General features: G+C 63.7%; 51 protein-coding genes, 4 tRNA genes and 1 other RNA gene (1 of these 56 running past the window's edge). 29 read left to right on the plus strand and 27 right to left on the minus strand.

Translation table 11 applies throughout. From position 1 onward, the window contains the following. Positions 1-125: 125 nt before the first annotated feature. The 4 genes from GRI97_RS06505 to GRI97_RS06520 all read right to left on the minus strand — a co-directional run bounded on the left by GRI97_RS06505 (position 126) and on the right by GRI97_RS06520 (position 6018). A complete protein-coding gene (locus GRI97_RS06505; protein WP_161390253.1) occupies positions 126-659 on the minus strand; it encodes a SixA phosphatase family protein in 534 nt (177 codons plus the stop codon). Then, complete coding sequence (locus GRI97_RS06510; RefSeq protein ID WP_161390254.1) at positions 660-3404, minus strand: ATP-dependent DNA helicase; 2745 nt, start codon at positions 3402-3404, stop codon at positions 660-662. 113 nt (positions 3405-3517) lie between these two features. Continuing rightward, on the minus strand, positions 3518-5020 hold the full coding sequence (locus GRI97_RS06515; RefSeq protein WP_161390255.1) for a tannase/feruloyl esterase family alpha/beta hydrolase: 1503 nt from the start codon (positions 5018-5020) through the stop codon (positions 3518-3520). A 113-nt stretch (positions 5021-5133) separates the two neighbouring features. Beyond that, complete coding sequence (locus GRI97_RS06520; RefSeq protein WP_161390256.1) at positions 5134-6018, minus strand: mechanosensitive ion channel family protein; 885 nt, start codon at positions 6016-6018, stop codon at positions 5134-5136. Between the two features lie 223 nt (positions 6019-6241). On the opposite strand from GRI97_RS06520, the gene GRI97_RS06525 reads away from it, so the two are divergent. After that, complete coding sequence (locus tag GRI97_RS06525) at positions 6242-7852, plus strand: lysine--tRNA ligase (RefSeq protein WP_161390257.1); 1611 nt, start codon at positions 6242-6244, stop codon at positions 7850-7852. 57 nt (positions 7853-7909) lie between these two features. Here GRI97_RS06525 and GRI97_RS06530 read toward each other — a convergent pair whose 3' ends face one another. The 5 genes from GRI97_RS06530 to GRI97_RS06550 all read right to left on the minus strand — a co-directional run bounded on the left by GRI97_RS06530 (position 7910) and on the right by GRI97_RS06550 (position 13391). After that, positions 7910-8578, minus strand: coding sequence for a prolyl hydroxylase family protein (locus GRI97_RS06530; protein ID WP_328598508.1), 669 nt, complete (start codon positions 8576-8578; stop codon positions 7910-7912). A 129-nt stretch (positions 8579-8707) separates the two neighbouring features. After that, positions 8708-9763, minus strand: coding sequence for an RcnB family protein (locus GRI97_RS06535; RefSeq protein ID WP_161390258.1), 1056 nt, complete (start codon positions 9761-9763; stop codon positions 8708-8710). A gap of 150 nt (positions 9764-9913) precedes the next feature. Next, positions 9914-10474 (minus strand): DUF2846 domain-containing protein, encoded by a 561-nt coding sequence (locus GRI97_RS06540; RefSeq protein WP_161390259.1) that lies wholly within the window; start codon positions 10472-10474, stop codon positions 9914-9916. A gap of 84 nt (positions 10475-10558) precedes the next feature. Then, positions 10559-12238 carry an energy-dependent translational throttle protein EttA gene (gene ettA, locus GRI97_RS06545; RefSeq protein WP_161390260.1) on the minus strand — a complete coding sequence of 560 codons (1680 nt, stop codon included), beginning with the start codon at positions 12236-12238 and terminating at the stop codon, positions 10559-10561. A gap of 133 nt (positions 12239-12371) precedes the next feature. After that, positions 12372-13391, minus strand: coding sequence for a sensor domain-containing diguanylate cyclase (locus GRI97_RS06550; RefSeq protein ID WP_161390261.1), 1020 nt, complete (start codon positions 13389-13391; stop codon positions 12372-12374). Between the two features lie 167 nt (positions 13392-13558). Here GRI97_RS06550 and GRI97_RS06555 point away from each other — a divergent pair, with 167 nt between their 5' ends. After that, positions 13559-14938: a M28 family peptidase gene (locus tag GRI97_RS06555; protein ID WP_161390262.1), complete on the plus strand. Its 1380-nt coding sequence runs from the start codon at positions 13559-13561 to the stop codon at positions 14936-14938. 21 nt (positions 14939-14959) lie between these two features. On the opposite strand, the gene GRI97_RS06560 is transcribed toward GRI97_RS06555, so the two are convergent. The 5 genes from GRI97_RS06560 to GRI97_RS06580 all read right to left on the minus strand — a co-directional run bounded on the left by GRI97_RS06560 (position 14960) and on the right by GRI97_RS06580 (position 18463). Continuing rightward, positions 14960-15349, minus strand: a complete 390-nt coding sequence (locus GRI97_RS06560) for a hypothetical protein (RefSeq protein ID WP_161390263.1) — start codon at positions 15347-15349, stop codon at positions 14960-14962. A 148-nt stretch (positions 15350-15497) separates the two neighbouring features. Further along, a tRNA-Pro gene (locus tag GRI97_RS06565) sits at positions 15498-15574 on the minus strand. Positions 15575-15593: 19 nt separating this feature from the next. Then, positions 15594-15669: transfer RNA gene (locus GRI97_RS06570), tRNA-Ile, on the minus strand. Positions 15670-15755: 86 nt separating this feature from the next. Next, on the minus strand, positions 15756-16751 hold the full coding sequence (locus tag GRI97_RS06575) for a polysaccharide deacetylase family protein (protein WP_161390264.1): 996 nt from the start codon (positions 16749-16751) through the stop codon (positions 15756-15758). A gap of 17 nt (positions 16752-16768) precedes the next feature. Further along, the gene (locus tag GRI97_RS06580) at positions 16769-18463 is read right to left on the minus strand and encodes a HAMP domain-containing histidine kinase (RefSeq protein WP_161390265.1); all 1695 of its coding nucleotides are present in this window, start codon (positions 18461-18463) and stop codon (positions 16769-16771) included. A gap of 215 nt (positions 18464-18678) precedes the next feature. On the opposite strand from GRI97_RS06580, the gene GRI97_RS06585 reads away from it, so the two are divergent. The 3 genes from GRI97_RS06585 to GRI97_RS06595 all read left to right on the plus strand — a co-directional run bounded on the left by GRI97_RS06585 (position 18679) and on the right by GRI97_RS06595 (position 20377). Next, a complete protein-coding gene (locus GRI97_RS06585; RefSeq protein ID WP_161390266.1) occupies positions 18679-19143 on the plus strand; it encodes an Lrp/AsnC family transcriptional regulator in 465 nt (154 codons plus the stop codon). A 72-nt stretch (positions 19144-19215) separates the two neighbouring features. Next, positions 19216-19626, plus strand: coding sequence for a DUF6152 family protein (locus GRI97_RS06590; RefSeq protein ID WP_161390267.1), 411 nt, complete (start codon positions 19216-19218; stop codon positions 19624-19626). Next, complete coding sequence (locus GRI97_RS06595; RefSeq protein ID WP_161390268.1) at positions 19619-20377, plus strand: hypothetical protein; 759 nt, start codon at positions 19619-19621, stop codon at positions 20375-20377. The genes GRI97_RS06590 and GRI97_RS06595 overlap by 8 nt, the downstream gene beginning before the upstream one ends. Positions 20378-20447: 70 nt before the next feature. Here GRI97_RS06595 and accC read toward each other — a convergent pair whose 3' ends face one another. The 4 genes from accC to GRI97_RS06615 form a co-directional block, all read right to left on the minus strand. Next, on the minus strand, positions 20448-21797 hold the full coding sequence (gene accC / locus GRI97_RS06600; protein ID WP_161390269.1) for an acetyl-CoA carboxylase biotin carboxylase subunit: 1350 nt from the start codon (positions 21795-21797) through the stop codon (positions 20448-20450). 4 nt (positions 21798-21801) lie between these two features. After that, on the minus strand, positions 21802-22287 hold the full coding sequence (accB, locus tag GRI97_RS06605; RefSeq protein ID WP_235917628.1) for an acetyl-CoA carboxylase biotin carboxyl carrier protein: 486 nt from the start codon (positions 22285-22287) through the stop codon (positions 21802-21804). 109 nt (positions 22288-22396) lie between these two features. Next, positions 22397-22831: a type II 3-dehydroquinate dehydratase gene (gene aroQ / locus GRI97_RS06610; RefSeq protein ID WP_161390270.1), complete on the minus strand. Its 435-nt coding sequence runs from the start codon at positions 22829-22831 to the stop codon at positions 22397-22399. Positions 22832-22965: 134 nt separating this feature from the next. Further along, positions 22966-23042, minus strand: a tRNA-Pro gene (locus tag GRI97_RS06615). 206 nt (positions 23043-23248) lie between these two features. Between GRI97_RS06615 and yajC the strand changes: the two genes are divergently transcribed. From yajC to secF, 3 genes are read left to right on the plus strand one after another with little or no spacing between them, the layout of a single operon-like run. Beyond that, complete coding sequence (gene yajC / locus GRI97_RS06620) at positions 23249-23569, plus strand: preprotein translocase subunit YajC (protein ID WP_161390271.1); 321 nt, start codon at positions 23249-23251, stop codon at positions 23567-23569. Positions 23570-23602: 33 nt separating this feature from the next. Beyond that, positions 23603-25177 carry a protein translocase subunit SecD gene (secD, locus tag GRI97_RS06625; protein WP_161390272.1) on the plus strand — a complete coding sequence of 525 codons (1575 nt, stop codon included), beginning with the start codon at positions 23603-23605 and terminating at the stop codon, positions 25175-25177. Between the two features lie 10 nt (positions 25178-25187). After that, positions 25188-26162, plus strand: a complete 975-nt coding sequence (secF, locus tag GRI97_RS06630; RefSeq protein ID WP_161390273.1) for a protein translocase subunit SecF — start codon at positions 25188-25190, stop codon at positions 26160-26162. Between the two features lie 87 nt (positions 26163-26249). Here the strand turns inward: secF and GRI97_RS06635 are convergent, their stop codons facing one another. From GRI97_RS06635 to GRI97_RS06645, 3 genes are all read right to left on the minus strand, one after another. After that, positions 26250-27431: a glycosyltransferase gene (locus GRI97_RS06635; protein WP_161390274.1), complete on the minus strand. Its 1182-nt coding sequence runs from the start codon at positions 27429-27431 to the stop codon at positions 26250-26252. Next, entirely contained in the window at positions 27428-28000 is a 573-nt protein-coding gene (locus GRI97_RS06640) for a helix-turn-helix domain-containing protein (RefSeq protein WP_161390275.1), read from the minus strand. The genes GRI97_RS06635 and GRI97_RS06640 overlap by 4 nt, the downstream gene beginning before the upstream one ends. Positions 28001-28117: 117 nt before the next feature. Then, complete coding sequence (locus tag GRI97_RS06645) at positions 28118-29923, minus strand: ABC-F family ATP-binding cassette domain-containing protein (protein WP_161390276.1); 1806 nt, start codon at positions 29921-29923, stop codon at positions 28118-28120. A 113-nt stretch (positions 29924-30036) separates the two neighbouring features. On the opposite strand from GRI97_RS06645, the gene GRI97_RS06650 reads away from it, so the two are divergent. The 5 genes from GRI97_RS06650 to GRI97_RS06670 all read left to right on the plus strand — a co-directional run bounded on the left by GRI97_RS06650 (position 30037) and on the right by GRI97_RS06670 (position 34314). Then, positions 30037-30747: an SIMPL domain-containing protein gene (locus GRI97_RS06650; protein ID WP_161390277.1), complete on the plus strand. Its 711-nt coding sequence runs from the start codon at positions 30037-30039 to the stop codon at positions 30745-30747. A 182-nt stretch (positions 30748-30929) separates the two neighbouring features. Beyond that, positions 30930-31244, plus strand: a complete 315-nt coding sequence (locus GRI97_RS06655; RefSeq protein WP_161390278.1) for a hypothetical protein — start codon at positions 30930-30932, stop codon at positions 31242-31244. A gap of 152 nt (positions 31245-31396) precedes the next feature. Then, positions 31397-32077, plus strand: a complete 681-nt coding sequence (locus GRI97_RS06660) for a response regulator transcription factor (protein ID WP_161390279.1) — start codon at positions 31397-31399, stop codon at positions 32075-32077. A 106-nt stretch (positions 32078-32183) separates the two neighbouring features. Continuing rightward, positions 32184-33497 carry a sensor histidine kinase gene (locus GRI97_RS06665; protein ID WP_161390280.1) on the plus strand — a complete coding sequence of 438 codons (1314 nt, stop codon included), beginning with the start codon at positions 32184-32186 and terminating at the stop codon, positions 33495-33497. An 88-nt stretch (positions 33498-33585) separates the two neighbouring features. Next, positions 33586-34314, plus strand: a complete 729-nt coding sequence (locus tag GRI97_RS06670) for a hypothetical protein (protein WP_202392597.1) — start codon at positions 33586-33588, stop codon at positions 34312-34314. Between the two features lie 73 nt (positions 34315-34387). On the opposite strand, the gene GRI97_RS06675 is transcribed toward GRI97_RS06670, so the two are convergent. After that, the gene (locus GRI97_RS06675; protein ID WP_161390281.1) at positions 34388-34684 is read right to left on the minus strand and encodes a chorismate mutase; all 297 of its coding nucleotides are present in this window, start codon (positions 34682-34684) and stop codon (positions 34388-34390) included. A gap of 123 nt (positions 34685-34807) precedes the next feature. Here GRI97_RS06675 and GRI97_RS06680 point away from each other — a divergent pair, with 123 nt between their 5' ends. The 6 genes from GRI97_RS06680 to GRI97_RS06705 all read left to right on the plus strand — a co-directional run bounded on the left by GRI97_RS06680 (position 34808) and on the right by GRI97_RS06705 (position 41160). After that, positions 34808-35818, plus strand: coding sequence for a polyprenyl synthetase family protein (locus GRI97_RS06680; protein WP_161390282.1), 1011 nt, complete (start codon positions 34808-34810; stop codon positions 35816-35818). Between the two features lie 55 nt (positions 35819-35873). Next, entirely contained in the window at positions 35874-38309 is a 2436-nt protein-coding gene (hrpB, locus tag GRI97_RS06685; protein WP_235917629.1) for an ATP-dependent helicase HrpB, read from the plus strand. A gap of 32 nt (positions 38310-38341) precedes the next feature. Then, positions 38342-38620, plus strand: a complete 279-nt coding sequence (locus GRI97_RS06690) for an ETC complex I subunit (protein WP_161390857.1) — start codon at positions 38342-38344, stop codon at positions 38618-38620. A gap of 201 nt (positions 38621-38821) precedes the next feature. Next, an RNA gene (gene ffs, locus GRI97_RS06695) (signal recognition particle sRNA small type) lies at positions 38822-38916 on the plus strand. 41 nt (positions 38917-38957) lie between these two features. Further along, entirely contained in the window at positions 38958-40808 is a 1851-nt protein-coding gene (locus tag GRI97_RS06700) for a DNA polymerase III subunit gamma/tau (protein ID WP_161390284.1), read from the plus strand. A 10-nt stretch (positions 40809-40818) separates the two neighbouring features. Next, positions 40819-41160 carry a YbaB/EbfC family nucleoid-associated protein gene (locus tag GRI97_RS06705; RefSeq protein WP_161390285.1) on the plus strand — a complete coding sequence of 114 codons (342 nt, stop codon included), beginning with the start codon at positions 40819-40821 and terminating at the stop codon, positions 41158-41160. Here the strand turns inward: GRI97_RS06705 and GRI97_RS06710 are convergent. Then, complete coding sequence (locus GRI97_RS06710) at positions 41138-41716, minus strand: TetR family transcriptional regulator (RefSeq protein ID WP_161390286.1); 579 nt, start codon at positions 41714-41716, stop codon at positions 41138-41140. The two genes, GRI97_RS06705 and GRI97_RS06710, sit on opposite strands and share 23 nt — an antisense overlap. Before the next feature lie 65 nt (positions 41717-41781). Here GRI97_RS06710 and GRI97_RS06715 point away from each other — a divergent pair, with 65 nt between their 5' ends. Beyond that, positions 41782-42831, plus strand: a complete 1050-nt coding sequence (locus tag GRI97_RS06715; RefSeq protein WP_161390287.1) for an aromatic ring-hydroxylating dioxygenase subunit alpha — start codon at positions 41782-41784, stop codon at positions 42829-42831. Here GRI97_RS06715 and GRI97_RS06720 read toward each other — a convergent pair whose 3' ends face one another. Next, the gene (locus tag GRI97_RS06720) at positions 42832-43749 is read right to left on the minus strand and encodes a LysR substrate-binding domain-containing protein (protein ID WP_161390288.1); all 918 of its coding nucleotides are present in this window, start codon (positions 43747-43749) and stop codon (positions 42832-42834) included. Positions 43750-43864: 115 nt separating this feature from the next. On the opposite strand from GRI97_RS06720, the gene GRI97_RS06725 reads away from it, so the two are divergent. The 4 genes from GRI97_RS06725 (at position 43865) to GRI97_RS06740 (ending at position 50562) form a co-directional block, all read left to right on the plus strand. After that, positions 43865-44734, plus strand: coding sequence for a pirin family protein (locus GRI97_RS06725; RefSeq protein ID WP_161390289.1), 870 nt, complete (start codon positions 43865-43867; stop codon positions 44732-44734). Positions 44735-44982: 248 nt separating this feature from the next. Beyond that, a complete protein-coding gene (locus GRI97_RS06730) occupies positions 44983-47502 on the plus strand; it encodes a zinc-dependent metalloprotease (RefSeq protein WP_161390290.1) in 2520 nt (839 codons plus the stop codon). Positions 47503-47649: 147 nt separating this feature from the next. Continuing rightward, entirely contained in the window at positions 47650-50046 is a 2397-nt protein-coding gene (lon, locus tag GRI97_RS06735) for an endopeptidase La (protein WP_161390291.1), read from the plus strand. Between the two features lie 243 nt (positions 50047-50289). Further along, positions 50290-50562 carry an HU family DNA-binding protein gene (locus tag GRI97_RS06740; RefSeq protein WP_161390292.1) on the plus strand — a complete coding sequence of 91 codons (273 nt, stop codon included), beginning with the start codon at positions 50290-50292 and terminating at the stop codon, positions 50560-50562. 97 nt (positions 50563-50659) lie between these two features. On the opposite strand, the gene rlmB is transcribed toward GRI97_RS06740, so the two are convergent. After that, the gene (rlmB, locus tag GRI97_RS06745) at positions 50660-51406 is read right to left on the minus strand and encodes a 23S rRNA (guanosine(2251)-2'-O)-methyltransferase RlmB (RefSeq protein WP_161390293.1); all 747 of its coding nucleotides are present in this window, start codon (positions 51404-51406) and stop codon (positions 50660-50662) included. A 190-nt stretch (positions 51407-51596) separates the two neighbouring features. Here rlmB and GRI97_RS06750 point away from each other — a divergent pair. From GRI97_RS06750 to GRI97_RS06760, 3 genes are all read left to right on the plus strand, one after another. After that, a tRNA-Tyr gene (locus GRI97_RS06750) sits at positions 51597-51682 on the plus strand. 115 nt (positions 51683-51797) lie between these two features. Then, positions 51798-52547, plus strand: a complete 750-nt coding sequence (locus GRI97_RS06755; RefSeq protein WP_161390294.1) for a phosphatidylserine decarboxylase — start codon at positions 51798-51800, stop codon at positions 52545-52547. A 95-nt stretch (positions 52548-52642) separates the two neighbouring features. Continuing rightward, positions 52643-53407, plus strand: a complete 765-nt coding sequence (locus GRI97_RS06760) for a CDP-alcohol phosphatidyltransferase family protein (protein WP_161390858.1) — start codon at positions 52643-52645, stop codon at positions 53405-53407. On the opposite strand, the gene GRI97_RS06765 is transcribed toward GRI97_RS06760, so the two are convergent. Then, positions 53373-53618 carry a hypothetical protein gene (locus GRI97_RS06765; protein ID WP_161390295.1) on the minus strand — a complete coding sequence of 82 codons (246 nt, stop codon included), beginning with the start codon at positions 53616-53618 and terminating at the stop codon, positions 53373-53375. The genes GRI97_RS06760 and GRI97_RS06765 overlap by 35 nt on opposite strands. A gap of 344 nt (positions 53619-53962) precedes the next feature. On the opposite strand from GRI97_RS06765, the gene rpsB reads away from it, so the two are divergent. Further along, positions 53963-54739, plus strand: a complete 777-nt coding sequence (rpsB, locus tag GRI97_RS06770) for a 30S ribosomal protein S2 (RefSeq protein WP_161390296.1) — start codon at positions 53963-53965, stop codon at positions 54737-54739. 97 nt (positions 54740-54836) lie between these two features. Next, positions 54837-55763 (plus strand): translation elongation factor Ts, encoded by a 927-nt coding sequence (gene tsf, locus GRI97_RS06775; RefSeq protein ID WP_161390297.1) that lies wholly within the window; start codon positions 54837-54839, stop codon positions 55761-55763. A gap of 73 nt (positions 55764-55836) precedes the next feature. On the opposite strand, the gene GRI97_RS06780 is transcribed toward tsf, so the two are convergent. Continuing rightward, positions 55837-56306: the 3' portion of a metallophosphoesterase gene (locus tag GRI97_RS06780; protein WP_235917630.1), read on the minus strand. The gene runs 337 nt beyond the window's last position; the window shows 470 of its 807 coding nt (coding positions 338-807); the start codon falls outside the window, past its right edge — the gene reads right to left on this strand; its stop codon occupies positions 55837-55839.

The following is a 56306-nucleotide window of genomic DNA, read 5'->3' on the forward strand; positions in this document are numbered from 1 at the left end:
CGCGCATGCGGGTCGGTTTCGGGGTAATAATAATGATCGGTTTCCGGAACATCGCGCGGGCCGTTAAACCCATCGTGCGCGGCTGTAAACCGGAAATGAAGTTGCGGGCAGGGATGCCCGACCTGTTATCGAAACTTTTCCGGCCCCAGATCCGGGTCCATATCGCGCGGGCGGGCCAGATGGACGATGCGGCCGCATCCGCGCTGGACGTCGCGCCAGTCGTCGATCGCCAGTTCCAGCACGGCGAAGGTTGCCGTGGGGAATTTCTGCGCCGCGATGGCGAACAGGTCGTTTTCGTTTTCGCGTGCCACCAGGGCGAAGATGGTTTCTTCCAGCCCCGGATTGTGGCCGACCAACAGCACGGAATCGCAGGTCTTGCCGCGTTCGCGCAGCAGTTCTTCCAGTGTCGGATAATCGGCCAGATAGGCGCGCATGTCCCAGTCGATGGGATAATCGAGCCCGCTGGCGTCCAGCGTGCGGCGCACGCGTTCGGCCGGGCTGGCGACGATCTTGTCCCAATCCACGCCATGGCTGCGGATATGGGCCCCCATCAGCGCGGCGCCCGCGCGGCCGCGATTGTTCAGCCCCCGATCGAAATCGCGCAGCGTCCGATCGTCCCAATCGGACTTGGCATGGCGCAGAAGGCCGAGACGCTTCACCTAATCGCGTTCCACTTCAGAAGAATGGACAGGCAAATCCGCCTGTTGATCCAGCCGTGAAACACCGGGCGCGACGCGTTGTAAAGCCTCCTCCAGCGTCAGGCGGATGATCGGCGTGCCTTCCGGGAAGGCGGAAAGCAGGCGCGAGGGGAAGGCCGATGACAGGACGATGAAATGGCCCCGGTCATCCTTGCTCCGGATCAGCCGGCCGAATGCCTGCGCCAGCCGTGCGCGGATAATTCGGTCATCATGCGCGGTGGCGCTGCCCCCGGCGGCTGCGGCAGCGGCCCGGCGCGCGCGGTGCAGGATCGATGGCTTGGGCCAGGGCACCTGTTCCATCACCACGCAGCGCAGCGATTCGCCCGGCACATCCACCCCGTCGCGCAGGGCATCGGTGCCCAGCAGCGAACTGCGCGCATCATCGCGGAAGATATCGACCAGCGTGCCCGTGTCGATCGGGTCGACATGCTGGGCATAGAGCGGCAAGCCGGCGCGGGCGAGCCGGTCGGCAATCCGCCCATGCACGGCGCGCAGCCGGCGCACGGCGGTGAACAGTCCCAGCACGCCGCCGCCGCAGGCTTCGATGATCCGGCCATAGGCGCCCGCCAGCCCGGCCAGATCGCCTTTTTTCACATCGGTCACGATCAGCACTTCGGCATTGCGCGCATAATCGAACGGGCTCTCCGCACTGGCGAGCAGCACCTTGCCATCGATATGGTTGGCGCCGGATCGCGCCAGCGCGCTGTCCCAGTTCTTGCTGTCGCGCAGCGTGGCGCTGGTCAGGGCAACGCCATGGGCAGGTTCCAGCACCACCCGGGCGAAGGGTTTCATCGGATCGAGGAATCGCCGGTGCAGCCCGACGTCATATTCACGCGCTTCGGACCGGTCGACCGCCAGCCAGTCGACGAATTCCGGGTCCGGCGCGCCGCCCAGCCGGTTCAGCATCGCTTCCCAGGCGGCCAGCGTATCCACCCGCCAGCCGATCGATTGGCGCGCGCCTTCGATCCGGGCCCGCCCGGCGCCGTCCAGCCAGTCCGGCCCGTCCTCCACCAGCGTTTCCAGCCTCAGCGACAGGCGGATCAGCGGCTGGCGGATCGCCGCCAGCGTGGCTGCGGCCTGCTGCGCCAGTTCGACGAAATTGCCTTCCAGCCCGGCGGCCTCGGTTTCGATGGCATAGCCGGCTTCCTGTCCGCCGCTTTCATCGCGGGCATAGGTTACCGCGCGCACGGCGGCGAGCAAGGACTCCATCGGACCCCAGGGCTCGCCCTCTGCCAGCCGCTGCAGCCAGCCGTCGGACGGCAGCAGTTCGGCCGCATCGCGCGCGGCGGCAATCGCGCGTCCGCCTTCCTCGTCATAGCTGGCGACATCGGCCAGCCGGGCGGACAGGCCGCGCCGTCGCCCGCGCGATCCGCGCTCCGGCCCGATGATCCAGCGGCGCATCTCGATCGCTTCCTGCCCGGTCAGCGCCGCGGCAAAGGTGCTGTCCGCCGCGTCGAACACATGATGGCCTTCGTCGAAGATGATCCGCGTCGGCCGCTGCGCATGGTCGCGCCCGCGCGCGGCATTCACCATCACAAGCGCGTGGTTGGCGATCACCAGCTGCGCCTGCGCGCTGGCGCGGGCGGCATGTTCGATGAAGCATTTGCGGTAATGCGGGCAGCCGGCGTAGACGCATTCGCCGCGCTGATCGGTCAGCGACTTGATGGCGCGGTTGCGGAACAGCGTGCCCAGCCAGCCGGGCAGATCGCCGCCGATCATGTCGCCATCCTGGCTATAGGCGGCCCAGCGCCCGACCAGCTGCGCCAGGATCGCCGCTCGTCCGCCGAACCCGCCCTGTAGTGCATCTTCCAGATTGAGCAGGCAGAGGTAATTCTCCCGCCCCTTGCGCACCACCACCGGCGCATGGTCGCGCACCTGTTCGGGCGGCCAGGCACGGGCGCTTTCGCGGCGCAGCTGGCGTTGCAGATTCTTGGTATAGGTCGACACCCATACCGTCCCGTCGGATTTTTCCGCCCACAGCGATGCGGGCGCCAGATAACCCAGCGTCTTGCCGATCCCGGTGCCGGCCTGCGCCAGCAATAGATGCGGCGCCGTGCGGGAAGGGCGGGGGGCGAAGATGCGGCCCACTTCGCGCGAAAACATCTTCTGCCCTTCGCGCCGTTCGGCCGTGGCGCCGGTCAGATGTTCGAGCCTGGCATCGATTTCGGGATCGCTCAGATGGGTCGGGGCGGGCGGGTTGCGCTCGGCCGCCTCTTCCCATTCGGGCAGGCGTGCGAACAGCCATTTTTCCGCCCGCTGCGGCTGGCGCACATGCGGGCTCAGCACCTGCGCCCAGGGCCAGCGCTGGCGGATCAGCGATTGCAGCACGCTCCAGGCGCCATCGCGCTCGGCCCAGTCCTCGCTCTCGCAGCGTTCCAGCAGCAGCCCGGCACATTGCTGCAACAGCGCCGGCACGGCGTCATCGCTGGCCGGTTCGGGCAGGCCCAGCACATGGGCGATGCCCTTGGGCGTGGGCACCACGAAGCGCGCGGGATGCACGAAGGCGAAGAGTTCCAGCAGGTCGAGCCCGGACAAATCGGGATAGCCAAGCCGGCTGGCGACCAGCGGGGCGTTGAGCATCAGCAGCGGCGTATCCGCCGTGGCGACGATCGCCTGCCCCTTGCCGACCGCACGGGTGGTGTCACCATCGCGCAGCCAGGTGCCGCTGTGGCTGGCGTGAATGGCAGGGAGGATCAGCGCAGGCATGGCCGCAAACAGATGGGGTAAAGGGAACGAAAAGTAAACAAAGCGCCGGGGATATCGGCATGTTCAGCGGAACCGGCGGCGATGGACGCCGCCGGTCCCACATCATTCCTGCATCAGCTCTTGCGCGGCACGCACTGCCAGCCGGCGGGATCATTGGCATCACCATTGCCGCCGAATTGGGCGACATTGGGCCAGGCGCAATGCGGGCGAGTCAGCGATTTGTCGGCCTTGGTGCCGATCAGGCGGTCGGGTGCCTTGTCGGAACCGACCCAGGCATCCAGCGCATCGAGCAGGCCGACCTGATCCGCGCCCGGTCCGCCACGGCAATGTTCCACGCCCGGCATCAGGAAGTATCGCATGCTGTTGGCGGCGGCTGCATTGCCGTCCATCACCTTGAGCGCATAATCCGTGGTGCCGACCGGGCTGGGGCCGGGATCGTTTTCGCCATGCCACAGGATCAGCTTGCCGCCGCGTTCGAAGAAGGGGCTGAGGTTGGGGTCCTTGGCCTCATACATCGCAGCAAAGGCGCTGGATCGAACTTGCGGTACATCCACATCGGGGCGGAAATTGTCGAAATCGACCGCGCGTGAACCGAACAGCAGCGATTTCAGCCCCAGCAGCCCGCCGCCACGGGTCGGGTCGGTACCCTTGCCCTCGGTGCTCATATAGCGGCTCCAGCCCGCTTCCCCGCCGCGGGTAAGCGGGAACATCGCCCATTGTCCGTCGCTCGACCGCACACCGTCATAGGCGGTTTTCAGCGTGGTCACCTGCGTGGGGGACAGGCAGGTGGCGGTCTTCGCCCCGGTGCACTGGATTTCTGCCGGGTCCCAGCGGCATTGCTGCGGATCATTGATCAGCCCATCTGTGGCGCCATCGGCCGCGTCGCAGGATTTCAGCGCGGCGTCCTGCGCCAGCTTCAGATCGGCCTCCGAAAATCCGGCATTGGCGCGCGCGAATGTGTTGTTGCGCAGCACCGCGCTGGTCTGCACCTGCAGCGTGTAGACCGGGGCACCGGCGATGATCGCATCGTAATCATCGGGGTAACGCTGCGCTTCCATCAGCGCCATGCGCCCGCCGGTGGAACAGCCCTGGAAATAGGCGCGCTCCTGCGGCTTTTCATAGAATGCCTGGACCAGCGTCTTGCCCGCGACGGTCATCTCATGGATCGCGCGATGGCTGAAATCGGTCGCCGCTTCGGGGTTGGCGGTCCAGCTGTTGTCCCACACTTCGGTGCTGGTATGGCCGCCATCGGTCTGCAGCGTGGCATAGCCCTTGCTGATCCCTTCGCTGGCCGCTTCCAGCGTGACATTGCCGGCCCAGCCGCCGCCGCCGATCCCCAGCACCTTGCCGTTCCATTCGGCCGGCAGGCGATAGACCACGCCGATGCGCGATCCTTCGGCGGGGGAAAGCACGGCGGTGACTTCGCAGAAGGCAGGCAGTTCGCCAGCGGCGGCAACCCATTTCCCGCTGGCCTGCGTGGCGCCGAGCGACGCAGCGGTCAAAGCGGTGCAACCGGCTTCGGTCCCCGTCGCGACCGAGGCAATTTTGGTATCATCGGCCGAACTGCATCCGGCAGCCAGCGCCGCCAGGCTGACGGCGGCGAAAATCCGCTTCATGGGTCTCTCCTCCCCTCAAGACATCTGTTCTGGGGCCGCTGCGCAGGATCGCTCTTGCCGGGCCTGTTCCATTATCCTGCCATTGCCGGGGGCAAAGTCCAGTCGCAAGCCGCCTATTGATCCGCGTCAGCCTGCTCGCGGGGGAAGGGGGGCGGCTCGGCCCCTTCCTTGTAGGCATAGGTCACCGAGCCGTCGTTCAGTTCGACCCCGGCTTCTTCCAGCGCATCCTTGATGGCGTAGATGACGTCGGCCTTCACCCGCTGCATGTCATCGTGCGACGTGTCGACCCACCAGCGCAGCACGAAGCGCACCGATCCGGTTTCGAATGCCTGGGCATAGACGTCCTGCGTGCGCCCATCCACCACGACGCCCTTCGCGGATTTCAGCGTCTTGCGCATGGTTTCCTCGGCCAGGCGCAGATCGCAATCGTCATTGATCAACAAGGTCATATCATCTCGGCGCTGCGGCTGGTCGGTCAGGATCTTGGTGTTGCCCTTGAAGATTGTCGCATTGGGCAGAATGGTCAGTTCGCCGGAAAATTGCCGGATGTGCGTCTCGCGCAGCGTCACCCGTTCGACTTTCCCGCTGACGCCATCGGCTTCGACATTGTCGCCGATGCGCATCTTGTCGCGCAGCATGATCAGCACGCCGGCCAGGAAGTTCTGGAAGATATCCTGAAACGCAAAACCGACCGCCAGCGCACCGACGCCCAGCCCGGCAATCAGCCCGGCCGGCGTGAAGCCGGGCACGGCGATGGTGGCGGCAATCAACAGGCCGAAAATCCAGATGAACAGCCGTATCAGCGTGCGGATCAGCTGTTTCAACGCTTCGCGCATATGGGTATGGCCGATGAACCGCTTGGCAATGCGACTGGCCAGCTTCGCCACGCCCCAGGTCAGCACCAGCACGACGGCGGCAATCACCAGATTGGGCAGCGATGCAATCATTGCCTCGGTCATGCCGACCACTTGATTGCGAAGAATGGTCAGATAATCCAAATGCCCGCTCCTGGCCCAAATTATCAACGCTGCGGCATGCACGCCGGATAACCCCGATCCAACCGGGTTTGCCCTTGATGGTTCCGAAATGGAACCGATGCCGTTCGGGCGCCACCGTGCGGTACGGAAAGAGCAGCGCTCTCCGGGTGGCCGAAACGCCACAGCCATGCGGTGGGTTGAGTTGCTTCTTGCGAAAATGCGCCCTGTTGCGCATTAGCCGCGCATGTTTGACGCAGCCCTGATCGCCGCCGCCCGAAATTCCAAAGCCTGGCCGTTCCAGGAGGCGATGAAGATCGTCAAACGCTATCCCAATGGAAAGCCAGGCGGTGCGCCGGTTGTTTTCGAAACAGGCTATGGCCCCTCGGGCCTGCCGCATATCGGCACATTTCAGGAAGTTTTGCGAACCACTCTGGTCCGCAGGGCCTATGAAATCGTCGCCAGTACCGATGGCACGCCGGCGCCCACCCGCCTGATCGCCTTCAGCGATGACATGGACGGGCTGCGCAAGGTGCCGGACAATGTGCCGAATAAGGCGGTGCTGGAACAAAACCTGGGCAAGCCGCTCAGCCGGATTCCCGATCCCTTCGGCAGCGATGACAGCTTTGCCGGGCGCAACAATGCCATGCTGCGCGATTTTCTCGACCGGTTCGGGTTCGATTATGAATTCGTGGCCGCCAGCGATCGCTACAACGCCGGCGAATTCGACGATGCGCTGCGCAATGTGCTGCGCAATTATCAGGCCATTCTCGACATCATGCTGCCGACCCTGCGCGAAGAACGGCGCAAGACCTATTCCCCGATCCTGCCGGTCAGCCCGACCAGCGGCGTGGTGCTGCAGGTGCCGGTCGAAGTGGTCGATGCCGAAGCGGGCATCATCCGTTTTGAAGACAATGGCCAGATCATCGAACAGTCTGCATTGGGCGGCCAGTCCAAGCTGCAGTGGAAGGTCGACTGGGCCATGCGCTGGGTCGCGCTGGACGTCGATTACGAGATGTGCGGCAAGGATCTGACCGACAGCGTCACCCAGTCCGGCAAGATCGCCCGCGTGCTGGGCGGTCGCAAGCCCGAAGGCATGATCTACGAACTGTTCCTGGACGAAAAGGGGGAGAAGATCTCCAAGTCCAAGGGCAATGGCCTGACGATTGAGGAATGGTTGACCTATGGCAGCGAGGAAAGCCTGGGTTTCTATCTGTTCCGCGAACCCAAGAGCGCCAAGAGCCTGCATGTCGATGTCATTCCGCGTGCGGTGGACGAATATTGGCAGTTCCGCACCGCTTTGGCCGGCCAGGAAGTGGACAAGCAATTGGGCAATGCCGTCTGGCATCTGCTGCGCGCGGCCGGTGACGGTAGCGGGGCAGGGGACAGTCTGCCGGTAACCTTCGGCCTGCTGCTTAACCTTGTTGGCGTGCTGGGCGCGGATGCCACCCGCGAACAGGTGTGGTCCTATCTCGGCAATTATATCGCCGATCCCACGCCCGCGGCGCATCCCGCGCTCGATCTGCTGGTCGGCAATGCGCTCGCCTACAACCGCGATTTCGTCGCCCCCTCGCTGGTGAAACGCGCGCCCGCCGCCAATGAAGCAGCTGCGCTCACCGCGCTGGATGCGGCGCTGACGGAACAGGCGGAAGATGCCTCTGCCGAAGATCTGCAGACGCTGGTCTATGAAATCGGCAAGGATGAACGCTTCGGCTTCGAAAGCCTGCGTGACTGGTTCAAGGCCTTGTACGAAACCCTGCTCGGTTCCAGCCAGGGGCCACGCATGGGCAGCTTCATCGCGCTCTATGGCGTGGCCAATTCGCGCCGCCTGATTGCTGAGGCGCTGGCACGCGCCTGATCCTGCGCTGACTTGAACCGGTGGGGGCCGCTCGCCTGCGCGCGGCCCCCCACCAGTTCAGTACCAGGGCTTCACCCGGTACCATTTGGTCACCACATATTTGCGCCCTGCAGTCACCGGGCTGCCGGTGTGGAGGGTCGCCTGATTGGGCACGCCCTGCATATCGGCATTGTTCCATATCAGCAGCACGCCCGGCTTGGGTTCGAAACTCAGCCCCAATTCGGGGAAGTCGGTATGGCCGCCCCCTTCGACTTCGTTCAGATAGATCATGGCAGTGATGCTGCGCTGGCCGCGGGTCTTTTCCTGTTCCCAATAGGGGGTGCCATAGGGGAACCAGTCGGTATGCGGCTTGAATTCCTGCCCCTGCAGATAGCGCTGCCCCTGCATGGTTTCGCCATAGGATGGATCGATGCCAAGCAGATCATCGATCCGGCGCTGCAGCCGGATAATGAAGGGATCGAACGGATCCACATCGCCCGAATAGGAGGTCCGGTAGCCGGAGGAATAGGGGGTGTCGAAGGCCTTGCTCGGCTTGGCGCCGGCATCGATCATCCGCATCATCTTGCGGCATTCCTGCGGGGTGAAGAAATCCCCCAGCGCCCAGAGTTCCGCCTTCAGCGACGGCACGCGATAGATGCCGGGTACGGCATTCAGCCGTTCGCGAACGGCTTTGCCCTGTTTGGCGAGCAGGGACTGGTCGGGGACGAGCGAGGCGGCATTCATCATGGCGCAGCTTTTCCAAAGCTTGACGCGGCTGGCAAGCAGGTTTGACGATCCAATGGCAACAGCCTCCGGTCGCGAGACCGGAGGCTGTCAGTCACGGCTTCCGACGGAGAAGCACGCCGGAATTCACCCTCACCAGAAGAAGTCGTAAATTACATCCACCACCTGGCCCGAATACATGTCGACCATCAGGACATCATTGTAGTACCGCACCCAGCGATAGTTCCCGTACACATTGGGCAGGCGATATTGCCACGGGTCGTTGATCCAGTACCGGTTGCCGAAGAACATCGAATCCAGCGCGAAACCGATGCTCAGCCGGCGATAGCTGTAATTGCGATAGGGCGCGTAATAGGTGCCGATGCGATACACATTGCGATTGGAATTGCGGTAGGAACTCCAATTGTACCGCCGGTCATCGCGCCAGCGCCGATCCCACTGCCGATTGTCGCGCCGATCATATCGGTTGTTGTTGTTCCAGCCGCGATTGTCGTTCCAGCGCCGGTCGTCACCACGGCGGTTGTCGTTCCAGCGCCGGTTGTCGTCGCGACCACGGTTATCGTTCCAGCGCCGGTCGTCATCGCGCCGGTTGTCGTTCCAGCGACGATTGTCGTCGCGACCACGGTTGTCGTTCCAGCGCTGGCCATTGTCGCGGCCATTGTTCCAGCCGCGATTGTCGTCGCGCCGGTCATTATCCCGGCGAGTATCCGGGCGATCGTTGCCGCGCCCGTTTTCGCCGCGCCAGACCGTCACCCCGCGCTGGCCGTCCCGGCGCGGATCAGTGCGCGCGCCGGTGAGTCCGGGATCGCGCCACTGGCCCGGGGATTGTGCGGAGGGCACGCGCGGATTGGGCTGCGCCGCCACCGGGCGGCTTTCACGTTGCTGATTGCCCCAGGCCGGCTGGCGCTGGACCTGACGGTCGGCGCGTGGCATCCGGGCGCTGCGGTCCACGCGCTGCTGCGGTGCCTGGCGGACTTCGCGCTGCGCGCGCTGTGGTGCCTGCTGTCGCTGACCACCGCCCCATGATTGGCCACCTTGGCGGCCTGACTGGCCGCCGCCCTGTGACCATGAACCGCGATCACGTCCGCCACGTTCCTGGGCGCTCGCAGCTGAAGGAATGGCGGCAATGGCCAGGGCTGCGGCGATGGCGGCAAAGCCGGATGACTTCAAAAAGGTTCCAACACGCATTTGCGTGACTCCTGAAACACAGGCCGCGAAAGGTTCGCGACCTATCATGTGTTCCGGTCTAGGCGAGTAGTGCTGTCATCATACTGAACTGCTTGGGGGGCTTTTGTTCATCTTTGCAACCTGCAGGATAAACGAAACGCCGTCTTTTTGTTACAGCACTGCGGGGCTTTTGCGCCAGGCGACCATCTTGCGCCCGCCGATCTGTTCGGCTGCGGTGCGCTTGTCGCGCTGTTCGTCGAAGCGGATTTTGCCCTGCAGCGCCCCCATGTCGAAACTCATTTCGAACAGCACCGATTCCCCGGCTTCAACGGTGACCACATGGTCCACGCGTGATCCTTCGGTTTGGGCATTGAACTTGGCGGACAGATTGTGGGTGCCGGGCGCAACCTCGGCCATCATGAAATAACCCGACCGGATCTGGCCTTCGAAATCGCCGTCGATGGAAATATTCATCCCCTGGGCGCCGCCCATGAAGCCCCGCCGCGCGAAATAGAGCCGGGCGCGCCCTTCTGACGGGATCATGGTCATGGCGCTGGCGCGGGTCGCATCGTCGACCTTGCTGCCCTGATTGTTCCGCAGCACGACAAAGGCGGCAAACCCGAGCCCGCCGACCAGGCAAATCAGCCCCACCAGCGGATAGGCAAAGCCGAGATAGAGGCCGATAATGATCGCAAGGATCAGGATCGCAATATTGCGTGGGGTCATCGACATGTCTGGGCCTCCCGAGTTTCTGTTGGGAACAGAAATCCGGAAAGCGGCAGGAGGTTCCGCAAAACCCCCTGCCCGTCGATCAGATCAGCGGCTCAGCTTCTTGTAGGCGAGACGCGTGGGCCGGTCGGCCGCATCGCCCAGGCGGCGACGCTTGTCTTCTTCATAGGCGGCGAAATTGCCTTCGAACCATTCGACATGGCTGTTGCCTTCGAAGGCCAGGATATGCGTCGCCAGACGATCGAGGAAGAAGCGATCGTGGCTGATGACCACGGCGCAGCCGGCGAAGTTTTCGATGGCTTCTTCCAGCGCGGCCAGGGTTTCGACGTCCAGATCGTTGGTCGGTTCGTCCAGCAGCAGCACATTGCCGCCGGCCTTCAGCATCTTGGCCATGTGCACGCGGTTGCGTTCACCGCCCGACAGCTTACCGACGTTCTTCTGCTGATCCTGACCCTTGAAATTGAAGGCACCGACATAGGCGCGGGTCGATGTGTCGTGACCATTGACCTTCATGTAATCGAGCCCGTCGGAAATTTCTTCCCACACGTTCTTCGACGGATCGAGATGGTCGCGGCTCTGGTCGACGAAGCCCAGACGCACGGTCTGGCCGATATCGAGCTCGCCGCTGTCGGGCTGTTCCTGGCCGGTGATCAGCTTGAACAGCGTGGATTTGCCCGCGCCGTTCGGCCCGATCACACCGACGATGCCGCCCGGGGGCAGCATGAAGGACAGATCTTCGAACAGCAGCTTGTCGCCGAACGACTTCGTCAGGTTCTTGGCTTCGATCACCTTGCCGCCCAGACGTTCGGGCACCTGGATAACGATCTGGGCCTTGCCGGGACTGCGGTTGTCCTGCGCGGCGACGAGTTCCTCGAACTTCTTGATACGCGCCTTGGACTTGGTCTGCCGACCCTTGGTGCCGGCGCGGATCCATTCCAGTTCGTCGTTGATCGCCTTCTGGCGGCCGGTTGCCTCGCGGTCTTCCTGCGACAGACGCTTCGACTTCTTTTCCAGATAGGTCGAATAATTGCCTTCATAGGGGAAGTACTTCCCGCGATCGAGTTCCAGGATCCATTCGACCACATTGTCGAGGAAATAGCGGTCGTGGGTGATCATCAGCACCGCGCCGGCATATTCCTTCAGATGGTTTTCCAGCCATTCGACGCTTTCGGCGTCGAGGTGGTTGGTCGGTTCGTCCAGCAGCAGGATGGAAGGCTTCTGGATCAGCAGGCGGGTCAGGGCCACACGGCGCTTTTCACCGCCGGACAGGCTTTCCACCGACCAGTCGGACGGCGGGCAGCGCAGCGCTTCCATCGCGATTTCGAGCTGATTGTCGAGCGTCCAGCCGTCCACGGCATCGATCTTCGCCTGAAGATCGCCCATTTCCTCCATCAGCGCGTCGAAATCGGTGTCGTCCTGCGGATCGCCCATTTCGGCCGAAATGGCATCGAACCGCGCGACCATGTCGGCCACTTCGCGCGCGCCGTCCTTGACGTTTTCGAGCACGGTCTTGGTCGGGTCGAGTTCCGGCTCCTGCGCCAGATAGCCGACGGTGATGTTCTCGCCCGGCCAGGCTTCACCGGTGAAATCGGTGTCGATCCCGCCCATGATCTTCATCAGCGTGGACTTGCCGACGCCGTTAGGGCCCACGATGCCGATCTTGGCACCCTGATAGAACTGGAGATTGATGTTCGAGAGCACCGGCTTCTGCGCACCGGGGAAGCTCTTGGTCATGTTCTTCATGACATAGGCGTATTGCGCGGCCATTATCGTCCTTCGCGGGGTATCTGGAGGTGTCTGGAATTGGCCTGCAGATAGGGGCTGGCGCGCGGCGGGGCAAGCGGCTTGCGCAGCCGCGCGCAGGCTACGCGTGCCCACGCGCCCTCCATCGGTGGTTTCGTCAGGCGGCCGTATTGCGATCCTGCCGTTGCGGCGTGCCGAGTTCTCGCATCACGAAGCGATCCCGCCCGGCATGCTTGGCGCTGTACAGGGCCTCGTCACACCGCCGCAGCAGCTTGCTGCGACCTGATTCGACCGGCGCGTGAACGGTCACCCCGCCGATGCTGACGGTCAGGACCGGTGCAACGGGGGAATGCTCGTGGCGGATATCCAGCGCCTTGATGCTCTGGCTGATGGCCGCGAACACTGCCGCCGGACAATCGCATCCCGGCAACAGCAGCGCGAACTCCTCCCCGCCATAGCGCGCAGCCAGGTCGTGCTTGCGCCGTGCAGCAGTCTTGAGCGCACCGGCCACTGCCTTGAGGGCTATGTCCCCGGCGACATGGCCATAGCCATCGTTGAAGCGCTTGAAGTGATCGATATCGATCAGCGCCACCGTGAAGATGGCCCCGGTCGCGCGCATGCGCGCTATCGCCCGTCCCAGTTCCATGTCGAAACAGCGGCGATTGGCTATGCCCGTCAGCCCATCGGTCAGCGAAAGCCGTTCCAGTCTGGATTTCTGCATGGCCAGCCGGGCATTGGCCGTTACCAACGCGCGGCAGGTCTGCTGCAGGTCTTCGCGCAGTCGGACGGTCTCGGTGATGTCCATGATGAAACCGGTGGCATGCCGGGGCATACCGTCACCTTCCTGGCTCAGCGATGCCAGCGAACGCACCCAGCGGGTTTCGCCATCCGGGCGCAGGATACGGAACTCGACCCCGTAATCCTGATTGTGCGCATCCAGCCTGGTGATCGTTTCGGTGACTTCGGTAACACGCGCCACATCATCGGGATGGATGAAAGGCCGAAACTGTTCGATGGTGGTGATCGGGCTGTCGGGATTGCGGCCCATGATGGCGTACCATCGGCTGTCGCAGGAAAGCTGTCCGCTGCCGATGTCCAGTTCCCAGCGTCCCAGCCGGCCGACCTGCATTGCCAGTTCCAGCCCGGCATCGCCATTGCCGGAAACGGGTTCAATCATCCTTTGATGCATCATCCCTCCGCCCGTTTTCAGGACTGGGTCGCGCCTGAAAATGCCGTCATAATATCAACAACCGGTTATGTGTTTCGATCCCGCTACCCCATTGACCTGATGCGCCTCGAGTGGCCTTTTGCGTTGCAATATCCGTCGCGACGAAGGACCCTGCCATGAAACGATCCACCACCGTCCTGCCGCTGCTTGCCCTTGCTCTCGGCATGCCGGCGATCGCGCAGGCCGAAACCATGTTCCCGCTGGGACAGGAAGCCGATGCGGCCCTGCAAAAGGACGAATTGGCGTGGGATTTCGTCGAAGGGATCACCACCGAAGTTGGTCCGCGTCAGGCGGGCACGCCCGATGAAGCCCGTGCCCGCGTCTGGGCGGTGGAATGGCTGCGGCGGAATGGCTTTGCCGATGTTCGCGAAGAGCCCTTCACCATGCCCACCTGGGTGCGGGGGGAGGAGAAGGCAGAGGTGATCGGTGCCTTTGCCCAGCCGATGCATATCGCCGCCCTTGGCAACAGCGCCGCCACCCCGGTCGCCGGGCTGACGGCTGAGGTGGTGCCATTCCTCAGCTATGCCGATCTGGAAGCTGCCCCGGCCGGTAGCCTGACGGGCAAGATCGCCTATATCGGGCATCAGATGCGCGTGACGCAGGATGGCTCAGGCTATTCCTTCGCTGGCCCCGCACGCTGGACCGGCCCCGGGTTGGCGGCCAGCAAAGGCGCCGTTGCCACCGTGATCCGTTCGATCGGCACGGAAAACCATCGTACGCCGCACACCGGCACCACCAGCTTCCCCGATGGCGTGCAGGCGACCCCGGCGGGCGCCCTGTCCAATCCCGATGCGGACAATCTGGAGCGCATGCTCGCCCGCTCGGACGGGCCGCTGTCGATGCGCCTGCTGCTCACGCCCCGGTGGATTGGCGACACGCAGAGCGGCAATGTGACGGCGGAAATCACCGGCACCAATCCTTCCCTGCCGGCGGTGCTGCTGGCCTGCCATCTCGACAGCTGGGATCTGGGGACGGGCGCGGTGGATGATGCATCGGGTTGCGGCATCATCGCGGCGGCCGCGCTGCATATCGCCAGGACGCAGCAGCCGCTGCGGACCATCCGCATCCTCTTCGCCGGGGCAGAGGAAGTGGGCGTGCACGGCGGTCGCGCCTATGCCTCCGCCCATGCCGATCGCCCGGTCTTCGTGGCGCTGGAAAGCGATTTCGGCGCCGATCGCATCTGGCGGCTGGACAGCAATTTTGCCGACAGCAACCCGGATCTGCACGCCCGGCTGACCCGCGCCGTCGCGCGCTTCGGTGTGGCCGGATCGCGCGAAGTGGCCACAGGCGGCGCCGATATCGGCATCGCCCGCGACCAGAAGGCCGGCATCATCGATCTGCAGCAGGATGGCACCCGCTATTTCGATCTGCACCACACGCCCGATGATACGCTGGACAAGGTCGATCCCGTCCAGCTGCGTCAGAATGTGGCGGTGTGGACCCAGGTCGTGGCCGTCCTGGCCAATGAGCCGCCGCAGATAACACGGCAACCGTGATCTGCGGCGCGCGAATGCAGATCAGTCTGCGCACACCTGATGCGGGATCATGGTCATGCTGCCATCCATGCTTGTGACGGCACGCATTTCGGCACGGGTCCTGGTACAGGGCTGGCCATTCCGATCCACTGGGCCGCGCGCCTTGGCCGCATCGCGTCGGGCCTGGACTTCGGGAGGAGGGCAAAACCGGTCCCGTACCCAGGCTTCGGCGAATTCCCGTCCTTCGGTTCTGACACGTCGTTCATAACGTGATTTGTACCGCCGCTGATCCTCCGGCGACAGGGTGGCATAGGAACAGGCCGGGGCGTTTCCAGAGTTTGTGACGGTGTCCCGGCCGCCAGTGTTTTGGGCAGAGGCGGCATCGGTGTCGCACCCCGCCGTCAAGGCGCCCGCCAGCAACAGCGCGGCCATTCGCATTGTCATCGTCTCGCCTCCGTGCTGGATGCAGCGTCAACGATTGGACATGAACCACGACACCAGTCGCGCCCGTTTTCAGGACTTGCAGTGGCTACAGCGCGGTGAATGGATCGCCTGACCGGCGGGATGCAAAAAAGAAGAATGGTCGGGGAGACAAGATTCGAACTTGCGACCCTCTGGTCCCAAACCAGATGCGCTACCAGGCTGCGCTACTCCCCGACTCTATTCTTTGCCCGCATGGTGGGCCCGGCAGGATTCGAACCCGCGACCTAGCCGTTATGAGCGGCCAGCTCTAACCGCTGAGCTACAGGCCCGATGTCATGCTCCGCTGGGTCGCGTTAGCGGTCTGTCCGGGTTGTGGCAAGCACCAGAAAACGGATAGTTGCACTGCTCGGCAACTTCAGCGCTGCACCGCTTCCAGAATTCCGGCGACACTGGTGGGCGCCACGCCGCGCTGGCGTAGATAGGCGAACACCTGCTGCCACCAGCCATAAAGCGTATCCAGACCGGCCTGATCGCGGACATAGGGGGTATGCCCGATATCCAGCGAAGGGCTGTGGAAAGAAAACACCAGCAGGGGCAGCCCGTCATCCAGCGCGATGTCGACCCCGCGCAATGCCTCTTCCACCCGCGTCCCCTCTGGCGTCAGCGGAATGCGTTCAAGCAGCCCCAGTCGCGACATCAATCCGCGCAGGCGTGGCACCCGCCACAATGCGGGATAGATGGCATCCCCCTGTTGTCGCAATGGACCCCAGAACACCGTCGTCAGCGGACATTCCAGCAGGCTGCGGGCAGCATCGACCCAATAGGGTTGCAGCGGGAAGGGGCGGTAATCGCGGCCACCGCCAGCGGCATAATCGAATTTCGACCGTACGGAGCTGTCGATGGCGATGCCGGCATCATGCAGGATCTGGGCGGTATTGGGCCCCAGCCCATAACGGCCCGCCCGATAGATCAGCGGCTGGCACCCGAAATTCGCCTCTATGGCATCACGCAGAGCCATGAACTTCGCCCGCTCCAGTTCGGGCGGCAAATTGCCGGCGAAGGAGTTGTGCGCTGTCACCTCTTCATCGAAGGGAGGGTTGACCCAAGGGTGCAATTGCACGCCCACCTCCGCCCGGCCTGCCGCAATCGCAGGCCCCAGCACCGCGATTGCTTCCTCGCAGGTGACGATCGGCCAATCGACCAGGTAGATCGGGATGACGCCCTCACTTTCGCAGAACGTCTGGAATCGGCCCATGGCGGCAACATGCCGCAATCCGTGGCCTTCGCGTTGCAGAGGCTTGTTCCAGTCGAACTCTTCCTCGGTATCGACCGTGACAATGAACCGCTGACCGAATTCCCCGTCAAATCGCGCGATCGCACCCATCTGGGGCGGATCGATGAGCGATGGCATCCCGGTTGCCCCCTGCTTCAGGTCCGGGCACTTTGGTGTGCGCCGAATGTATCATCGCTATTATCGGGCATGGCCTCGGTCAAGACGGGCAGGGTCAGAACCAGGCGATCCTGTTCCCGGCGCAATCCGCCGCCAACCGCCAGCGCCTCTGCACGGGCAAGGCGGAGCGTGAAGCCGGTGCCGAACGCACCGGTGGAGATCGATCCGGCCCGATGCTGCCCGCTGGTATCGAACAGATCGGCGGTTTCGCGCATGGCCAGGGGGATTTCGGCCGAGATATCCAGCGATGTGCCATCGCCATGGATCGTCAGCTTTGCCTCTTCACCCGGGGCCATCGATCCGGCCAGCGTTGCCAGCACGCGCCACACCAGTTGCTGGGCATCGGTCTGTTCGATGCCGATGACGAAGGGCCCGCCCGATACATCAAAACTGATTCGCGCATTGCGTGGGCGCAGCACATTTTCCAGTCGCTGCAGAATGATGTGAACTGCCGCGCGCATGTCGCTGCTGCCGGCGGGCAGGGTCATCGCCCGGCTTTCCAGCTTGGCCAGCCGCTCGATCTCGTCAAATCCGGCCAGCAGCCGCGCCGCGTCGACGGCGACGGATGCCGCCAGGGCGCGGTATTCATTGGGGGCGGGGCCGAACAATTGCTGCTGGATGATTTCGGCAAAACCCTGAATGGCGTTCACCGGCGTGCGCAATTCATGCAGCACCTGGCGCATCCGGTCGGACCCTTCGTCCACCGGCTCGGTACCCGCTTCGGCTTCGGGCTTGTCCGCCTGGCGCCGGATGCGGCCCGCATATCCTTCGAACGCCCGGTTGAGCGGGGCGAAGCGCGGGGAGGCATCGATCAGCCACAGGCCGGTGATCGCGGGGGTGGCGGAAAAACTGATCCGACCGCCGCGCACGGGCAGGCGCAGTTCCATGTTGCGGGCGCTCACCGGATCGACGCTGGCGATGGCATCGGGTTCCGGATCGCCCAGGGTGATCCCCACCACCATCGGGGCGATTCCGGGGGAAGCCCAGCTGATCATGCCGCTGGCATCGGCTTCGAATTCGAAGCTGGTGATCGCCCGACCGGCGGCGACCGCCTGGCTATCGGTCGAAAAACGCGCGGGCGGGGGCGGCGCATTGTCGCTGCGGGCACGGCGGAAAGCCTCGATCCGCCGGACCAGCGCACCGATTTCAGCCGGGCCACCACCCGGGGCAGGCGTGGTCGGTTCCAGCGGCTCCTGGGCTGGCGAAACCTCGGGCGCGGCCTGGCGCGGGGCCGCGTCGGTCAGCACCAGATCGCCCACACCCAGCCGTTCCAGCATCTGCCGTGCACTGGCGGGCAGGTCCGCCCGATGGCGCAGGAATCCGCGCGCCGAAACCGGCAGATGCGGAATGATCTCCAGCCAGTCGTCGCCGGCCAGGCTGGCCGCAGACATCGCTGCCGCCGCCACCTGCGGTTCCCGATCGGCCAGCCAGTTCACCAGCGCCGGATTGCGCAAGCGCACGCCCGGCTGGCGCAGGATTGCCGCCTGCCACAGGAATGGCAGGGCGTCGGACAGTTCGCCCAGCCGGTTGAGCCCTTCCTGGCCCAGATCGACATCTGCATCCACGGGCAGGGTGCCCAGCAGATCGATCAATTGCCGATACTGCGTTCGCGCAGCCGTGTCGCTGCCTGCGCGGGAACGCAAGACGGTAGCGAGACGGTCGTCAAACAGCATCGATTCTCCGGACTTTGTCATGGATGCGTGCACATCTGTGCAGTGCGGTCATAGCCCGGTTTGTACAAGGGGCGACAGCTTCGATTTGATGCGTTGCAAAGCGGGACAATTGCGGGCATATATAACATTGTTGCGGTCAATGATCGTTTGGGGGTTGTAAATTTCATTTTGACCCCGAAATCTTCGCTGATCGACGTTTTGGGTTTAGAGGTACGATGGCCACACTGGATATGATCGACCGCCACCTGCTTGCTGAATTGCAGGAAGAAGGTCGCGTAACGAATGTTGACCTTGCCAAACGTGTCGGACTGACTGCCCCACCATGTTTGCGGCGGGTGCGCGCTCTGGAAGAAGCCGGGGTAATCCGCGGTTATCACGCCGATCTTGACCCGTCCAAGCTGGGCTTTGCCATCACAGTCTTCGCCATGGTCAGCCTGAAGAGCCAGGCCGAGGAAGATCTCCGCGCCTTCGAGGATCATATCAAGGCGCTGCCCGAAGTGCGCGAATGTCACATGCTCAACGGCGAAATCGACTTCATTCTCAAGATTGTGAGTCAGGATTTGCAGAGCTTCCAGGAATTCCTGACCAGTCGCCTGACCCCGGCGCCCAATGTGGCAAGCGTCAAAACCTCGTTGACGATCCGCACGGCCAAGAGCCTGCCGGGCGTGCCGCTGGACTGACCCTTGCCAGCGGTATAGCTTCCCTCCTGATGGCAGTTCGATAACGGGCGCCATGATCAGGGCTGGGGATGGATGATGCACAGGAAAGGACCCGCCCTCGCGGCGGTATTGGCAGGCGCGTTGATCGCGTTGGGTTCGACAAGCGCTCTGGCGCATCACAGTTTTGCGGTTTTCTTCGATTCTGATCGGACGATTGCGATCACCGGCACTGTAACCGCATTTCGGTTTACAAATCCTCACGGTACCATCGCTCTCGATGCGCGCGACAGCGCTGGCAAGCTTACCCAATGGCGGGTGGAAACCAATGCCCCGGTGGTCCTTACCCGGCGTGGATGGCAGCGGGACAGCATCAAGCCAGGGGACGTGATTACTGTTGATGGCTGGACGGCGCGCGACGGCAAACCTTATTTGCGGCTGCGCAGTGCGCGCAACGCGCAGGGGCAACTCATCGGGCAGGCCGCATTCGGGCAGTCCGATGATTGATCGATCCATTGGCCGCATCAGCGCCGGCCTGCTGATCGCTCTTGCTGCGCCCACATCGGCGCAGGTGCCGGATATGTCGGGCTTCTGGTCGCCATCCTTGGAGCCCGGGCCGCGCGATCAGGTGCTGCTGGATCAGTTGCCGCCCGATACAGTGCTGGTCGAAGATACCGGGGTTGAAGAATTCCCGCGTGGCGAATTCGGCGGATTGAAACTCACGCCGCCGGCGCTTCGCCATGCCGAACAATGGCAGCCGGAAAATGACATGACCGTGCAAAGGGTCTGCCTCGTGCCTTCAATCGTCTATTCGATCCAGGGGCCGTTCCCGTTCGAGATTGTCCAGACGGCGGATGTGACGATCTTCAAATATGAATATTTCGATCAGATCCGCCTTGTTTATACCGATGGGCGTGCGCATCCCCCTGCCAATGCGCCACATACCAAGATGGGGTTTTCCACCGGTCGCTGGGAGGGGGACGAACTGGTAGTTGAAACCAGCCATATCGCTGCATCGACCATCACGAACAACGGGCTCGACCATAGTGAGGATGTACGAATGGTCGAACGCTATCGTCTGCAGGACGATGGCCGCACGCTTGCAGCAACCCAATGGTTCAGCGATCCTGCCGTGCTGGAAAACAACGGTGCTCGCTATATCGAATGGGGCAAGCGGCCGGGGGAGTTCATCAACCCCTATGAATGCGATCCCAGCTTTGCCCTGGAATATGCCCAGATCGGTCGGAACGACGAATGATAAGGGGGCCAAGAAAAAAGGGCTGCCGCTTCGCTGAAGCGGCAGCCCTTTTTGTCAGGCCGTCAACGGCTCAGGCGTTGCGTTCCGCCAGCCATTCTTCCAGCCATTTGATCGAATAATCGCCGTCCAGAATATCCGGCTCCTGCAGCAGCGCCTTGTGCAGCGGGATGGAGGTTCTCACGCCGTCGATCACCATTTCTTCCAGGGCGCGGCGCAGGCGCATGATGCAGCCTTCGCGGGTGCGACCATAGACGATCAGCTTGGCGATCATGGAATCATAATAGGGCGGGATCTGATAACCGGCATAAAGGCCGCTATCCACGCGCACATGCATGCCGCCGGCCGCATGATAGGCGGTCACCTTGCCCGGGCTGGGGGCGAAGTTGAACGGATCTTCGGCATTGATGCGGCATTCGATGGCGTGGCCATGGAATTCGATCTCGTCCTGCTGCACCGACAGCGGCTTGCCATCGGCAATGCGGATCTGTTCGCGCACCAGATCGAGCCCGGTGATCATTTCTGTTACCGGATGTTCCACCTGCAGGCGGGTGTTCATTTCGATGAAGTAGAACTGCCCGTCTTCCCACAGGAATTCGATCGTGCCGGCGCCGCGATAGCCCATGTCGGCCATCGCCTTGCGCACCACCTCGCCCATGCGCGCCCGCTCCTCGGCAGACAGCACGGGTGATGGGGCTTCTTCCAGCACCTTCTGGTGGCGGCGCTGCAGCGAACAGTCGCGCTCACCCAGATGGATCGCACTGCCATTGCCGTCGCCGAACACCTGGAACTCGATGTGGCGCGGATTGCCGAGGTATTTTTCGAGATAGACGGTGTCGTCGCCAAAGGCGGACTTTGCTTCGCTCTTGGCCTGGCCGATCAGGCTTTCTAATTGATCGGGCGACGCAATTACCTTCATCCCGCGCCCGCCGCCGCCACTGGCAGCCTTCACCAGCACGGGATAGCCAATCTGTTCGGCTACGCGCGCGGCTTCTTCGGTCGAATGGATGGCGCCGTCCGATCCGGGGACCAGCGGCAGGCCCAGGGCACCGGCGGTGCGCTTGGCTTCCACCTTGTCGCCCATGGTACGGATATGTTCGGGCTTGGGGCCGACCCATACGATGCCATGCGCTTCGACGATTTCTGCAAATTGCGCGTTTTCGGACAGGAAGCCATAGCCCGGGTGGATCGCATCCGCGCCGGAAATTTCCGCCGCCGCGATGATCGCTGCCTGGTTCAGATAGCTCTGCGCCGCATTCGGCGGGCCGATGCACACCGCGTGGTTCGCCAGGCGGACATGCATGGCATCCGCGTCGGCGGTGGAATGGACAGCCACCGTCTCAATGCCCATTTCATGGGCCGCGCGGTGAATTCGCAGCGCGATTTCGCCGCGATTGGCAATCAGCAGGCGCGTAATCGGCATAGGCTCAGCCGATCACCACCAGCGGCTGGTCGTATTCGACCGGCTGCGCGTTTTCGACCAGGATCTGCTTCACGGTCCCGGCAGCGGTGGCGGTGATCGGGTTCATCACCTTCATCGCCTCGACGATCAGCAGGGTTTGGCCCGCCGACACGGTGTCCCCGACCTTGATGAAGTTCGCGGCACCCGGTTCGGATGCCAGGAAGGCTGTGCCGACCATCGGCGAACGCACCGCGCCAGCCAGATCGGCGCCAGCTGCCGGGGCCGCATCGGCCGCTGCAACCGCAGCGGGTGCCGCCAGTGCCGGGGCAACCGCATAGGATACCGGAGCGGCAGAAACGCCACCCCCGCGGGAGACGCGGATCTTGCGATCGCCTTCTTCCACTTCGATCTCGGTCAGGCCGGTTTCGGCCAGCAGTTCTGCCAGTTCGCGAACCAGCTGCGTATCAATTTTCATACCGGAAACTCCGGTGTTGCCCTTGGCCTCGGCCATTTATTCCTCACGGGATAGGTCAAACAAGCGGTGGCCTATGCGTTCTGCGGCTCCGCATGGCAAGGGGCAGGGGGTGTCTTCTGCCCGTCACAATCGGGGAAAACCGCGATTACAGCCGCGCTGCGGCCTCCAGCGCCAATTCATAGCCCTGCGCGCCGAAGCCTGCAATCGTCCCCTTGGCGGCCATCGCGACATAGCTCTTGTGGCGGAAGCTTTCGCGCGCATGCGGGTTGGACAGATGCACCTCGATCACCGGCGTGCGGATCGATCGGATCGCATCATAGATCGCGATGGACGTATGCGTCAGCGCCCCGGCATTCAGCAGCACGGCCTTTGCGCCTTCCGCCTGGGCTTCGTGCAGCCAGTCGCAAATATGCCCTTCGTGGTTGGATTGGCGCAGATCGACTTCCAGCCCCAGCTTCTGGCCCAGATCTTCCAGTCGCCCGGCAATGTCGTCCAGCGTGTCGGAACCGTAGATTTCCGGCTCCCGCATCCCCAGCAGGTTCAGATTCGGTCCGTTGAGGACATAGATAAGATCGGCCATGCGGGTTCCTTCCTGACGTGTGGCATGCGCCATAACGCGTCATTTACGCCGGATCAAAGTCGGGAGCCGCCAGGATGGCGTTCATTCGCAGATGTCAGGGGGGAAGGGCGACGATCGCCGGGAAAGTCTTCCACTGGTCGGGACGACAGGATTCGAACCTGCGACCCCCACACCCCCAGTGTGGTGCGCTACCAGGCTGCGCTACGTCCCGTTCCAGTGGAGGCGGGCCTATAGGCAAGCTGATCGGGCATGGCAAGCGCCTCGCTGCAACTCTTGCACATTGCGTGCTTTACCGGCGGCAGATTGCCACAAACGCGCATAGCTGCTAGGCGCCCCGGCCAAATATGAAGCCGGGTTTTCAACCGGGCTTTGCCGCCCCACATGTGATTTTTCGATCCGACAACAGGCCCTGCCATTATGCTCGATATTCTCGCCGCCGGTTCCGCTGCAGCCGGTCCCCCCGCCTGGACCTCGCTTCTGCCGGTGGTCGGCATGGTCGCCATCTTCTGGTTCCTGATCATCCGCCCGCAGATGCGCCAGCAGAAGGCGCACCGGGAAAAGATCGCCGGCGTCAGCAAGGGCGATCAGGTGGTCACTTCGGGCGGCATCGTGGGCAAGGTTCTGCGCGTCGATGACAATTATGCCGATGTCGAAATCGCCCCGGGTGTGAAGGTGAAGGTGGTCAAATCCACCATCGGCGACATCATCCCTGCCGGCGGCATGCCCGCAAACGACTGATCTGCTTCAACTGACGATCGGAAATATCCGGCAATGCTCAATTTTCCACTGTGGAAACGTCTCTGGCTGTGGGGGATTACGCTGGTCTTTGCGATCACGTCGGTCCCCACGCTTGTATCGCTCGCCGGCGGCAGCTGGCCTGAATTCCTGCCCCGTCCCGTGGTCAATCTCGGCCTCGATCTGGCCGGCGGCAGCCACATCATGCTGGAGGCACGGCCCGAACAGGTCGCGCGCCAGCGTCTGGAAACCATGGAAGAATCCGTGCGTACCGCGCTGCGCAGCGCCACGCCGCGCATTCAGCATGGGGAGATTTCCAGCGCCAATGGCGAACTCAGCTTCATGCTGGACGACGCCAGCCAGGTGGATGCGGCGCGTGATCTGATCGAACCGATGACCACCGGCGCGGGCCTGACCGGCCAGCGTGACTGGACGATCAATGTCGTGGACGGCAGCCGCTTCGTCCTCAAGCAGACCCAGGCCGGCATCAATCAGACGCTCGACAGCGCCATGGCCAGCGCCACGGAAGTGGTGCGCAAGCGTATCGATGGCCTGGGCACGCGTGAACCGATCATCATTCGCCAGGGCAGCAATCGCATCGTGGTGCAGGTGCCGGGTCTGCAGGATCCGGAAGAGCTGAAGGAACTGCTCGGCCAGACGGCAGAGCTGGAATTCAAGCTGGTGGTCCCGACCAACGAACCCGGCGGGCAGGTTCTGCCCTATGCTCCGGGAACGATCGGGGAAGGGACGTCGATCACGGTTCGCCGTTTGGGCGGGATTCGCGGTGATTCGCTGACCAATGCCCAGGCTACCCGCAATTCGCAGAACAACGAACCGGTCGTGTCGATTCAGTTCGACGCGCAGGGTGCGCAGCGTTTTGCGAAGCTGACGACGGAAAACGTCAGGAAACAGTTCGCCATCATCCTCGATGGCGAAGTGATTTCGGCGCCGTCGATCAATGAACCGATCCTGGGCGGTCAGGCGCAGATTTCCGGCAGCTTCACCCCTGAAACCGCTGGTCAGTTGGCCATCGCGCTCAATTCGGGCGCCCTGCCGGTCGATCTGACCGTGATCGAGGAAAGCACCATCAGCGCAGAGCTGGGGGCGGATTCGATCGACAAGGGCATTCTCGCCATGGGCGTGGGCTCCCTGCTGCTGGTGATCTTCATCATCGTCACCTACGGTCGGTTCGGGGTTTATGCCTGCCTCGCCCTGGTGCTCAACTTCCTGATGATCTTGGGCGTAATGGCCATCATGGGCAGCACGCTGACCCTGCCGGGCATCGCCGGTTTCGTGCTGACGATCGGTGCGGCGGTCGACGCAAACGTGCTGATCAACGAACGCATCCGGGAAGAACGGGCGCGCGGGCGGCGTGTCGTGCAGGCGGTGGAACTGGGTTACAAGGAAGCCAGCCGTGCGATCTTCGACGCCAATATCACCAACATCATCGCCGCCGTGCTGATGGCCATGATCGGCAGTGGCCCGGTCAAGGGCTTTGCCATCGTGCTGCTGATCGGCATCATCACGTCGGTGTTCACCGCCGTCACCATGACCCGCATGTGGGTCGCCGGTTGGTTGCGCAAGGCGCGGCCGGCGGATCTGGCGCTGTAGGAACAGGTCGATGAAACTTCTCAAACTCGTTCCCGACAACACCAACATCCACTTCCTGCGCTGGCGGATGCCATTCTACATCGTCAGCGTGCTGCTGATGCTGGCATCCTACGGCCTGCTCGCAGTGAACGGCCTGAACCTGGGTGTGGATTTCGTCGGCGGTCAGGCCATCCGCGTGACCTTCACCCAGGATGCGGAGGCGCCGATCCCGGCACTGCGCGACGAGGTCGATGCGTTGGGCTATGGTGAACCGACCATCCAGCAGATGGGCAATCCCAATCAGGTGTCGCTGCGGATGCGACTGCCGGAAGATGATGCCGACGGCGGCCTCGCTGCCAAGATGACCCGCGAAATCGTCAGCACCATTGAACAGGCGCACCCCGGTGCCCGCATCGATGGCGTCGAATCTGTTTCGGGTCAGGTGTCGAGCGAACTCTTCACCAGCGGCATGCTCGCCCTCGGTCTCGCGATGGTTGGCATTTCCATCTACATTTGGCTGCGCTTCGAATGGCAGTTCGGCGTGGGCGCGCTGTTCGCGCTGCTGCACGACGTGACGCTAACGCTGGGGCTGTTTTCGCTGACCCAGATGGAATTCGATCTCAACATCGTTGCCGCCCTGCTGACCCTGATCGGCTATTCGCTGAACGACAATATCGTGGTGTATGACCGGGTTCGCGAAAACCTGAAAAAATACCGCCGCATGCCGTTGCCCGAATTGCTCGATCTGTCGGTCAACGAAACGCTGTCGCGCACCGTGGTGACATCGCTGTCGCTGCTGATCACCCTGCTGGCGCTGCTGCTGCTGGGCCCGGACGTGATCTTCGGCTTCACCGCCGCGATCACCGTGGGCATCTTTGTGGGTACCTACAGCTCGATCTTCATGGCCACGCCGATCCTGATCTGGCTGGGCGTGAAGCCGGACAGCTTCGTTCCGACCAAGGACAGCGCCGGCGACGAACCGGACGGCGTCACTCGCAAGGCCTGAACCGGCCGATGCTACACAAAAGGCCGGCGGAGCGATCCGCCGGCCTTTTTGTTTGTGGAGAAAGTGTGGAGATAATCCTACGCCCTCTCACCTGTTCGTCAGACCCTCATAATATTCCGCCAGTGCCGCGCCATTGGCCTCCCAGCTGAACGGCGCCGCCATCTCGGCCACCTCCGCTTGCGGCAGCGGATCGGCCAGCACGGCAGTCACCGCAGCGGCAATCGCATCGGCGTTGCGCGCCACGATCCGCCCGGCCTTGGGGGATATGACCAGTTCCTTCGCGCCACCGGCATCACTGATCACCAGCGGGCATCCGCAGGCCAGCGCCTCTACCCAGGCATTGGCCAGGCCTTCGCTGGCAGAGGGGAGGACCATGGCGTTCGCGGCGGACAACACGACCGGCAGCAAATGATGATCGATCGATCCCAGGAAGTGCACCCGGTCTGCCAGACCTTTCGCCTGCGCCTGCGACACCAGCGCCTGCTTGTCCGGCCCCGCGCCGACCAGCGCCAGATGCACGCCCGGCAATTGTTCGAGTGCGGCCAGCACCAGCGCCTGGCCCTTGCGCGGGATCAACGCGCCTACAGTGGCAATCAGCGGTGCCCCGTCGGGCAGGATAAGCCCCAGGGACTGTCGCAACTGCGCCCGGCTCGCGGCGCGGTCCTGCGGATGGAAGAGCGTCCGGTCGAGCCCCGTATAATGCAGCGTGATCTTCTCGCGCGGCAGGCCGATCGCGGCCATGTCATCGGCCAGCGCTGCGCTGACGGACAGCAATCCCGCTGCTTGCTCGGCCGCCCTGGCCATCGCGCTGCGCGCATAGCCGCGCTGCCCCCAGTGGGAGATATCGGCCCCGCGCGCCTTGATGGACAGCGGCAAACCAAGCGCCGCGGCAATCCGCGCGGCTGCCGGACCATCGGGATAGAAGAACTGCGCATCCACCACATCGAATGGCGCTGCCGCATGCAGCCGCCTTGCCAACGGCAGCACGGCCCGCGCGATCATTGCCGGATTGATCGGTCCGCCCAGCCGCGGCACCAGCAGGAACCGCGGGCGATACACGCGCACCCCATGTTCCACACCGTCCACGGCGGCGGCCACCAGCGGGCGATAGGGACCGGGGGCGAAGGGGGGCAGGCCGATCGGGTTGATCACCGTCACATCCCAGTCGCCCCGCGCCGCCAGCGCTTCCAGCTGGCGGGCGACGAAGGTGCCAAACCGTGGCTGATGGCTGTTGGGATAGAGCGTCGCGATCGACAGCACGCGCTTCACAGTGGGCGTACCAGCATTTCCGCCACCGCCAGCCAGGCCGGATTGTCGACCACGATCTGCCGTTGCCCTGTGCCCGGCGGCAGGATGCCGACCATGCTGCCCTGCCGGTCGATCAGCCGGCCGAAGGCAAAGCGTCCGCCCGGTCGTGGTACCAGCACATCGCGGTTGATCAGTCGCTGGGCCCGTTCGGGCGCCACCTGCCGCAACCACAAATGGTCGCCCGCGCGATATTCGCCCTGTGGCGCATCGACGGACAGGCACAGCAGCACGCCATCGTCGCCCAGCTGCGTCGGCAGGATCGCATCGCGCGGGGTGGTCAGCGGCTCCGCGCCCGTGGCGGCCAGCCGGGCAACCACCTGTGGCGTGCCCGCGTCATCCCGCTTCACCAGCATCTGCGGATCGATGCCCAACGCGGCCCCGATCCGGTTCATCCACACCAGCGACAGATTGCGCATGCCCGTTTCCAGCCGCCCTATGGTCTGTGCAGTGGTCGGCGGGCTGCAGCGTTCGGCCACTTCGGCCAGGGTCAGGCCCTTCTGCTTGCGGATGTCACGGATGCGGTTGATCATGGCGGGCCTTCTGCAGTGCCAGGAAACAATAACCAGATAGGTTTATCATTTTCCTGCAATCCACGGCTTTGGCAAGCTATCCGCCTGAAAGGGCACACAACTGCCAGCCGCGTGCCATTAACCCTCGACCATTTCCGCCAGTTCCAGCCAACGTTCTTCCGCCGCATCTTTTTCCGCACGGGCGTTTTCCAGCCCCTTGTTGATCGTGGCGAACCGCTGCGGATTGCTGGTGTAGAGCGTTGGGTCGGAAAGGATTTCCTCGCCCTTGGCGATCGCTGCGTCCAGTTCGGCAATGCGCGTCGGCAGCAATTCGTAATCCCGCTGATCCTTGTAGCTCAGCTTGGTGCTCCTGGGTGGGGGCGGGGCGCTCTCGGCCTTGGCGGCCGGCTTGGCCGCCTGCCGGGCTGGCTGCCGTTCGCGCCGCTGGGCTGCCCAGTCTTCATAACCGCCAGCCACCACATCCACCGTGCCGCTGCCGTCCAGCCCCAGCGTGATGGTCACGGTGCGGTCCAGGAAGTCGCGGTCGTGGCTCACGATCAGCACCGTGCCATCGTAATCGGCGATTACTTCCTGCAACAGGTCGAGCGTTTCTAGATCCAGATCATTGGTCGGTTCGTCCAGCACCAGCAAATTGGATGTGCGGGCGAATTCGCGCGCCAGCAACAGGCGCGACCTTTCCCCGCCGGACAGCGTGCCAATGCGCGCCTCCACCAGCGATGGATCGAACAGAAAGTCCTTCAGATAGGCCTGAATATGTTTGCGCACCCCGCGCACATCGATCCAGTCGCCACCTTCGGCGACGATATCGCGCACCCGCTTTTCGGGGGAGAGCAGGCTGCGCTGCTGGTCGATCATCACGCCGGAAAGGGTCTTGGCCAACGTGACGCTGCCCTCATCCGGCTCCAGTTCCCCGGTCAGCAGCTTGAGCAGGGTGGTTTTCCCCGCGCCGTTCGAACCGACGATCCCGATCCGGTCGCGCCGCTGGATCCGCAGGGAAAAATTGCGGATGATCGTGCGGGCTTCCTCTCCGCTGCCATAACGCTTGGTCACGCCCTCGGCCACGATCACGGCCTTGGTCTTCACATCGTCACTGGCCAGCTTCAGCTTGGCCGTGCCGGCGGGCCCGACCATGGATGCCCGCTGGGCGCGCATCTGATACAGTTTTTCCAGCCGGCCCTGGTTGCGCTTGCGTCGGGCAGTCACGCCGCGTTCCAGCCAGTGGGCTTCGATCTTCAGCTTCGCGTCCAGCTTGTCGGCAGCGCGCGCCTCTTCAGCATAGACCTGCTCTTCCCAGGCCTCGTAACCACCGAAACCGATCTCCCGCCGGCGCATATTGCCCCGGTCCAGCCACAGCGTCGCCCGCGTCAGCTTGGTCAGGAACGTCCGGTCATGGCTGATCACGACGAAGGCGCCCTTGTACCGGTTCAGCCAGCTTTCCAGCCAGTCGATCGCCGCCAGATCCAGATGGTTGGTCGGTTCGTCCAGCAACAGCACGTCGGGATCCTGCGCCAGCGCGCGGGCGAGCGCGGCGCGGCGCCGTTCACCACCGCTGGCACTGGCGGCCTTGCGGCTCAGGTCGATGCCCAGCTGGTCGGCAATCGATTCGACCTCATGCTGCTGCGGCGGGTGATCGCCTGCGCCCTTGCTCGACAGGGCAAAGTCCAGCAGCGTTTCGAAGGGGGAAAAATCGGGCTCCTGCTCCAGCATCACGACATGGGTGCCGGGCTGCACCGATCGCGTGCCTTCGTCGGCATCGACCGTGTCGCCGATCAGCTTGAGCAGGGTGGTCTTGCCGGCACCATTGCGGCCGATCAGCGCCAGGCGGTCGCGCGGGCCGATGTTGATGTCGAGATTGCGGAACAGCCAGCGGCCGCCCTGCTGGAGGCCAAGGCCTTCCCATGAAAGGATCGGTGCGTCTGCCATAGATGGGGCGCGTTAGGCCGCGCAAAGCTTGCAGGCAAGTAACCGGGATATTCAGCCAAGTGTAAGCCTGTCTGTTCCAATCGGGCGCAAGGATATTTCACTTGGAGGCAATTATGACACGGTACGCACTGCCCTTGATCGCCATCTCCGCGCTCGCTGCGCCGGCCGCTGCGGCCGAAATCCAGATTGCCGCCACTGGTCCCGTGGTCGAACTGACGGTCAGCGAATCGGTTTCGGCCGATCCCGACATTGCCGATATCAGCGCCGGGGTGACGACCCAGGCCAGCACTGCGGTGGAAGCGATGCGCAACAATTCGACGCAGATGCGCGCCGTGATCGACCGTATCAAGGCATTGGGCGTGGCGGAACGCGATATCCAGACCACCGGGGTCAATCTCAGCTCGCAATATGATTACGATCAGGAAGCCCGCCGTCAGGTCTTCGTCGGCTACACCGCGTCGAACCGCGTCAGCGTGAAGCTGCGCGAAACCGCCAAGGTGGGTGAAGTGCTCGACGCGCTGGTTGCTGCCGGGGCAACCGATCTGGGCGGCCCGAACTGGTCGATCAACGATCCCAAGCCGGCCCAGGCCCAGGCCCGGCGCAATGCGGTGCAGACGGCCCAGGCCCAGGCGCTCGAATATGCCCGCATGGCCGGCTATGCCAATGTCCGCCTGCTGGAAATCAATGAAACCGTCGGCACCCAGCCGCCGATGCCCTTCGTGCGCGCTCAGGCCATGGATGCAGCCAAGCTGTCCGCTCCGGTCCAGCCGGGCGTGGTGGAAGCCCAGGTGACCATCACCGTAAAGTATGAACTGACCAAATGATCATCCGGGCCAGCTGATCGCGTGAGCGGCTGGCCGGATCGGCAATAGCCTGGAAAAATCGGGGCGGATCGTTGATCCGGCCCGATTTTTTTGCATGCATCCCGGCTTCAGTCAGGATGAACGGCGCACGGCGGCAATATTCACATCTTGTTCAATGGCTTTGGTCTAGGCAGGTTTTTGTCATGAGGATTACCACACCTTCCCTTGGCCTCTGCCTGGCCGCTGCGCTTCTACTCTCGGGTGGAACGGTTGTTCCCGCTCATGCGCAATCGCGCAATGATCAGGCCAGCGCGCGGGAGGAAATGCGCGCTGGTCGCACGCTGTCCATCCGTGAGATCGAACGCCGGATCATGCCCCGCATGCAGGGCAACGAATACCTCGGCTTTGAATATGATGGCGCGGCCAGCGCCTATCGTCTCAAATTCATCCGCGATGGTCAGGTGATCTGGGTCGATGTGGATGCGCGCACGGCCAGTATTCTGCGCGTTTCCCGCTGATTGGCTGCCCGCGCCGGCGCAGGCCAGCGGAATTTCTCCGGAAACCGGCAGCCGTGTTGACGCGTTCATGAACAAGGCCCACATCCGGCTGGAATGGAAACTTCCGCATTTATCCGGATCATCCGGTTTGGCGGGAAGGCAGGGGATCTGACATGCGCATCCTGATCGTCGAGGACGAACCGACGCTCGGCCAGCAGCTGAAAAACACGCTGGAACAGACCGGCTATGCGGTGGATCTGTCCACCGATGGCGAAGACGGTCATTTTCTGGGCAGTTCCGAAGAATATGATGCGGTTGTGCTCGATCTCGGCCTGCCGGAAATCGACGGGCTGACCGTGCTGGGCATGTGGCGCAAGGAAGGTCGCAATTTCCCGGTGCTTGTGCTCACCGCGCGGGACAGCTGGTCGGACAAGGTCGCCGGGCTTGATGCTGGTGCCGATGATTATCTGGCCAAGCCGTTCCAGACCGAAGAACTCATCGCACGCCTGCGGGCGCTGATCCGCCGCGCTTCGGGCAATGCCAGCTCCGAACTGACCGCCGGTCCCGTACGGCTCGATACACGTTCCGGCCGCGTCACCCTGTCGGGCGAACCCGTCAAGCTGACGGCGCAGGAATACAAGCTGCTCAGCTATCTGATGCATCACAAGGGCAAGGTGGTCAGCCGCACCGAACTGATCGAACATATCTACGATCAGGATTTTGACCGCGATTCGAACACCATCGAAGTTTTCGTCACCCGCATTCGCAAGAAATTGGGTGCCAATGTGATATCGACGATCCGTGGCCTTGGTTACAGCCTCGACGACCCCGACGATCCATCCCGCGGTGAATGATCCATCCGCGCAGGGTCAGCCTGGCCAAGGGCCAGCGCTGTCTGCGTCCGATGGCGTAGGCACCGGCGTGGAGACGGTCCCCCATACCGGCAGCCTTGCCCGGCGCATGATCCTGATTGCGGCCGGCTGGATCACCATGCTCCTTTTGCTGGGCGGAGTGGGGCTCGACCGAACGCTCAACGCCCTGGTCACCAGTCAGTTTGATGAACAGCTCGATTATCTGCTGACCGCCATGATCGGCTCGGCTGAAATCGGGCCGGAGGGGGAGGTGTATTTCAATCGCCCGCTCGGCGATCAGCGTTTTCTGGAACCCAACAGCGGCCTTTATTGGCAGATCAACGGCGGCGGGCATGAACCTTGGCCCTCCCGGTCCTTGTGGGATCGTACGCTCGAAATCGATACCAGCCACGACGATGCCAAGCCGCATTTCTACAATTCACACCAGTTCGAAGGCGAATCGCTGCGTGTGGTCGAACGCTCGATCCGTCTGCCGGGCAGCGATATCCGCTGGCATTTCGTCGTCGCCGGGGCACGGGCGGGGCTGGACGAACAGATCAGCAATATCCGCTCGATCCTGATCTGGAGCTTCGCCGTGCTTGGCATCGGCCTGTTCCTGATGGCCGTCGCGCAAACCTGGGCCGGGCTCAGCCCGCTGCGCCGGGTGCGCCGCGCAATCCAGCGGATCCGCACCGCCGGGGCCAATCGCGTCACCGATCCGCTGCCGCAGGAAGTGCAGCCGATGGTGGACGAACTGAATGCGCTGCTCGCCCATACCGAAAAACAGGCGGAAGAAGCGCGCACCCATGCCGGCAATCTGGCCCATGCGCTCAAGACGCCGCTGACGGTGCTGACCAATGCCGCCTCCGCCCATGCGGACGACTTGCCGGAGGCTGTGCTGCGTGAAGCGGCGCTGATGCGACGGCAGGTCGATCACCATCTTGCCCGTGCGCGTGCCGTGGGCCGTCGTGCTACTGGTCAGGCCCGCGCCCCTGTCATGGATAGCGCCGTTGCCGTCGAACGCGCGGTCAGCCGGCTCTATCCCGATGCCCGGCTCGACATCAGCGGGCCGGCGGGGGTCATGGTCGCGATCGAGCGGCAGGATCTGGACGAACTGCTCGGCAATCTGATCGAAAACGCCGCGAAGTATGGCGGCGGCAGCGTCTTCGTCACCGTCGACGCAGAGCCCGACGCGCCGCAATGCGTGGTCTGGGTGGAAGATGACGGCGCCGGCATTCCAGAGGCGGAACGCGTGCGCATCTTTGCGCGCGGGGCACGACTCGATACCGAAAAGCCCGGCACCGGCCTTGGTCTCGCAATCGTGCGCGATGTGGTCGAAATATACGGCGGCAGCGTGGAACTCGATGAAAGCGAGGATCTGGGCGGCCTGCTGGTCAAGATGCGGTTGCCACGCGCCGGCTGAGACTTTCCCCGGAACGATTCAGTTCAGCCCTGCGTAATACTGAATGGTAAATATGGCGACACAATGCGACATATTTCGGAGAAATGAGATGTCTCTGAATTTCAGACATGCTGTGCTGGCAATAGCGGCGGCAATATCGGTTGGCGGCTGTGCAGCCTATGACGACTATGGTTATGGCCGCGGCGGTTACGCCAGCTATGGTGTGGGGACGTCACTGCCTTATTACGGGTGGTATGATAATTTCTATTATCCCGGCGCTGGCTATTACATTTATGATCGTGGCGGTGCTCGCTATCGCTGGAACGACAACCATCGCCGTTACTGGGAAGGGCGTCGGGGCGGTCGGCCTGGGCGTGAAAACTGGGGCGGTTATCCCAACCGTCGTCCGCCGGTCTGGCGCGGCGACAATCGGCCAGACCGCAATGATCGCGATCGTCCGCGTTGGCAAAATGGCCGCCCGGACCGCAACGATCGCGACCGGCCCGGCTGGCAGAATGGCCGCCCGGATCGCAACGATCGTGATCGTCCCGGTTGGCAGAATGGCCGGCCCGGCACCCGTCCGGATCGTGATCGTCCCGGCTGGCAGGGCAATGATCGTGGGGGCAGGGGTGATCGCGGTCCGCGCACGGAGCGGCCCCGAATTGAACGGCCAAGACAGGAATCCCGCCCGGCGCAGCCTTCGCGGCCGGTTGCCCAGCCGCAGCGTCCGTCACGCCCGGAAACGTCGCGGCCATCACGCGGCAATCAGCCAGTCTGGCGCGGCGGCAACGGCGGTGGACGTGGGGAGGGCGGTCGTTCCCGCCCAAGCCAGCGCTGAACGCTCGTTACGGATATCTTGTTGCTGGGGCTGGCGGTCGATCCGTCAGCCCCATTTTTCTGGCCGATCGCTTTCAGGCCTGCTGTGCTCGCTGATGATGCAGGATCACTTCCTCGATCACGAAGCGGATGAATTTCTCGCTGAATTCGGGGTCCAGATCTGCATCTTCCGCCAGTCGCCGCAGGCGGGCGATCTGCGCTTCTTCACGGCCGGGGTCGCTCGGCGGCAGGCCAGCGCGGGCCTTGTGCTCCCCCACCGCCTGGGTGATGCGAAATCGTTCCGCCAGCATATGGATCAGCGCGGCATCGATATTGTCGATGCTCTTGCGAAAGCCACTGAGCGTGACGTCGGCCGGCGGTTGTTCTGTCATGGTCTGGGAAGCCTGTAATTCGGACGATATTCTGCGTGCAGCCTGTGGACGGCTGCGATGCTTCTCACGCTAGCAGGGAATCCACGCTTGCCAAGCGCTTGCGGACCCGCCATTTGCGGCAACATGAGCGCCGAGGTCGTCACGCTGTCGCGAAAGGGGCCGACGCTTTCTCCGATCCTGGATCTGACCGCAACTGCGATGGAAGCAGTCAATGCGATCATTCTGGACCGGATGCAGAGCGAGATTCCCCTGATCCCCGCACTGGCCGGTCATCTGATCGCCGGTGGTGGCAAACGCATGCGTCCGATGCTGACGCTCGCTGGCGCCGAACTGGTCGGCTACCGGGGCGCCCGTCATCACAAGCTGGCGGCATCGGTTGAATTCATCCACACCGCCACCTTGCTGCATGATGATGTGGTCGACGGCTCCGAAACCCGCCGGGGCAAGGAAGCGGCCAATCTGATCTATGGCAATCCGGCCACCGTGCTGGTCGGCGATTTCCTGTTCAGCCGCGCCTTCGAACTGATGGTGGAAGACGGCAGCCTGGATGCCTTGCGCATTCTCAGCTCCGCCAGTGCGGTCATCGCCCAGGGCGAAGTCGATCAGCTGACTGCCCAGCGTAAGGTCGAAACCAGCGAAGAACGCTATCTCAGCATCATCGATGCCAAGACGGCGGCCCTGTTCGCCGCCGCCAGCCGCATCGCCGCCGTCGTGGGCGAATGCAGCGAAGCGGAAGAGCTGGCGCTGGATGCCTATGGCCGCAATCTCGGCATCGCCTTCCAGCTGGTCGATGATGCGATCGATTATGACACCGGCACCGCCGATATGGGCAAGGATCGGGGCGATGATTTCCGCGAAGGCAAGATGACCTTGCCGGTTATCCTGACCTATGCCCGTGGTTCGGACGAAGAACGCCGTTTCTGGCAGGAAGCCGTCGCCGGTTTCCGCGTCGAAGACGAAGATTTCGATCATGCGGTCGAACTGATCCGCCGTCATGACGCCGTCAGCGCCACCCGCGAACGCGCGCGCATGTATGCCCAGCGCGCCTGCGATGCGCTTTCGATCTTCCCCGACGGCCCGGCGCGTGCGGCCATGGTCGAAGCCGCGCAATTCGCGGTCAGTCGCGGATATTGATCGATCGGGTGGCCGGCGGCTGCCTGATCCCGCCAGCTTTGCAGGGGTAGGGCGCTTGGCCGATCTTCCCATTCACGCCGTTCTGCCCGATCTGATCGCCGCTCTGCGCGGGCACAATTCGGCCGTGCTGATCGCCCCGCCGGGTGCGGGCAAGACCACGGCGGTCGCCCCGGCACTGCTGGGTGAAGACTGGTGCAGCGGCGAAATCCTGCTGCTCAGCCCGCGCCGGGTCGCCGCCCGCGCCGCTGCCGAACGAATCGCCGAACTGCTGGGTGAAGATGTCGGGCAAAGGGTCGGCTATCTGACCCGCATGGACAGCCGCCGATCCGCCGCCACCCGCATTCTGGTGGTGACGGAGGCAATTTTTGTCAGCCGCATTCTGGCCGATCAGGAATTGCCCGGTGTCTCCGCCGTGCTGTTCGATGAAGCGCATGAACGCCATCTCGACAGCGATCTGGGGCTGGCGCTGGCGCTCGAAAGCCAGGCCGTGCTGCGTGATGATCTGCGCGTGCTGGTGATGTCGGCCACCATCGATGGTGCGCGCTTTGCCGCGCTGCTGGGGGACGATGCGCCGGTCATCGAAAGCGCGGGCAAGGCCTATCCGCTGCATATCGAATGGTGCGGCTCGGCGCCGGAAAAGCGGCTGGAAGACAGCATGACCAGCGCGATCCTGTCCGCATGGCGGGCGGAAAGCGGCGATATCCTGGCCTTTCTGCCCGGTGTCGGGGAAATCGAGCGCACCCGTGAACGGCTGGTCGAACGCCTGCCCGATGTGCCGATCCTGCCGCTGCATGGTCAGGTCGAACCGGCGTTGCAGCGCGTGGCGATCAAGCGCGACAGCGAAGGCCGCCGGCGGATTGTGCTGGCCACCTCCATAGCCGAAACCTCGATCACGCTGGATGGTGTTTCGGTGGTGGTGGACAGCGGGCTGGCGCGGCGGGCGGTGTTCGATCCGGCCACCGGCACCAGCCATCTGGTCACCACCCGCGCCAGCCAGGCCTCCGCCGCGCAGCGCGCGGGGCGTGCGGCGCGCCAGGGGCCGGGCTCTGCCTGGCGCCTGTGGGAAGAGGCGGCGCATCCGGGGCGCGAATCCTTCGATCCGCCCGAAATGCTGACCGCCGATCTGGCGCCGCTGGTGCTGGCGCTGGCGCAATGGGGGGTGGGCGATCCCGCCTCTCTGCCCTGGCTCGATGTTCCGCCGGTGGCGGCCGTCACCACCGCGCGCAATCGACTGGCCGCGCTCGATGCCATTGATGCGGAGGGCCGGATTACCCCGCACGGGCGGATGATCGCCACGCTGCCGATGGCCCCGTGGCAGGCGGCTATGGTGCTGTTCGGCGCACAAACGGGCGCTGCCGAAATCGCCGCCCGGCTGGCCCTGTTGCTGCAGGAACGCGGGCTGGGCGGTCGCGGGGAGGATTTGGCGCAGCGGCTGCAACGCTGGGATGGTGATCGTGGCCGTCGTGCGGACACCGCGCGCAAGCTGGCCGCAGGCTGGGCGAAGCGCGCGCAGGCCCTGCTGAAGGACAGTGGTGTAGTCGTCGCGCGCACGGACGCCATGCCCCCGCCGGGTGTGCTGCTGGCGCAGGCGCTGCCGGACAATGTCGCGCGCGGGCGTGATCCCTCGGGGGAAAGCTGGCTCTCGGCCGGGGGACGGGGTTATGCGCTCGATCCGGCGTCTTCGCTGGCGCGCAGTGAATTCCTCGTAATCGGGGATGCGCAGGGGCGCGCCCAGTCCCCGCGTATCACCGCCGCGCTCAGCTTGACCGCGCAGGAAGTGGAACAATGGCTCGGCGCGCGGATGGATCGTCGCTCGGTTTTGCGCTGGACCGGTGATCGGATCGATGCCCGGCTGGAACGGCGGCTGGGCGCCATCACTTTGGCCACCGGCAGCGATCCCAAGCCTGATCCCGATGCCATGGCCGCGCTGCTTGTGGATAAGGCGGTGGAAAGGCTGGGGGATATTCTCCCTCCAGAACTGATGGCGCGGGCCGGTTTTGCCCGGCTGGCGGCCCTGTCGCCTGATCGCTTGGCGGCAGATGCTGCCGAATGGCTGGCGCCGCTGCTGCATGGAAGGCGGGATCTGGATTTGTCCCGGGGCAAGCTGGTCGAGGCGTTGCTGGCTCGGCTCGATTGGGATGATCGTCAGCGGCTGGACCGGATCGCCCCGCGCGAGTTCGTCAGCCCCGCCGGTACCCATCACGCTATCGACTATGCTGGTGCCGATGCCCCTTCGGTCGAGGTGCGGGTGCAGGCGCTGTTCGGGCTCGAACGCCATCCGCTGATCGGCGATACGCCACTGTTGCTGAAACTGACCAGCCCGGCCGGGCGTCCCTTGCAGGCGACCCGCGATCTGCCCGGTTTCTGGCGCGGCAGCTGGGCCGATGTGAAGAAGGAAATGAAGGGCAGATACCCGCGCCACCGCTGGCCGGATGAACCCTGGACCGAAGTTCCGAGCCTCAAGACCAAGAACGCCCTCGCGCGCTCTTGATTTCCGCGCGGTTTAGGGGGAAAGGCATGGCCATGCAGGCTCGTATCTACAAACGTCCGAAGAATGCCATGCAGTCGGGCAAGGCATTGACCGAGCAGTGGGTGCTCGATTTCGTTCCGGCGGAAGCCAAGCGGCCCGATCCGCTGATGGGCTGGGCGGGCAGCGGCGACACACGCCAGCAGCTGCAGCTCAACTTTGCCAGCCGGGAAGATGCCGTGGCCTATGCCGAAAAGAACGGCATTGCCGCGACCGTGCATGAAGTCCCGGCCAAGCGGCTGAAAATTCAGGCCTACGCCGACAATTTTCGCTGAGTTGCGCACCGCAGGCGAAGCCTGCGAGCGCTGAAAACGCAGATATTGCGGTTTCTGTCATTCGGTGCGGATGAATCTGCGCCGAACGTGAAGTCATGCCTGCAACCACTGGAAATCTGACGATTTATGCACGCGCAACAGGCTGACAGGAAATGGTCCGACGGGCGGTTGCATTTTCATTCCGCTGCCGCCATATGCGGCGCGGGAGTCGGGTGGACGTTCGCGTCCGCCAACCTGGTCAGGTCCGGAAGGAAGCAGCCACAACGGATGGCAGCGGGTCGCCCGGCTCCTATTTCCAAACATGACAAGTCTGGCCTGAATGCCTACCTTGCCGCCCATGGATGATTCCGGCGACATGTTCGGCAGCACTCCGCCGGAAGAGGCGGACAAGCCCAGCGCAGCAGAGCTTGAAGCCGCAGGGCAATCGGCGCTGTTTGGCGATCCGGTGGACGACAAGCCGCCTTTCGTGCCCGATTCCCCGGCCACGCCCAAACCTGCTGCCGCACCACCGCAGGCAACACCTGCGCCTGCAGCGCGACCCGCGCCTGCCCTATCCCCCACTGGCGATTCGGCGCAGCCTTACCGCGTGCTGGCACGCAAATACCGGCCGCAGACCTTTTCCCAGTTGATCGGCCAGGAACCGATGGTGCGCACGCTCGCCAATGCGATCGCACGCGGGCGGCTGGCGCATGCTTTCCTGATGACCGGTGTGCGCGGGGTGGGCAAAACCTCCACGGCCCGGCTGATTGCCAAGGCGCTGAACTGCGTCGGTCCCGATGGGCAAGGCGGCCCGACGATCGATCCCTGCGGTGTGTGCGAACCCTGCGTGGCTATTGCCGAAGGCCGGCATATCGATGTGATCGAAATGGACGCGGCCAGCCATACCGGCGTGGACGACGTGCGGGAAATTATCGAGGCGGTCCGCTATGCGGCGGTTTCGGCCCGCTACAAGATCTACATCATCGACGAAGTTCACATGCTGTCGCGCAATGCATTCAATGCCTTGCTCAAGACGCTTGAGGAACCGCCGGCACATGTGAAGTTCCTGTTCGCTACCACCGAAGTCGATAAATTGCCGGTCACGGTGCTCAGCCGCACCCAGCGGTTTGATCTTCGGCGCATCCCCACGCCCGTGCTGCAGCAGCATTTTGCCAGCATCTGCCGCCAGGAAGATGTCGAGGCGGAAGATGAGGCGCTGGCCATGGTCGCCGCCGCTGCCGAAGGTTCAGTGCGTGACGGTCTCTCGATCCTCGATCAGGCGATTGCCCATGCCGATCTCGATGCGGATGATGCCGGCGGCAAGGTCACGGCTGAGCGCGTGCGCGACATGCTGGGCATGGCGGACAAGGGCGCGCAGCGCCGGCTCTATGCCGCGCTGCTGGAAGGCCAGCCGCAGGTCCTGCTTGAGGAAATCGACCGGCAATACAGCTTCGGGGTGGAGCCGCTGGCGCTGCTGCGCAGCCTGATGGAACTGGTCCACCGGATTGCCGTGATCCAGGTCGCCGGTCAGGCCGACAGCCCGACGCTGGAAGAACGCGAAGCCATCGAAGGCTGGGCGCAGCGCCTGTCCGCCGGGCAGGTGCACCGGCTGTGGCAATTGCTGCTGAAGGGGCATGAGGAAGTGCGCGGCGCGCCCGATCCGCTGGTTGCGGCGCAGATGGCGCTGCTGCGGGTGCTGCATGCCGCTGATATGCCCGATCCCGGCACGCTGGCGCGACAATTGGGCGATATGGTCCTGGCCGCTGCCCCCGTTGCTGCTGCCACGGGGGAGGGTGGGGCTGCCCCTGCTGCACCGGTGGTGCAGATCGACTGGCGCGAATTGTGCGAAGCGGTGGAAGATCGCGGCATGCTGCTGACCGCCAGTATCATGCGCGATTGGGTGCGGGTGGTGACGCTCAGCCATGGCAATCTGCGCTATGCGGTTGCGCCTGGCTTTGGCGGCGATCCGATCAATGAACTGCGCGACGCGCTCTACGCCGTGACCGGCCAGAAATGGGAATTGGAACGGGTCGAGGATGATGGCGCGCTGAGTCTGCGGGAACAGGCCGGGGCAGCCGCTGCGGCCGAACAGGACCGCATTCGCAATGCGCCGCTGGTCAAGGCGGCGCTGGCCGCCTTTCCCGACGCCCAATTTGTCGAAGATGAACAGGCTCCGCGCTCAGAGCGCAAATGGAGCAAATCAGCCTGAGGATTGAATGATGAAGTCGATGGAAGAAATGATGCAGGCAGCCCAGAAGGCGGCCGAAACCATCCAGAAGCAGATGAACGATGCCCAGGTGAAGCTGGATTCGATCGAGGTCGAAGGCGCATCGGGCGGCGGGCTGGTGAAAATCCGCTGCAGCGCCAAGGGCCGTATTCTGGGCGTGTCGATCGACGACAGCCTGATGGTGCCGGCGGACAAGGGCATTCTGGAAGATCTGATCACCGCCGCTTTCAATGATGCGCGGGCCAAGGCCGATCAGGCCGCCAATTCCGAAATGCAGAGCATCCAGTCGGGCATGGGCCTGCCCCCCGGCTTCAACCTGCCGGGTTTTGGCTGACACCACCCGCAAGACCGGTAACGAGCGCGGCCAGGCCGCGCTCGAAACTGCGCTGGACGTCGATCATTCCGTCCAGCAGCGCGTGCATCGGCGCATTGGCCTCGAAACTCGCCCATCCCAGCGCGAGCGAGGTGACCGATGCAATGGCATCCAGCGCAAAACCCTGATCCAGCCCGCGATCGGTCAGCGGCGCCGCAATGGCAGGCGCCGTCAGGCTGGCCTTGCTGCGCATCGGTTCGGCCATGGCGCATAGTCGCGCCCCGTCGCGCAGCCCGGTCAGTTTCTGGTGCAGCGCGCGGCCATAGCTGATCAGCCAATCCTGCCAGTCGCCGCCGGCGGGCGGGGCGCAGCGCGCATCATGATACAGTGCCAGCGCCATCATCCCGATCAGTTCCGACTTGCTGGTGAAATGCCAATAGAGCGCCGGCGCCTGCACGCCCAGCCGATCCGCCAGCGCCCGCATGCTCAGGCCGGCCAGCCCGTCGTCGGCCAGCAGGGCGAAGCCGGTATCCAGCACCATTGCGCGATCGAGCGGTTCAGCCTTGCGTCGTCCCATCTGCCCGGTTGACAATTTAACGCTGTTAAAGTCAATTGGCGACGGGAAAATAGAGGAGCGTGACCATGAGTTACGTACGCAATGCGTGGTATGTGGCGGCCTGGTCCGAAGAGATCGCGCCGATGACGCCGTTCGCCATCACCATTCTGGATGATCCGGTGACCATCTATCGCGGGGAAAGCGGCCGGCTGGTCGCGCTGGAGGATCGCTGCGTCCATCGGCTGGCACCGCTGTCGCTCGGTCGATGCGAAGGGGACCGGCTGCGCTGCATGTACCACGGCATGCTCTATGAACCCGAAGGGCAGGTGGTGGAGATTCCGGGGCAGGAACAGATCCCGTCCCGTGCGCGCGTGCGCAGCTATCCGGTGGTCGAACGGCACAGCTGGATCTGGGTCTGGATGGGCGCGGCCGATCTGGCGGATGAAAGCCTGATCCCGCCCGCCGTGGGCCTGGATGATCCCGATTTCATCCTCGGCCACGGGCAATTGGACTATGCGGCGGAGGCGCGGCTGATCAACGACAATCTGCTCGATTTCAGCCATCTGACCTATGTTCATGCCGAAAGCTTCGGCGCCGGGCCGGAATTCGCCGCCACCCAGGCGAAGATCACCCCGCTGGATCGCGGCATCCGCTATCAGCGCTGGATCGAAAACTCGCGCGGCTCTTCCTCCCGCGCCAGTCCGGTGCCGATGGACAGCTACATGTGTTATGACTTCCTGATCCCCGGCGTCTTGCTGATGACGGGCGGGGTGTTCCCGCTGGGGACGGCCAAGGCCTGCGATTACGGCGTGCCCGATTTGGCAGAGGCGATCAGCGGCGTGACCTTCACCAGCCAGGCGGTCACCCCGCTGACGGAAAAGACCTCCCGCTATTTCTTCTCCTGGGGTCCGCGCCGCGGCCATGGCGATGAAGCCTTCCGCGACATGCTGATGGGCATTGCGGGCAAGGCCTTCGCCGAAGACAAGGTGATGATCGAGGCGCAGCAGATCGTGATCGATCGCACGCTCGACCCGCAGATCATGCCCACCGCCCATGACAAGGGCGTCACCCTGTTCAACCGCCTGGTCGAAAAACTCGCCAAGGCAGAGCAGGAACGCATTCGCGTCGCTGCGTAATCAAGGCTGACCGGTCGTCGCAGCGCGGCGCCGGTCGGCACAGCTCAGCGCCAGGAAATCGATCAGCGCCCGCACCGATGGTAACAGGCCCCTGCGCGACGGGAACACCGCGTGCACCAGCCCCGCGCGCGGGCGCCATTGCGGCAGGGCATGAATCAGCCGGCCGGTGCGGACATCCTCCTCCACCATGGTCGTGGGCAATTGCACCACGCCCACGCCCGCCAGCGCCGCTTCGCGCAGCGCGGCCATGTCGCTCGTCACCAGCCGGGGATGGTGGATGATGGTGGCGCTCTGCCCATCGGCATGATGCAGCAGCCAGCGATGCTCCGCCTGCGCCGGGCCGATATCGAGGCTGGGCAAGCCGGCCAGATCCGCCGGTAAGGGCAGCGCCTGTGGCAGCAGGGCAGGGCTGGCGACCAGGCACTGCGTGCTTTCGTCCAGCTGCCGCATCACCAGATCGGACGGGGCCAGCGGCGGGAAGCGCACGCGGATAGCGATGTCGAAGCCTTCGGCCAGCACATCGACGGTGCGGTTGGTGCTTTCCAGCTGCAGCGTGACCAGTGGGTAGCGCGCCATGAACTGCGCCAACAGCGCGCCCATCTGGAAATTCAGCAGCGCGACGGGGCAGGCGATGCGGATCACGCCGCGCGGTTCAGCCTGCGCGGCCTCCACCACCTGTTCTGCCGCCTCCGCCTCCACCAGCACGGCCAGGCAGCGCTGGTGAAACTCGCGCCCGATCTCGGTGACCGAGAACCTCCGGGAAGACCGGTTGAGCAGCCGCACGCCCAGCCGATCCTCCAATTGCTGGATCCGCCGGCTCAGCGTGGACTTGGGCATCCCCAGCGCACGCCCGGCCGGGGCGAAGCCGCCGTGTTCCACCACCTGGGCGAAATAATAGAGGTCGTTGAGATCCTGCATCGTTCCATCCATGGAACGCAGCGTTGGATATGGCAATCTTTCGCTGTCATCGTTGCGCTCCTATCTCCCCTGCAACAGCGGTGCGCGTCTGCGCCACCGCGCTGGAGACAGAACCATGATCAAGACAGTAACCGGCCGTTACGGCAATGATCGGCAGCATTGGGTGGGCGATGGCTTCCCCGTCCGCTCGCTGTTTTCCTACAACACGCTTGGCCAGCACAGCAGCCCCTTCCTGCTGCTCGATTATGCCGGTCCGCATTATTTCAACCCGACCAAGACCGCGCGCGGCGTGGGCGAACATCCGCATCGCGGCTTCGAAACCGTCACGATCGTCTATGATGGCGAAGTCGAACACCGCGATTCCGCCGGCAATGGCGGGGTGATCGGCCCGGGCGATGTCCAGTGGATGACGGCCGGCGGCGGCATCATTCATGAGGAATATCATTCCCCGGCCTTTGCCCGCACGGGCGGGCCGTTCCGCATGGTCCAGCTGTGGGTCAATCTGCCCGCGAAGGACAAGATGACGCCCGGCGCCTATCAAGGCATCCTGTCGGCCGATATTCCGGTCGTTGATCTGCCCAATGGCGCCGGAACCGCACGGATCATCGCGGGGGACATCGATGGCGTGCGCGGTCCGGCGAAGACCTTCACCCCCATCAATGTGTGGGATGTGCAGCTCGCCCGGGATGGCGACATCACGCTGACCCTGCCGGCAGGCCACACCGCCATGCTGGTGGTGCTGACCGGCCACGTCACCATCAACGGCAGCGAGCCTGCCGGGGAGGCAGAGGTCCTGCTGCTCAGCCGCGACGGGCAAGATGTATCGGTCCATGCGGATGGCGATGCCAGGCTGCTGGTGCTGACGGGGGAACCGATCGATGAGCCTATCTTTGGTCACGGTCCCTTCGTCATGAACAGCGAAGCGGAAATCCGTCAGGCGTTCGACGATTACAGCAACGGTCGCTTCGTCAGCGAACCCGCCTGATTGCGCGCTCTGGGCCCGGCTTCCCCGCGAAGCCGGGCCCTTTGCTGCGCCGCAGCGATTCTGCCTTGCGCAGCCGTTACCCGCCCTGTTTGAAAATTGCGCTATCGCCCCCGATCGTGACGGATTGTGACCGTGATCACCCATCCGGCGCCGGTCTTTGGTGAGAAGCATCATGCCCCTCTCGCTATAGTGCGCGCGTCGGGTCGGGGCTCCGAACCGGAAAACCGGATTGAACCAGGGGACATGCGATGAGCGATCGAGTGAACGCAGCGCGGCCGGGCGGCCAGGCGCGGCGACAATGGCGGCAGGCGGGCCTGCTGGCCGGCGCGGCAGCCGTCTTGCTGGGGCTGGGCGCCCCCCTTCCGGCCATGGCCCAGGCCAGCGCCACCCGCGCCTCGGTCGCCGGGCTGGAACGCAAGGACGGCTTTGTCCCCTTCTATTGGGATGCCGCCGCGGGCAAGGTGCTGCTGGAAGTCCCCGCCTTCAATGAAGACGTGCTCTATTATGTCTCCGCCGCCACCAATCCCGGCTCGGTGGAGATCGGCTTCGATCGCGGCATCATCTACACCGCCGTCGTGCATTTCGAACGCTCGGGCAATCAGGTGGTCGTCAACCAGATCAACCTCGATTTCCGCGCCACCGCCGGCACGGCGGAAACCCAGGCCGGCGTGCGCGATTCCTTCCCCACATCGGTGCTTGCGGTGCTGCCCGTGGTGTCGGACGCCGGCGGTCGCGTGGTGGTGGATGGCACCCCGCTGTTCATGCGTGACGCGGGCTATGTCGCGCGGCAGCTGAAACGGTCGGGGCAGGGCGAATTCCGCTTCGATGCTACCCGCAGCGCCTTTTCCCCGGCGGTGATGAAATCCTTCCCGGAAAACACCGAGATCGAAACCATCGCCACCTTCGCCTCCACCGCGCCCGGTGGCGCCGCCAGCGAAGTGATGCCCGCGCCCGATACCTTCTCGCTGCGGATCCACCATTCCTTCCTCAAGGCACCGGTCGGCTATGTCCCGCGTGAAGCCGATCCGCGCATCGGCGTCAGCTCCATCGGCTTCCAGGATTTCTCCAAGCCGATCGACGAATCCCCCTTCACCCGCTGGGTCCGGCGCTGGCGGCTGGAGAAGAAGGATCCCTCCGCCGCGATGAGCGAACCGGTCGAACCGATCGTCTATTACTTCGATCCGGCCGCTCCCGAACCGATCCGCCAGGCGATGAAGGAAGGGCTGCTGTGGTGGAACAAATCCTTCGAAGCGGCCGGCTTCATCAATGCGATCGAGGCGCGCGATGCCCCGGCGGATATGGATCCGATGGATATCCGCTATGCCTATGTGTTGTGGATCCAGCGCGACGGACGCGGCTTTTCCTCCAGCGGCGCCTTCATCGATCCGCGCACGGGCGAAGTGCTGGGGTCCAAGACGCATATGGACACCTACCGCATGCGCACCATCGGCAATTATTACGACATCTACAGCGGCGGCCTGGCCGAAGACGGCACGGGCCTGACCGTTGCCGATCCCTCGCTGACCAGCACCGACACGTTCAACGCCATGCCCGTGGGCCAGCGCGACATGGCCTTCCTGCGCCAGGCGGTGCTGTCCGCCCATGAACTGGGCCACACGCTCGGCTTCGGCCACAACTGGAACGCGGCGCTCAATGACCGGTCCAGCGTCATGCATTACCCCGTGCCCCGCGCCCGGGTGAAGGATGGCAAGATCGATCTGAGCGAATCCTATCAGACCTCGATCGGGTCCTATGACACCTTCATGGTCCGCTATGCCTATACCCCCTTCGCGCCGGAGCAGGAGGAAGCCGGGCTCGACGGCGTGATCGGCGAAATGCGGCAACAGGGCGTGCAGTTCACGCTCGGCAGCGATCCGCGTTATTCCTGGTATACGGACAGCAACGGCCCGATCGCCGAATTGCGCGATACGGCTGCGGTGCGCGAAGTGGCGCTGGCCAGCTATGGGCCGGACATGCTCAAGCCGGGCGAAGCCTATGGCTCCATGCGCGATATGCGCCTGTGGATGGTATACCTCCAGGAACGCTACGCCATCGAATGGGGGCAGCGTTACATCGGCGGCCTGTTCCAGAACATCGTGCTCAAGGGCAAGGAAAACGGCTTGGCGCCGACCGAGTTCATCCCCGGCGCGCAGCAGCGCGAAATCTTCTCGCTGCTCATGAAAACCATCGAGCCCGGCCATCTCGCCATTCCCGAAACATTGCTGGCGCAGCTCGCCCCCGATCCGGGCGAAAACCGCGAAGACATGTCGAAGGATCCGCTGTTCGATCAGCTGCGCGCAGCCCGCATCCTCGCGTCGCTGACGATAGAACCGCTGTTCGATGCCGATCGGTCGGCGCGCATGGTGGCGCTCTCGGTGCGACAAAGCGATGCGCTCGGCTTCCCCGAAATGGTCGATGGCGTGCTGGTGGCCACATGGGGCAGGGCGGCAACCGGCTCGGCCGGCGACAAGGCCCTGCTGCGGGTAACACAGAACGTCGCGCTGGAATCGATGATGAAGCTGGGCGGGGCGGCCGATGCCGCGCCGGAGGCCCGCTATTTCGTACTCGACAAGCTTGGCCAGCTCGCCACCGACTTGCGCAAGCGGACCGATGCCGATCCGCTGACGGCAGCATTCTATCGCGAAACGGCGCGCCAGATCGATCGCTATCTTGAAGATCCTGTCGGCCAGGCCCCGAAATCGGTCATGCCTGCCTGGGGCGATCAGCCGCGTTCGCGCTTCCCGAGCCCTCCGGGACCGCCCCTATAACAACAGCATGTAACCAAAACGACGGGCGTCTGAGGGTCGCATCCACAGCTTCGGCGCGCCGCGCATTGCAGGCGCGCCGAAGCGACACCATATTCGGCCTAAGCGAGCGGGCCGTGGGCACCGCCGGATGCATGGATACGAATGAATATGGCTTCTTTCCCCCTCCTGCCGTTGCGCGACATCGTCGTGTTCCCTGGCATGGTCGCCCCGCTGTTCGTGGGGCGCGACAAATCCGTGGCCGCGCTCGAAGCGGCGATGGAAGGCAACAAGGACATTTATCTGCTGGCCCAGCTCGATCCGAGCTGTGACGATCCGCAGCGTGACGATCTCTACGACGTCGGCGTGGTGGCCCAGGTGCTGCAGCTGCTCAAGCTGCCCGATGGCACCGTGCGCGTGCTGGTCGAAGGGCACACCCGCGCCCGTCTGACCGATCTGGTGGAAAGCGATGATTACATCACCGCCGAAACCGAATTGATGGACGATAGCGAGGTGGAAGGTGACGAAGTCACCGCCATGATGCGTTCCGCGCTCGAACAGTTCGGCGAATATGCCAAGAACAACAAAAAACTGCCCGAAGATGTCGAGGATGATCTGAGCCGGATCGAGGATGCCGGTCGCCTGGCGGATACGATCGCATCGCATCTGTCGGCCAAGGTTTCGACCAAGCAGTCGATCCTGACCGAAAACGATCCGTTCAAGCGGCTCGAAATCGTCTTCTCGGTGATGGAAGGCGAACTGTCCGTCCAGCAGGTCGAACGCAAGATTCGTGGCCGCGTGAAGCGCCAGATGGAAAAGACCCAGCGCGAATATTACCTCAATGAACAGCTCAAGGCGATACAGAGCGAGTTGGGCGGCGGGGATGATGGTGAGGCGGATGAAATCGCCGAGCTGCAGGACAAGATCGACAATCTGAAACTGAGCAAGGACGCCAAAACGAAGGCGCAGGCCGAACTCAAGAAGCTGCGCTCGATGCAGCCGATGAGCGCGGAAGCCACCGTTGTGCGCAACTATCTCGATATTCTGCTGGGTCTCCCCTGGGGCAAGAAAAGCCGGCTGAAGAAGGATATCGGCAAGGCGCAGGAAGTGCTCGATCAGGATCACTATGCGCTGGACAAGGTGAAGGACCGGATCGTCGAATATCTGGCGGTGCAGGCCCGCACCAACAAGCTGAAGGGGCCGATCCTGTGCCTCGTTGGCCCGCCGGGCGTGGGCAAGACCAGCCTGGGCAAATCGATTGCCAAGGCGACAGGGCGCGAATTCATCCGCCAGTCGCTGGGCGGCGTGCGCGACGAAGCGGAAATCCGCGGCCACCGGCGCACCTATATCGGCTCTCTGCCGGGCAAGATCGTGTCGAATCTGAAGAAGGCCGGCGCCAGCAATCCGCTGTTCCTGCTCGATGAGATCGACAAGCTGGGGCAGGATTTCCGCGGCGATCCGGCATCTGCCCTGCTTGAGGTGCTCGACCCGGAACAGAATGCCAAGTTCCAGGATCACTATCTCGAACTCGATTTCGACCTCAGCGACGTGATGTTCGTCTGCACGGCCAACAGTCTCAACCTGCCCCGGCCACTGCTCGACCGGATGGAGATCATCCGGCTGGAAGGTTATACCGAGGATGAAAAGGTCGAAATCGCGCAGCGGCATCTGATCGAGAAGCAGATCAAGGCCCATGGTCTGAAGCGCGATGAATTCTTCCTGACCGAAGAAGGGCTGCGCGATCTGATCCGTTATTACACGCGCGAAGCGGGCGTGCGGACGCTGGAGCGGGAAATCGCCCGGCTGGCACGCAAGAGCCTGCGGCAGATTCTCGAAGGCAAGGTCAAGAGCGTCACCGTGACGCCCGACAATCTCGGCGATTTCGCCGGCGTGCGCAAATTCCGTCACGGCGTTTCGGATGAAGAGGCGCAGATCGGTGCCGTGACCGGCCTGGCCTGGACTGAGGTGGGCGGCGAATTGCTGACCATCGAAAGCGTCACGACCCCGGGCAAGGGCGAAGTTCGCACCACCGGCAAGCTGGGGGAGGTAATGAATGAGAGCGTGCAGGCCGCCTTCAGCTTCGTGAAGGCGCGGGCACCGGCCTATGGTATCAAGCCTTCGCTGATCCAGCGGCGCAACATCCATATCCATCTGCCCGAAGGGGCCGTGCCCAAGGATGGACCGAGCGCCGGCATCGGCATGGTCACTTCGATCGTGTCGTCACTGACGGGCATTGCCGTTCGTCCCGACATCGCGATGACGGGTGAAGTGACCCTGCGGGGTCGCGTGCTGGCGATTGGCGGGCTCAAGGAAAAACTGCTCGCGGCATTGCGCGGCGGCATCCGCACCGTGCTGATCCCGGAAGAAAATGTGAAGGATCTGGCCGAGATCCCAAACAATGTGAAGGAAGGGCTCGAAATCGTGCCGGTCAACCATGTCGATCAGGTGCTGGAACGGGCCTTGACGGCCCGTTTGAGCCCGATCGACTGGAGCGAGGCGGACGATCTGGCCAGCCAGCCGGCGCCGCAGCAGGTGTCGGGTGAAACCGGCTCTGGCGTAGCGCATTGATGTATGGCCTGATTCTGCTGCAATGCAGCGAATCAGGCCGAAACGTGACCGTTGCAGGGGCAAATGGCTTCCTGTCGGCGCGGCATGTCAGCATTTTGTCGCGAATAGGCCAGAATTCTCCTCGATTTGCCGTGCCTCGCGCCCTTGGCCCTAGACAGGGCAGTCAAAACTCGCTCTCTTCCGCGCACCAAGCGGCGGCAGTCTTCTACACGCCGTAACACAGAGCGAGGGGGTTCGACCTAGATGAACAAGAACGAATTGATCGGCGCCGTCGCGGAGACGAGTGGCCTGACGCGCAATGATGCCACCAAGGCCGTCGAAAGCGTGTTCGATTCCATTACCGCTGCCCTTGCCAAGGGTGATGAAGTCCGTCTGGTAGGTTTCGGCACTTTCTCGGTGGCCAAGCGCAAGGCATCGACCGGTCGCAATCCGCGTACCGGCGAACCCATGGCGATCAAGGCATCGACCCAGCCGAAGTTCAAGGCCGGCAAGGGGCTCAAGGACTCCGTCAACTGACCCATGGGGTCCATCCTGCCGCAGGGCAGGGGATCATGAAAAAAGGGGCCGCTCCGGACATGCCGGGCGGCCCCTTTTTCTTTGCACCGTTCCGGCCTTATTCGGTGCGCGCAGCAACGGCGTAAAGGGCGATCGCTGCCGCATTGGAGACATTGAGGCTTTCCATCGCTTCGCCGATCGGCAGGCGGGCCAGCGCATCGCAATGGCTCGCCACATTCTGGCGCAGGCCTTCGCCTTCGGCGCCCAGCACCAGCGCCACCGGCCCGGTGGGCAGGGCTTCGGCAAAAACCGCTTCGGCTTCACCGGCCAGGCCAAGTCGCCAATATCCGGCCTCGGCCAGTTCCTCTAGCGCGCGGGACAGATTGACCACGCGCACCCAGGGCACGATTTCCATCGCGCCGGATGCGGATTTGGCCACCACACCGCTTTCGGGCGGTGCATGGCGGTCCTGCGTGACCACCGCCGCTGCGCCAAAGGCGGCGGCAGAGCGCAAAATCGCGCCGACATTGTGCGGATCGGTCACCTGGTCGAGCACCACCACCGGCCGGTCGGCATCGCCGTCGATCACATCGGCCAGATGAACATCGTCCAGCGGCGCGCATTCCAGCACCAGCCCCTGATGTGGCGCGTCGCGCGCTACGAGTCGGCCAAGATCGGCGGCGTCTGCGTATTCCACAGGAAAATCGTCGGGCAATTCGCCGTCCAGCGACGCGATTCCTTCCCGCGTGGCCCACAACTTGCGATGAATCCGGTCAGGATTCTTCAGCGCGGCTTCCACCGCATGCCGCCCCCACAGGCGAACATTGCCCGTACTGGCCCGGCCGGATCCGCGTCCGCCCTGCATTCTTCCTGCGCGGCCACGCAGCGCACGTTTGTCATTTTGTCTTGCCATGGTGATCCTCAAATTCCTGCGCCTCCTGCCAGTCAGGCCATTGACAGGCAAGCATCGCTTCGCCATTGGGGCGCCTCTCGGCCGGTGGGGAGCCTTTGGTTTCCCGGCACAAAGCGGATTTTTCCGCAACCGGCGTTCCGGTGGACAGGTGGCCGAGTGGTTAAAGGCAGCAGACTGTAAATCTGCCCGTGCAAGCGTACGCTGGTTCGAATCCAGCCCTGTCCACCATCGCGCCCTCCCGCTCCGGATCAGTACCTCTGGTCGGAGGCGCGCGTTGCAACCCTTTCGCAACATATCGGCGGTGACGCTTGTCGTGCTGGGGGTGAAGCCCTAGAGAATGGGCATGGCCGGAGATTTACGCGACAACCGAGGGCGGGGTGATGCCGAATGGCAATGGCCTGCAGTCCACCCTGAAGGACGAAAGTTCGGCCTGATTGCCGCCGGCGTTGCGCTGGCTGTGCTGCTGTTGCTGGGCTGGAACGTGGTCGGCTGGCCGCTGCTGGCGCTGGCTGTCGGGGTGTTCGCCTTCTTCCGTGATCCCGAACGCGTCGTGCCGCTGGGCAATGATCTGCTGATCTCCCCGGCCGATGGGCTCGTGACGATGATCGCGCAGGTCCCGCCGCCGGTGGAACTGCAGGCGGCCGATGCCAACAGCGCCGGGCTCGGGGCGGGGCCGGTCACGCGCATTTCGATTTTCATGTCGGTGTTCGACGTGCACATCAACCGCACCCCGGTGGCCGGAACCGTGCGCCGTGTGGTCTATATTCCCGGTCGTTTCATGAACGCCGATCTCGACAAGGCCAGCGACGAGAACGAACGCCAGCACATGATGGTCGAACGGGTCGATGGCACCCTGGTAGGATTCACCCAGATTGCCGGGCTCGTGGCCCGGCGGATCGTCCCTTTCGTCAAGGTGGGTGATACCATGGCCGCCGGCCAGCGGATCGGTCTGATCCGGTTCGGCAGCCGGGTGGATGTCTATCTGCCGCAGGGGACCGAGCCCACCGTATTGCTGGGGCAAAGAACGATCGCTGGGGAAACGGTGCTGGCGCGCATCGGCCAGGCGGGCTTGATCGAAGGGGTCAGCCAGTGACGAATTTTCCTGATGGCGGGCATGACCCGCGTGGCACCGCCGATTCGCACCAGACCGATCGTGATCGCTTCGGGCCCAAGGCGGATGAGGGGGAGGTGCCTGCGGGCCGGATCGGGCGCGGGCTGGCCCTGCGTGCAGTGCTGCCCAATGCGATAACCGCAGCCGCGCTGTGTTCCGGGCTGACCGGCATTCGTTTCGCGATTGATGATCAGTGGGAACGGGCCGCGTTCGCCATCATCCTGGCCGGCATGCTCGATGGCATCGATGGCCGGATTGCCCGTCTGCTCAAGGCGCAGTCGCGCTTTGGCGCGGAACTGGACAGCCTGGCCGATTCGCTCAGCTTCGGTACGGCGCCGGCGCTGGTGCTGTTTCTCTGGTCCTTGCAGGATCTGCCACGTTTCGGCTGGTTCGCCGCGCTGGCGTTCGCGATCTGCTGCGCCTTGCGGCTGGCGCGCTTCAACGCGCAGATCGACGTGGATGAACAGCCGCACAAATCCGCCGGTTTCCTTACCGGTGTTCCGGCACCGGTGGGGGCAGGGCTGGCATTCCTGCCGCTTTATCTCTGGGTTGCCACGCAGGAACCGATCTTTCGGGAACCGCTGGTCGTGGCGCTGTGGCTGGCGTTTATCGCCTTCCTGATGATTTCCAACCTGGCGACCCTGAGCTGGGGTTCGATCCGCCCACGGCGAAACATCCGGCTGGAAGCAATCGCCTTGGCGGGCCTGGTGTTTGCGGCACTGCTGACAGAGCCCTGGTGGACGCTGGCAGCAATCTGCATCGTCTATCTGGCGCTGATGCCCTGGTCGATAATCTCTTATGGCCGCGTCAAACGGCAAAGAGCGGCGCAGGCTCGCGATTGATCGCCTGCTGGCGCACAATCCGGCGAACCGGGCTGCGCGCGCCAAGGGGCGCGCGCGTCACCCGGGCGGGCCGGCTGCTGATCCGTTCGCGTTCCATCTGTGCCGAAATCGCCTTCCAGTACCGCAAGCCCAGGGCCGCTGACTGCAGGATCACGGCGCCGGATATGAATGCGGCGACACCGAAAAGGATCGACAAAACAACTGTCAGCATGGGGTCGCTCCTTGCTTATCCACAACCGTGGATGCATTGTGGATAACTGCGCAACGCAATCCTTGTTCCGCCGTTAACGACTTGTTCCCTATTTGTTCCAATCTGTCAAGCGGAACATCGCGTGCCGTCGCATGCAATCAGGCGGTCCAGATGCCCTTTCAATTGAGGGTGGCTTTTTCCCTCTTCCCGCGCTAAGGGCGCGCCCTGTCGTTTCGAACGCAATCCCATACCGGGGTTGTTCGGTTCGGCAAATCCACATGGAAGGCACACACACCGGTGCCGCTGCGGGATCTCCGCGGTCGGTTCCCCGCTTTCCAGAGGCAGCAACCGGAAAGGAATTATCTATGGCGGTACCCACCGTCTCCATGCAGCAATTGATCGAAGCCGGCGCGCATTTCGGCCACCAGACCCACCGCTGGAACCCGCGCATGAAGCCGTACATCTTCGGCGCGCGCAATGGCGTTCACATCATCGATCTGTCGCAGAGCGTGCCGCTGATGGCCCGTGCGCTGGAATTCGTGTCCGCAACCGTGCGCTCGGGCGGCAAGGTGCTGTTCGTCGGCACCAAGCGTCAGGCACAGGAACCGATCGCCCAGGCCGCACGCGCCTGCGGTCAGCACTTCGTCAACCACCGCTGGCTGGGTGGCATGCTGACCAACTGGAAGACTATTTCCGGTTCGATCAAGCGCCTCAAGACGCTGGAAGAACAGCTGTCGAGCAATACGGTCGGCCTGACCAAGAAGGAAGTTCTTCAGCTGACCCGTGAAAAGGACAAGCTGGAACTGTCGCTGGGCGGCATCCGCGACATGGGCGGCATTCCGGACGTGATGTTCGTGATCGATGCCAACAAGGAAGAACTGGCCATCAAGGAAGCCAATGTGCTTGGCATCCCCGTGGTCGCCATTCTGGATACCAACGTCGATCCCAATGGCATCGCCTTCCCGGTCCCGGGCAATGACGACGCCAGCCGCGCGATCCGCCTGTACTGCGATGCGATCGCGGCGGCTGCGACCAAGGGCCACACCGAAGGCGTGGTCGATTCGGGCACCGACATCGGCGCGCTGGATCTGCCGCCGGAAGAAACCGTGGCCACGAGCGAGCCCGTCGCTGCCGAGGCGTAAGCCCGGCGTCACATTTTCGCTTTAGCGCGCCGGGTCTTGAGACGGGTATTCCGCGACAGGGCCCGGCGATCGCATGAATTCAAAGAGGATTAGGACAATGGCAGCTTTTACCGCCGCTGACGTGAAGACGCTCCGTGAAAAGACCGGCGCGGGCATGATGGACGCCAAGAAGGCGCTCGAAGAAACCAATGGCGATATCGAAGCTGCTGTTGACGCACTGCGCGCCAAGGGCCTCGCCACCGCGCAGAAGAAGTCCAGCCGTACCGCCGCAGAAGGTCTGGTCGGCGTGGCTGTTTCGGGCACCCAGGGCGTTGCCGTGGAAGTGAACTCGGAAACGGACTTCGTTGCCAAGAACGAACAGTTCCAGGATTTCGTGCGCAAGGCGACCGAAGTGGCCCTGACGCTCGGCTCGAACGACGTCGACGCGCTGAAGTCGGCTGCTTACCCCGATGGCGGCACCGTCAGCGACAAGCTGACCGACAATGTCGCCACCATTGGTGAAAACCAGCAGATCCGCCGCATCAAGAATGTCTCGGTCGCACAGGGCCTGGTCATTCCCTACATGCACAATGCGCAGGCTCCGGGCCTCGGCAAGATCGGCGTGCTCGTCGCGCTGGAAAGCGAAGCCGGTGCCGACGTGCTGGAACCGCTGGGCAAGCAGCTGGCGATGCACATCGCCGCCGCATTCCCGCAGGCGCTCGACGCTGATTCGCTCGACGCCGAAGTGATCGCGCGCGAACGCAAGATCGCCGCCGAAAAGGCTGCCGAAAGCGGCAAGCCGGCCGACGTGCAGGAAAAGATGGTCGATGGCGCGGTGAAGAAGTTCGCCAAGGAAAACGCGCTGCTCAGCCAGTTGTTCGTGATGGACAACAAGACCGCGATTGCGGACGTCGTTGCCCAGGCCGGCAAGGCTGCTGGCACCTCCATCGTGCTGAAGGACTATGTCCGCTTCCAGCTCGGCGAAGGCATCGAAAAGGAAGTGACGGATTTCGCGGCAGAAGTCGCCGCTGCTGTTGCTGGCTGATTTTCGGTTCAACCGAACATGAAAAGCCCGCCGGACTTCGTGTCCGGCGGGCTTTTTCTTTATGCGCTGCCCCTCATTTGCCGGGGGCGGGGGTGATATCGATCAGCCAGATTTCCGGCCGGGTGAACAGGCGTATCGGCAGCACGCTGGTGCCCATCCCGGCGCTGGTGATCAGGGTGCGGCCCTGTTCGCGGACCAGGCCGCAGGCATAAAGATCGCCATAGCGGGACATGGTCGCAGGTGAGCCGCCCCATGGGTATCCGATCTGCCCGCAATGCGTATGGCCCGCCAGCATCAGCCGGATGGATGGCGGCAGGTCCGGAAAGGGATCGGGGCTGTGGCTCAGCATGATGGGCACCCCGCCCAGTGCGGCCATGGCCTGCACAGTTGCCGGCAGATCGGCCTGCCCGGTGAAATCATCATCCAGCCCGCCGATGGTCAGCGGGCCGAAGCGGGTGGCGGCATTTTCCAGCAGGATCACGCCGTTCTGTTGCAGCGCGCTGCGCACACCGGCCATGTCGCGCCAGTGATCGTGATTGCCGG

Origin of the sequence: Croceibacterium xixiisoli, from assembly GCF_009827305.1 — a bacterium.
GTDB classification, from domain to species: domain Bacteria; phylum Pseudomonadota; class Alphaproteobacteria; order Sphingomonadales; family Sphingomonadaceae; genus Croceibacterium_C; species Croceibacterium_C xixiisoli.

What these genes read in the sequence shown, in the direction of transcription:
- GRI97_RS06510 (WP_161390254.1), bottom strand. Translation starts at nt 3,404, where the DNA reads ATGCCTGCGCTGATCCTCCCTGCCATTCACGCCAGCCACAGCGGCACC.
- GRI97_RS06515 (WP_161390255.1), bottom strand. Translation starts at nt 5,020, where the DNA reads ATGAAGCGGATTTTCGCCGCCGTCAGCCTGGCGGCGCTGGCTGCCGGA.
- GRI97_RS06525 (WP_161390257.1), top strand. Translation starts at nt 6,242, where the DNA reads ATGTTTGACGCAGCCCTGATCGCCGCCGCCCGAAATTCCAAAGCCTGG.
- GRI97_RS06530 (WP_328598508.1), bottom strand. Translation starts at nt 8,578, where the DNA reads ATGATGAATGCCGCCTCGCTCGTCCCCGACCAGTCCCTGCTCGCCAAA.
- GRI97_RS06535 (WP_161390258.1), bottom strand. Translation starts at nt 9,763, where the DNA reads ATGCGTGTTGGAACCTTTTTGAAGTCATCCGGCTTTGCCGCCATCGCC.
- GRI97_RS06540 (WP_161390259.1), bottom strand. Translation starts at nt 10,474, where the DNA reads ATGTCGATGACCCCACGCAATATTGCGATCCTGATCCTTGCGATCATT.
- ettA (WP_161390260.1), bottom strand. Translation starts at nt 12,238, where the DNA reads ATGGCCGCGCAATACGCCTATGTCATGAAGAACATGACCAAGAGCTTC.
- GRI97_RS06550 (WP_161390261.1), bottom strand. Translation starts at nt 13,391, where the DNA reads ATGATTGAACCCGTTTCCGGCAATGGCGATGCCGGGCTGGAACTGGCA.
- GRI97_RS06555 (WP_161390262.1), top strand. Translation starts at nt 13,559, where the DNA reads ATGAAACGATCCACCACCGTCCTGCCGCTGCTTGCCCTTGCTCTCGGC.
- GRI97_RS06560 (WP_161390263.1), bottom strand. Translation starts at nt 15,349, where the DNA reads ATGGCCGCGCTGTTGCTGGCGGGCGCCTTGACGGCGGGGTGCGACACC.
- GRI97_RS06575 (WP_161390264.1), bottom strand. Translation starts at nt 16,751, where the DNA reads ATGCCATCGCTCATCGATCCGCCCCAGATGGGTGCGATCGCGCGATTT.
- GRI97_RS06580 (WP_161390265.1), bottom strand. Translation starts at nt 18,463, where the DNA reads ATGCTGTTTGACGACCGTCTCGCTACCGTCTTGCGTTCCCGCGCAGGC.
- GRI97_RS06585 (WP_161390266.1), top strand. Translation starts at nt 18,679, where the DNA reads ATGGCCACACTGGATATGATCGACCGCCACCTGCTTGCTGAATTGCAG.
- GRI97_RS06590 (WP_161390267.1), top strand. Translation starts at nt 19,216, where the DNA reads ATGATGCACAGGAAAGGACCCGCCCTCGCGGCGGTATTGGCAGGCGCG.
- GRI97_RS06595 (WP_161390268.1), top strand. Translation starts at nt 19,619, where the DNA reads ATGATTGATCGATCCATTGGCCGCATCAGCGCCGGCCTGCTGATCGCT.
- accC (WP_161390269.1), bottom strand. Translation starts at nt 21,797, where the DNA reads ATGCCGATTACGCGCCTGCTGATTGCCAATCGCGGCGAAATCGCGCTG.
- accB (WP_235917628.1), bottom strand. Translation starts at nt 22,287, where the DNA reads ATGGCCGAGGCCAAGGGCAACACCGGAGTTTCCGGTATGAAAATTGAT.
- aroQ (WP_161390270.1), bottom strand. Translation starts at nt 22,831, where the DNA reads ATGGCCGATCTTATCTATGTCCTCAACGGACCGAATCTGAACCTGCTG.
- yajC (WP_161390271.1), top strand. Translation starts at nt 23,249, where the DNA reads ATGCTCGATATTCTCGCCGCCGGTTCCGCTGCAGCCGGTCCCCCCGCC.
- secD (WP_161390272.1), top strand. Translation starts at nt 23,603, where the DNA reads ATGCTCAATTTTCCACTGTGGAAACGTCTCTGGCTGTGGGGGATTACG.
- secF (WP_161390273.1), top strand. Translation starts at nt 25,188, where the DNA reads ATGAAACTTCTCAAACTCGTTCCCGACAACACCAACATCCACTTCCTG.
- GRI97_RS06640 (WP_161390275.1), bottom strand. Translation starts at nt 28,000, where the DNA reads ATGATCAACCGCATCCGTGACATCCGCAAGCAGAAGGGCCTGACCCTG.
- GRI97_RS06645 (WP_161390276.1), bottom strand. Translation starts at nt 29,923, where the DNA reads ATGGCAGACGCACCGATCCTTTCATGGGAAGGCCTTGGCCTCCAGCAG.
- GRI97_RS06650 (WP_161390277.1), top strand. Translation starts at nt 30,037, where the DNA reads ATGACACGGTACGCACTGCCCTTGATCGCCATCTCCGCGCTCGCTGCG.
- GRI97_RS06655 (WP_161390278.1), top strand. Translation starts at nt 30,930, where the DNA reads ATGAGGATTACCACACCTTCCCTTGGCCTCTGCCTGGCCGCTGCGCTT.
- GRI97_RS06660 (WP_161390279.1), top strand. Translation starts at nt 31,397, where the DNA reads ATGCGCATCCTGATCGTCGAGGACGAACCGACGCTCGGCCAGCAGCTG.
- GRI97_RS06665 (WP_161390280.1), top strand. Translation starts at nt 32,184, where the DNA reads ATGATCCTGATTGCGGCCGGCTGGATCACCATGCTCCTTTTGCTGGGC.
- GRI97_RS06670 (WP_202392597.1), top strand. Translation starts at nt 33,586, where the DNA reads ATGTCTCTGAATTTCAGACATGCTGTGCTGGCAATAGCGGCGGCAATA.
- GRI97_RS06675 (WP_161390281.1), bottom strand. Translation starts at nt 34,684, where the DNA reads ATGACAGAACAACCGCCGGCCGACGTCACGCTCAGTGGCTTTCGCAAG.
- GRI97_RS06680 (WP_161390282.1), top strand. Translation starts at nt 34,808, where the DNA reads ATGAGCGCCGAGGTCGTCACGCTGTCGCGAAAGGGGCCGACGCTTTCT.
- GRI97_RS06690 (WP_161390857.1), top strand. Translation starts at nt 38,342, where the DNA reads ATGCAGGCTCGTATCTACAAACGTCCGAAGAATGCCATGCAGTCGGGC.
- GRI97_RS06700 (WP_161390284.1), top strand. Translation starts at nt 38,958, where the DNA reads ATGGATGATTCCGGCGACATGTTCGGCAGCACTCCGCCGGAAGAGGCG.
- GRI97_RS06705 (WP_161390285.1), top strand. Translation starts at nt 40,819, where the DNA reads ATGAAGTCGATGGAAGAAATGATGCAGGCAGCCCAGAAGGCGGCCGAA.
- GRI97_RS06710 (WP_161390286.1), bottom strand. Translation starts at nt 41,716, where the DNA reads ATGGGACGACGCAAGGCTGAACCGCTCGATCGCGCAATGGTGCTGGAT.
- GRI97_RS06715 (WP_161390287.1), top strand. Translation starts at nt 41,782, where the DNA reads ATGAGTTACGTACGCAATGCGTGGTATGTGGCGGCCTGGTCCGAAGAG.
- GRI97_RS06720 (WP_161390288.1), bottom strand. Translation starts at nt 43,749, where the DNA reads ATGCAGGATCTCAACGACCTCTATTATTTCGCCCAGGTGGTGGAACAC.
- GRI97_RS06725 (WP_161390289.1), top strand. Translation starts at nt 43,865, where the DNA reads ATGATCAAGACAGTAACCGGCCGTTACGGCAATGATCGGCAGCATTGG.
- GRI97_RS06730 (WP_161390290.1), top strand. Translation starts at nt 44,983, where the DNA reads ATGAGCGATCGAGTGAACGCAGCGCGGCCGGGCGGCCAGGCGCGGCGA.
- lon (WP_161390291.1), top strand. Translation starts at nt 47,650, where the DNA reads ATGGCTTCTTTCCCCCTCCTGCCGTTGCGCGACATCGTCGTGTTCCCT.
- GRI97_RS06740 (WP_161390292.1), top strand. Translation starts at nt 50,290, where the DNA reads ATGAACAAGAACGAATTGATCGGCGCCGTCGCGGAGACGAGTGGCCTG.
- rlmB (WP_161390293.1), bottom strand. Translation starts at nt 51,406, where the DNA reads ATGCAGGGCGGACGCGGATCCGGCCGGGCCAGTACGGGCAATGTTCGC.
- GRI97_RS06755 (WP_161390294.1), top strand. Translation starts at nt 51,798, where the DNA reads ATGGCCGGAGATTTACGCGACAACCGAGGGCGGGGTGATGCCGAATGG.
- GRI97_RS06765 (WP_161390295.1), bottom strand. Translation starts at nt 53,618, where the DNA reads ATGCTGACAGTTGTTTTGTCGATCCTTTTCGGTGTCGCCGCATTCATA.
- rpsB (WP_161390296.1), top strand. Translation starts at nt 53,963, where the DNA reads ATGGCGGTACCCACCGTCTCCATGCAGCAATTGATCGAAGCCGGCGCG.
- tsf (WP_161390297.1), top strand. Translation starts at nt 54,837, where the DNA reads ATGGCAGCTTTTACCGCCGCTGACGTGAAGACGCTCCGTGAAAAGACC.